The following is a 57,671-nucleotide window of genomic DNA, read 5'->3' on the forward strand; positions in this document are numbered from 1 at the left end:
AGCGACCCTCTGATTAACAGTCAGATGCTCTAACCAACTGAGCTAAGGAGGAATGTTTTCCGCTCTAACCTCCCGATAGCTATCGGGATGAGCTAAGGAGGAATTTCCCTTTCGGGGTTGCAAAAATAGGGGGTTCCATTGTTCAACCAAACAAAAAATTATTTTAGCCGTTCTTCTTTTATAAAAATTGTTGCCGCCATGTCTGCTACATCTTCTGCCAAAGGGCTAGTGCTCCTCAATTGGCTGAGTTTTTTGCTCACCCTTTTTGCCAATGCCATGGCCAATATTTTGCCCATCAACGGGCTCAATACCGGGCAGGTATCGGCCCTCTACCCCAACCTTTTTGTACCCGATGGATTCACTTTTAGCATCTGGTCGGTTATTTATACCTGGCTGTTGTTGTTTGTCATTATCAGCAGTAGCTGGCTGCTCAGCAGCAAAGCCACCGCAGCGCAACGCAATGCGGCAGCGCAACTCACCCCCCTCTTCATCATCAGCGGCATCATTAATGTAAGTTGGATTTTGGTCTGGCATTACCTGCAGGTATGGCTCAGCCTTGGCCTCATGCTGGTACTGCTGACGCTTCTCTTCCTTCAGTTTCAACGCATTCAAAAGGCTTCAGCCACAGCTACTGCTTCCATACGCTGGCTGCTTTTTGCGCCATTCGTTATTTACTTCGGGTGGATTTCGGTGGCCACCATTGCCAACAGCACCGCCTTATTGGTGCATGTTGGCTGGCAGGGCGGACCACTGGAACCCGCTGTTTGGTCGGCGGTAATGATGAGTGTGGCCGGATTACTCGCCCTGCTGGTAGGAGCAGGTTTTCGGCAGCCACTGTATGCCGCCGTAGTGGTGTGGGCAATGCTCGGTATTTACCGTGCACAACAAACTGCCACGCCCTGGTTGGGGCAAGTGGCACTGGTTGTGGCAGCAGTAGCTGCACTGGCCTGCATTGCAGGCTTTTGGCTGGCAAAAGCCAACCGCAGCACAAACTCATCCACAGTCAGCATCCAATAGATAGGCATCCCGTACATTCGTGGGCACTTTACCTATTGTTGTTGCTTTGCCTATGGCACTCATTAATATTCCTTTACCGCAGTCTATTGCCCGACGCCTCTACATCTCCTCCGGCGACCCCCGGCGTATGCAATTGAAAGTGCTGAAAAAACTATTGACCAAGGCCCGCTATACCGAGTTTGGCCAGCAGTTTGGTTTCGATGAAATTCTCATGAGCCGCCATGCCGGCAAAGCCTTTCAGCAGCGGGTACCTACCTACGATTACAGCAAGCTGTACAATGCTTTTTGGCACAAAACCCTGCAAGGTGTGCCCGATGTTTGCTGGCCGGGGCAGATCAAATTTTTTGCCCTTAGCAGCGGTACCAGCGAAGCGGCCAGCAAATACATTCCCATTACCAAAGACCTCATTAAGGCCAACACCCTAACCAGTCTGCGGCAGTTGTTTTCCCTCACCGGCTATCACGATGTCAACTTTGGCGCCCTGCCCAAAGGATGGCTCATGCTGGGCGGCAGTACCGAGTTGCAAAAAGGACCCACCTACTACGCCGGCGACCTGAGCGGTATTCAGCAGCGCAATATTCCGTTTTGGTTTCAGCGGCTGTACAAGCCGGGCAAACGCATAGCCAAGGAAAGAGACTGGGCCGTAAAAATTGAAGAGATTGTTGCCAACGCCCCCAACTGGGACATTGGTTTTATCGTAGGCGTTCCCGCCTGGTTGCAGCTGTGCATCGAAAAAATTATTGATCGCTACCAGCTCAACAATATCCACGACATGTGGCCCAACCTCAGCTTTTATGTACACGGAGGCGTGGCCATGGAACCGTATAAAAAAGGCTTCGAAAAACTGCTGGGCAAGCCCATTACTTACATAGAAACCTACTTAGCCAGCGAAGGCTTTTTGGCCTACCAAAACCGCCAGCATGCCAAGGGCATGAAGCTGGCCATCAACAACAATATCTTCTTTGAATTTGTGCCGTTTGACGAACAGCATTTTGATGCCGAAGGCAACATGCTGCCCGATGCCCGGGCACTCATGATTCATGAAGTAGAAGAAGGCCGCGACTATGCCATTCTCATCAGCACCAATGCCGGTGCGTGGCGATACCTTATTGGCGATACCGTTCGCTTTGTAGACCTCGAACATCTCGAAATCATCATCACCGGCCGCACCAAACACTTCCTGAGTTTGGTGGGCGAACACCTGAGTGTAGAAAATATGAACCGGGCCATTCAAATGGTGGCCAATGAGCTCAATGTGTGCATTCCGGAGTTTACGGTGGCGGGCATCCCTTATGGCAATTTCTTTGCTCACCATTGGTTTGTAGCCTGCGACGATCCTGTTGATGAAGCTCAGCTTCGCCTGCTCTTAGATGCCAAGCTGAAGCAGCTGAACGATGACTACGAAGTAGAACGCAAGCATGCGTTGAAAGAAGTTTTGCTGACAGTACTACCCGAACATGCGTTCCTCGACTTTATGGCCAGCAAAGGAAAAATTGGTGCACAGCACAAGTTTCCGCGGGTGCTGAAGGGCAAAATGTGGGAAGACTGGCAGCAGTTTCTGCAGTCGCACAAGATTAAGGTTGGCACAGCCACCCAGCCTTCGTAAATTGTCCGCCTCACAATAAGCTTGCATGGATATTTTGTTGAAAGGCATCGGGTTGGGATTGTTCTTATCCATAGCGGTAGGGCCCATCGTGTTTGCCATTCTCAAAGTAAGCATGAAGCTGGGCCACAAAGCAGGCTATGCATTCATAGCAGGCGTTAGTCTTAGCGATGTACTGCTGGTACTTGTTGGCAATTTGGCCGCAGAATTGTTGAGCTCCGTTTTACAATACAAAAACTGGATTGCTGCCGGTGGAGCTCTCATTCTAATTATTATGGGCACCTATAGTTTGCTCTTTGGCAAAGACCCGAAAGATGACAGCCCCAATGATCTCAACATCAGTTTTCGGCAGCGGGATATGCTGCGTTTTTCCTTGCAGGGTTTTTTCATGAACCTCATCAACCCCGGCCCTATTTTCTTTTGGCTCAGCACCTGCACGGCTTTTGCTTTTTTACCCCTGCGGGAAAGAACCTTGTTGTTTGCTGCCTGCCTGGTAACCGTGCTGGCCACCGATATTTTGAAAGTGTTTTTTGCCGGTCGTATTCGCCTCTTGCTTACGCCACGCACCCTGCATAAAATTCATCAGCTTTCTGCGCTTATCCTCATTGGTTTTGGTGTCGCCATTTTTGGCGGGCTCATCATCAGCATCATGCAGTAAGCTGTCCGTTCCGTTTTATTTCGTTCGCCTTAACAAATTGGCTCCATCACTTTGACTATTGCCCGTTAAGTTTGAAAGGTGAAGTTACTGTACATCGCCTCGCTGCTACTGCTTCCTGCTTTGTGTCAAAGTCAGGCAACAGCTTTGTTGTTGAAAAAGAACAACAAAACCATTCAGCGCTACTACCCTGGCCGTACCATTTCTTTTTTTACTACAGATAAAATGCCTGTAAATGGCCGGCTCGACAGCCTGGTGCGGGATTCCTTGTTCCTCACGTATTTTCAACTGGTGCGGGTGCCTACACCTTGGGGCACTTTTCGCATGGATACAGCAGGCCGTTACCCCATAGCTTTTAGTATGGCCAATGTGGGCGCATTGCCCCGCAAAAGAAACCGCTGGTTTGAAGGCGTACTCATGACAGGTGGGCTTGGCTACACGGCGCTTAATTTGGTGAATACCGTTCGGGAAAAAGATCCACCCTTTGGCAAAGACAATATTGCCAACATCATTGGTGGCCTTGGTACCGCAGCAGTGGGCTACACCATTGCCAAACTCAAAAAAAGCAGCTATACGCTGGGCAAAAACTACCGTCTTTCGGTGGTAGAGTAAAAGCCACTACACAGCAATTGGTTCTTGTGCCTTATTTTTCCAGCCATGAAAAAATTTTGGAAACGGCTGAAACGTACCGTGCTTGTATTGGTGATAGCACAGTTTGTGTACATTCTCTATATCTGGGTATTTCCGCCACCCATTACACTAACGCAAATAGGCAGCTTGCTCGGTGGCCACGGCCTCAGCAAAGACTGGGTGTCGTACGATGCCATTAGCCCCAATGCGAAGCTGGCGGTAATGGCTGCCGAAGACCAGTTGTTTCCCGACCACAGCGGTTTCGACTGGAAGAGCATTGAAAAAGCATTGGCCTACAACAAAAAGAAACCCGGCCGCATCAGAGGTGGCAGCACCATTAGCCAGCAGGTAGCCAAAAACGTGTTTTTGTGGCAGGGCCGCAGTTGGGTACGCAAGGGCCTCGAAGTGTATTTCACGTTCATGATAGAAACGCTGTACAGCAAGCAGCGTATTTTAGAACTCTACCTCAACGTAGCCGAAATGGGCGAAGGCGTGTTTGGTATAGAAGCGGCGGCACAACGCTATTATGGCAAACCTGCTTCGGCACTTACCCGGCAGCAGGCTGCACAAATAGCTGCTTGTTTGCGCAACCCCAAAGTATACACGGTAAAACCGCTTAGCAAATTTGTGAGCCGCCATAGTGGTTGGGTGCTGCGCCAAATGAGCAACATAGATGGCGACCCCGATATTCAACGGGTGATAGCCACAAGCAAGTAGTCCTTACTTTTGAAGATGCGGTGCAGGAAATATGCCGGAGTTTTATGGCTGTCGATACTATGGCTGATGCAGGCTTGCACAGGCAGCAAATATGTTGTAGGCAAAAAATACAGCCCTGCACAAATGCAAGCAGATGCACAACTGCTGTGGCAAACCTACCGGCAGGTGCATCCATCGTACAACTGGTACACTCCCGCCGATACAGTGGATGCCCGCTTTCAACAATTGATTCGTTCACTTACAGATAGTCTTCCTGAACCTGAGTTCAGGCTGCGACTGGCTTATGCCACAGCAGCCATTCGATGCGGGCACACTTCCATCATGTCGCCCAAAAGCATCAGCAAAGCGCTGAACAACCGCCCAGGTGCCAGCTTTCCCTTGCAGGTAAAAGTGTGGGGCGACAGCATGATTGTAACAGACAACACCGGCCCCAACCGCGACAGTGTAAAACGCGGCGTTGCCATCACCCATATCGATAGTGTGCCCGTGCATACACTCATCCGCCAAATGGAAGCGTACATATCAGTTGATGGTACTACCCACCGCTATGCCGACGCCATTTTGAGTGCCAGCTTTCCCAGCCGCTTTCGCTGGATGTATGGATTGAAACCTACGTACAACATTCAGTATGTAGACAGTGCCGGAAAATCACAAATAGCCAAAGTGGGTTTGCAAATGCCCCGCTTGCCCGATAGCAACCGCAACAAAGCGGTGAGAGCTCCGGCTCCTCGTCCACAGCCCGATGGTATGAAGCGTCACGCATTTGGATTTATGCGCATTGATACTGCCCGGCAGTATGCGTATTTGCGCATCAGCAGTTTTAGTGGCAATGGTTTTAAAAAATTTGTCCGTCGCAGCTTTCGCAGCATTGCGAAGCAAGAGATGCAACATGTGGTAGTAGACATCCGCGACAATGGTGGTGGCAAAATTTCGAACAGCGCCATGCTGGCCAGATACCTCGCCCATCAACCATTTCGCATTGCCGATTCGGTAAGTGCTGTAGGTTTTAATTTTCCGAAACCTGCTGCTGTGCAAGTGCATTGGTTTTACAAACTCTTTGGTTGGGTAATAGCGCCATACAAAGCCGATGGCAGAAGGCACATGGGCTTGATGGAAAGAAAATTATATGAGCCCAAACGCTACAATCATTTTGATGGCCAATTGTATGTGCTCATGAATGGTCGCAGTTTTTCTGCATCCATTTTGTTTTTGCAACACATAGCCGACAGGCCACAAACAGTACGCATTGGTGAAGAAACTGGTGGTGGTGCCCGTGGCAACAGCGCCGTAATGACACCTGACATTACCTTGCCCAACACCGGCATTAGAGCAAGGTTGCCGTTGTTTCGCATTATTACCCATGCCGGCCTGCCCAATAACGGACGTGGCGTGATGCCCGACATTGAAGTGATGCCCAACAGCAGCGATATTCGCTACCGAAGAGATGCTGCAATGCAAAAAGCATTGGAGTTGATGAAGCAGTAATGCTTTTCTAAAATCCATATTGCTTCACCAGGTTCCAATCATCATCCACTTCTATGAGTGCTGCTTTTTTGCCCACGGCAATGCTTCCGTAATCATCTGTGATTTGCAACAGCCTGGCCGGATACAAACCCGCCATGCGAATGCTTTCATCCGGCGTCAGTCCAATATGCGTGATGCCATTGCGTACTGCCTGCAACATGCTGATAGCAGAGCCGCTCAGCGTACCATTCGGCAATGCATAATGGTCATCATTGAGTACATGCTGATACGGTCCTTCATAGCAATCCGTTACGGCATCGGTAATGAAAAACAAACGTTCGCCCATCAGTTGCTTGGCCATGCGTATCATGCCATAGTTTACATGTATGCCATCCGGAATAACGGATGCCATCAGGTTTTCATCTTCAAACACTGCCAGCGGTATGCCAGGGTTGCGGTGGTGCAACGGCGTCATAGCATTGAACAAATGCGTTACGGTTTGTACACCTCGCCTGCTAAACTGTTGTGCTTGTGCATAGCTGGCATTGCTGTGCCCGGCAGAAATAATCACACCTGCATCTTGTAGCATTTGCAGCACTTCATTGCTGCAACATTCGGGTGCCACGGTGATCATTTTTAAGTAGCCGTCTGCGGCTTCTAGTATCTCGGTTATTTGTTGCACGGTGGGCACCGTTACCCATTCGGCTACATGGGCTCCCCGTTTTTCTACATGAATGAAAGGGCCTTCCAAATGCAGGCCTAGTATGCCTTCACCGCCATTAGCGATATAGGTTTTCACAGCTTTCGCACTTTCCAATATGCGTTCCATATGAAAAGTTGGAATGGTAGCCAAACAAGCCACTGTACCGCCTTTGCGGTTGGCTGCAGCCAGCAAGCTCAGGCTTTCCTCATCGGGGTACTGTGCAAACAAACGACTACCACCACCATAGATTTGTGCATCTATCAACGCCGGTAGCAAGCGATGCCCGTGGCAGTTGTGTTGTGGTACATCTGCTGCAGGCTGTTCGGTAGTTACAGCTGCTATCCGGTCATCGGCAACGCATACATGTGCATTGCTCAACCATTCGGTACCTGTAAAAATTTGTGCGTTGGTCAGCCAGTGTTGCATGAGGACAAATGTTGTGCTCAAATGTACAACTGTAGCTGTAGTCGTTATCGCCAATCGCCGTACAATACAAAAGCGCCCCAGTAAAACGGATGCTCAAAGCCAGGTGTAGCACTCAGTGTGGCCTGTGCTTTGCGCAGGGCTTCCTGCTTATCCATGGTTTGCAGGTTTTGGTAAAATGCTTGCATCAATATGTTGGTGGCGTCATCATCTACCGCCCATAAACTAGCTACCACACTTCGTACACTGCTCACCAAAAATGCATTGGCAGGCGAAATGTACCAGCCTTTTTTCAGCTCTTGGTTCACCGCTGTTTCGCAGGCACTCAAAGTCACCAATTCGCAACCGTTAATACTAAGTGATTTGATTTCATCTATGCGCAATTCGCCATCTTCACCACCATCTTGTACATTGGCCATTTTGAGGTAAGAGCTGCTGAAATCGGTGTAGTTGAGCACACCGTGTGTAGCAAAATGGATGTACTTGGTTTGCTCCAAACTCTGTTTGGCTTTGGATTCGGTGGCGTAGTCTTGTAGAAAGATATTGGTCGTGTTCAGCATCTTGCCAATGGCTTCCACTTCTTTGCCTGCACTGTTCAGGCTTTTATCGGGGTTGCCAAAACCAGTGAATGAAGCAAGACTTTTATCCTTGCGACCAGCCTTCAAAAACACGGTGAGTTTGTTGGTGTAAAACACGCCATGATCTTCGATGAGGTACCGCACATTGCCATCATCCGTCTTTTTACCAATGCACTGAAAAGGCAGATTGCTGAGTTTGCCATTGGGAATAATACACAGCGACTGGTAGTTTTTGATATCTGCTTCGATAGGTGCTATCAACAGCTGGTATAAAGCATCGCTTTGCTCTGCAAATGGTTTGGCATTTGCCGGTGGTGTCAGCTTTTTCTTGATGGTGCTACGCAGCACCAACGGTTTGCCACTGGCAGTTTTTGCTGGGTTACTCAAGGTAGCAATGTATTGGTCTACCATGGGTTCGAGATCAGCCGTAAGCAGCTGTTCTTTTACTGCAATTTTTTTGTTTGTAGCAGTGAAAATGAGCAGCTGTTTGCCATTGAGCAAATACAACACAATGGCTACATCATCAGGTATATTTTCTTTGATGTCTTTAAAATCTTCAGGGTTCACATTCTTAGAAAAATAGCCATCGATATCAGGATACGTTTTTACCAAAACGGTTACATAGTTCAGGTATTCCTTTTCCAAAATTTCACGGGTTTGCTGCAGCGTTTTCAGCTGTTCAGCATTGTTGCCTTTTGCATTGGCCTGTAGTTGCTGAATACTCTTGTCGATGCCACTTCTTTTTTGTTGCAGATCGAGTAGCTTTTGCAGAGCTGCGGCTTTATCGGCATTGCTGGCATCTGCACTAAGCGAACCCAACAAATCTTTCACTGCTTCCTGTTGTGTTTTTTGTGCAAAAGCCCAGGCTTCTTCTGTAGCACCGGTGGCGGTGAGTGCCGAAATCAAACGGGTGTAGAGTTCTGGTTTTTTACCACTCGATTGATAAGTTTTGCGGGCATCTTCTCCACCAAAAATATTGTTGCTGTTTTTGTCAATCAGATCAGCCGCCTTTTTAAAAGCAGCAATGGCATTAGGAAAATCTTTTTGTGCATAGTAATTTTCGCCCAACTCATAATATGCCTCCCATCCAATGGTGAGCATGTTATACTTTTCACTCAAGGCTGTAGCTTGCTGCAGGTATTGTAACGCTTTTGTATTGTTGCTGCCTCTGTTGAGCACACCCAACAGCATCAAAGCTTCTGCCTGTGCATCGGGAATACCGTTTTTACTGGCGTCGTCGTAGGCAGCTTGTGCCATAGGCAATGCTTTGTCGGGCTGCTGTTCAATGATATAAATGCGGCTCATGGTCATGGCCATGCTACCACTTAATCGGGAGAGTTGTTCTTTGCGGGCAATGGGATACAGCGGTTGCAAAATGGCCAGTGCCGAATCGTTTCGCTTGAGGTACATGTAGCACTCTGCCATATTGGCTCTGGAGCGGATGCTGCTTTCATCATCGCTTTTGTAGGGCCGCAACTGCAATGCTTTGCTGAAATAGGTAATGGCGGTTTGATAAGCCCCCTGATGTGTGTACACTACGCCAGTATTGTTGGCAACAATAGAGCGGTCCCATTCATTTTTTTCAATGCTGTAAATAGAATCGGCCAAAGCAAAACTGCGAATGCTGGCTTCATAATTACCCATGCCCATGTGTTGCAGCGCTTTACTACCGAGCACAGCTGCCCGGCTGTTGTTGTTGCCCGATAAGGCATACACTCTTTCAGCACTATCGCTCAGCGCCAACCCTTCGGTATAGCGGGCCTGTAAGGTGTATTGAAATGCCAGGGCAATCAATGCATCGCCCTGCTCTAATGAGTAGCCTGATTTAGCAGCTTGTGCAATCACCGCTTTGTTGATGATGGCTGCACTATCTGCCTTACCACTTGATACCATCAGGTTGGCCAGGCGCAATTGCGAACGCAGGTATTTGGGCTTATCGAGTGTATCATAAATCTGTGAAGCTTTACGATAAAAATAAAATGCATCAGCCACTTTCAAACGGCTTTCAGCAAGCCCGCCAATGTTTTCGTAACACTTTGCTTCCATGGCAGGATCTTTTGTAGCCAATGCGAGTGGCAATGCTTCCTGCATCCATTTTTCTGCGGTTACAAAATCGTTTCGCCTGCCAGCCAATGCACTCAAATTTACCATGCTGTAGAGTTGGTTTACCCGGTCGTTTACAATTTTGGATTCTTGCAAACATGCGGTGTAATACTTTTCAGAAGCAACTGAGTCAATTGTCCAGGTAACGGAACCCAATTTGAACAGGGCATCTATGTAGCCCGATTTACTCTGCAATCTTTTCAATACGTCTGCGGCCCGTTCGTAGTACGAACGGGCTTTTCTAAAGTCTTTATCATTTTCGTACACCTGGCCAAGGTTCAGCAGGTTTTGTGCTTGTTGCGATGTATCGCCAATGGCGGCATAAAAATGAGCTGCACTATCGTAGGCTTGCAGTGCTGCAGCTTTCTGTCCCACTCGTTCATACAATTTGCCCAGTTTTTTCCAGCTGAATGCCTGGCCATCTTTGTTATTCGCCTTGCGGCGCAAGTCTATTGACGTGTTGTGTGCATCTATAGAAGCAGCAATGCTGTCTTCCATTTCCAGATTACTGGCCAGCATTGATTTGGCATACCCTGCATTATCCCATTTTTCCAGCCTGAGCATGGCGGCGTATGCCAATTGATGATACCGTTTGCTTTCGGCATATTTACCCATGCTGTAGTACACACGGCCAATATCGTTTTGCGTGTAGGCCATGGAGTAATCGCTATTGAGTTGTGCATACATGGTATAGGCACTATCATAAGCCTTTAAAGACTTGTCGTAGAAACCTTGCTCTTTATAAATACGGCCCACATACCAATAATCGCTGGCAATATTTTCGGTAGCCGATGCAGATACCAGTTGCTGATTTACAGCAATGGCTTTACGCATATTTTTCATTGCCTGCTCATAGTTGCCTGCAGAGTAGTCAATCCACCCTTCGTACTCGTAGCGTTTACGCCAATGGTCGAGAGAGTCGTTGGTTTTCATTTTACCTGCATAACTATATAGTTGTTTTTCTGCATCAGCCAGTACTTTTTTACCCTGTGTATAGTTGCTGCTTTTGTACAGGCAATACGCTTTTTTAAAATACGCTGCAAACAAATAAGCATGATTGGTTGCCATGCTTGCGTAGCGCAATGTGCTATCGGTGCAGCGGATGGCTTCGGCGTACTGTTCATTGTCCTGATAAATTTGTGCCCAAGCCTGCCATAGCGAGGCTTTACCCAAGGTATCATTAATGACTTGCGCTATGTTCAAGCCAGCCTTTATCATGAGCAGTGCACTATCATTTTTATCTTCTTTGCTATAGCTCACCGCTTCATCGAAAAACATACCGGTGAGTTTTTCTTTGCGCAGTACAGCACTTTTTTGGCGTAGCCATTTTTGCAGTTGATCGGGTGTGTCTTGCAGTTGTTGCCATTGCAGCATGTACTCCCAGCTGCCAGATGGCGCTTCGTTCAGTACCCAGGTAGCAAATGTTTCATTAAACTTATAATAATAGCCCATGTACTTGCCGGGGTAGCTCAGTACAAAATAGATGTACTCTCTTACATCTTGTGGCGTAGCATTATCCATAATGTCTATCACCGTGCGTCCTTTATAACGACCTCCAGGCAGGGGCTTCATTAGCGAACTGCTGCTATCTGTAGAAGGCCGAATCATTTCAACGGTTTCTTTCAACTCAGCAATCATTTGCTTAATGAGTGAATCTTCATGTATCCCCCTGGGCATTTGTATAATACCCGGTAAGCTATAGTGCGGTTTTTTAGATATGTCGGTAAAAATGATGCCCCGGGCGGCGAGTTCTGTAAATATGGCGCCGGCAGTAGCTGGCCGGTAGTCAAACTTTACCAAATCATCTTTTAAAATGGGCCGTTGTTTTTGACCAATGCCTTTGCCCATATAAAGCAATGCTGCATTTCTGTTGAGTGCAATGATGCGCCCAAATCCAATTTCGTTATAGTTCTCTTTTTCAAATGCTTTCAGGTATCGGGCAATGACTGAACCTTGCTGATGCAGTTTCAAACCTACATTGCTACCGTGCCTTAGCAGTAGCAATGAACTGTCATTTCGTACAAAGGCCGAATCTACAAACACATGAACAGATCGTGTTTGTATTTGTGCAAACAAAAGATGGTTGCATACAGTCATCAGCATAGTGCCAAGCAGAATGGGCAAATACAGCTTCCGTTTCATGTGTTGAGGGTTTATCACTTTTTCACTACCTGAAATCCAGCACTTACAATAGTTACTTCATCATTGCCGCTTCTGGTACGTACAGTTCCGGTATTTTCCAAACTTTCATTCAGCCACTTTTCAAATGTGCCGCCAATATTACGTTTGCGGCTATCATCGGGTGTTTCTTCGAACACGGGGCGTAAGTCAATCGGCCGTATGCTCAATACCACCCGCAAATATTCTCTGCCTTCAGTAGCATTATCATCCACCGCTATGCCATCTATTTCAAAAGGCTGGCCGGGCCCAACAGAATAGTCTTGAGGTTGCTCATCGGGCTGTGGCAGCAACACCTGACTTTTGGCATTGGGCAAAATATTCAGGAGGTTGAAGTAGAGCCTTGTATCGCTGTTGTTGATGATAGAAATTTTGTATTCAGAACCGGGTGTAAGCTTCCACTCATTGGATGCATCTTTCATGCCTTCGGCGGCAATGATTACCTGCACTTTATCTGCCAGCGGACCACCATCATTCATTTGCCGAAGGTAACGGCTGCGGGCAGTGGCTTTGAGTGCTTGCTGCCACTGCTGTTGCATAGCTGCGTCAAAAGTTTTGCCCGTAGCCAAAGTAGTGCTGTGCTGTACCACATCACCTTTTTCCAGCAGCTCCATGCTGGTACCGTTGGTGGCTTTGCTCAGGAGAAGCAAATAATCACCCGCACTGGAAAGTACTACACCGGGTTGTTTTTTTAGCCAGGCTTGCACCGCGTCGGTGGTTGTTTTTGGAACTGTTTTATCTGCCTGCAATGTTATATGCAACTGCACAGCCGCTGTGCCATAACTGATGATGTGAATATTATACGGCATGGCTTTATCTATTTGTTGGCGGGGCTGCAATACAGATGACAGCGCATTGCTTTCTGTAACCACCGCTGTTGTAACTGTGCTGTTGGAGCCGGCCGTTTTTACCTGTACCAAAGTACCGGCATAAATACCTTGTAGTTGCCCTTGCTGAATAATGAACGTGCTATCACTTGTCCAGCGGTCTACCTGCAGTTGTTTAGATTGTGGCAGGTAGCTGCCGGCAAATACCTGCTGTGTACCATCGCCTTCCATCATCGGTAGTTGCTGCTGGTATTCAGCTTGTATCATGCTTTTTACCGAAGCAAACAACTGCTGATAAGTAGCCTGACGGGGCAGTTGCTGCAGCGCTTTTGCTACTGCATAACTCAGCGATCCTACGCCCTGCCCTTTGGCATCGTGGGTTTCATAATTTACCTGATTGGGGCTGCTGGCGCTAAACACCACCATGTTGGCTGTATTGAGTGGTGCAGCACTCATAAACCCTTCGGCAGTGGTACGTGCACCCAGGGTGGTTTTGAGTTTGGGTTTGTATTCGGGGCTGGCAAATGGTGCCGGATCGCCACGGGTAATGGCAATGCTGCCACTTCGGGTAGCAGTACCAGAATGGCAGGCATCTATTACTACCAGCAAGCTACCATTGCTACCAAGCACATTGCGCAGCGCCTCCAGCTGGCGGCCCAGTGCATCATCGCGGTAGTGATGTTGCCCGTAGTATTTTACCGGGTCGTATTTGCCCCGTGCATCAAAAGGTACCAGTGCTTCATCATAGCCGTCTGCTTCATCGGGGTTTTCTTCATCATCTTCTATTTGCTGGCCATGGCCCGAAAAATGTACATACACTACATCGCCGGGTTTGCATTGTTTTTTTAATTGATCAAAGCCATCATCTATGCCTTTGTAGGTAGCTGCTGCATCGGTAAGCACCAACATATTAGCGGGCTGAAAGCCTTGTAATTGCAAGGCTGTTTTTAAATACGCAATATCATTAGCAGAGCTGAGCGGCTTCCACCGTACATCGGGGTAAGTACCTACGCCTATGAGCAATGCCCTTTTAGTTTGTGCATGTGTTGCCGTAGCAAAAGCCATACACAAAAAGCAGCAACACAGCCATGCTACAACTGGCAAGAATCGTATTTCTTTTTTTTTGAAACAGTAAGATGCTGGCATAAGAGAGTTTGTGCTTAATTTACGGTGAAAAGGTAGCCGAACCTGCACACACTAAAAATACCCATTGGCGGGTATGCCCGGGCACAGCCGCATAGCTTAGTTTTACCCAAGTTAGCACAACTGTCTGGTTGCATGTTGTTATCTCATCACACAAAGTACCAATAAAGCTACCGGGCTTTTGTGAAAACAACACAAGCAATCAGTCAATCATCCACCTTAAAAAAACATATCGCATGAAATCTTTAAAAGTATTGAAAGCCGCGGGGATGGCATTGGCCATAATGAGTATGTACAGCAGTGCACAGGCACAGATATGCGCTACCAAAGAAGCGGAAGCCAGACTGGCCAAAGTGGCCTTTATTGACACTACCAAAACACGTGGCCTTGCCGACAATTATTTTTTGTGGGATGTTGGTGAAACCATTTATGTAAAGTTCATGAATGGTAGCCCACGCCTGCAGGAAATGGTAAAACAATATGCCCGTGAGTGGGAACAGTTTGCCAATATCAAGTTTGAATTTGTGCAAAGCGGCCGTGCCAATGTGCGGGTGATGTTTAGCCAGAAAAAATCGAACTACTCTATGCTGGGCACCTACTGCAACTCTGTGCCACAAAACGAGCATACCATGCACTTCGACTCTGTAGGTCTTACTGCATCTAACTCTTGGGGCCGCACAGTAGTACACGAATTTGGCCACGCCATTGGTATGATGCACGAACACTTTAGCCCCATGAGCGGTATTCAGTGGAACATGGATACCCTGTATGCCGACTATGCCAAAGTAGGCTGGGGCAAAGACGATGTAGACAACCAGGTGGTGTATGTAGCTAAGCAAACCTATACGAATGGTACTGCGTATGATCCGAAGAGTATTATGCACTACCCTGTTAATCCTCGCCACACCAAAAATGGCTACAGCGTAGGATGGAACATGGTGATGAGTGATGGTGACAAACGCATGGCTGCCATCTTGTATCCCCGCGATGGTGTACGTGCCAACGAAGTGCCCCGCATCAACGTATCGGAATATACCACCACTACCATCAAGCATGATCCGGTAAATCAGGGACTGCGCATTTATCCTTCGTTTGTAGTAAGTACCGCTGGTGTAAAAGGCACAGTTTACTTTATCGCCATTGTGTATGATAAAGATGGCCGTGCATTGCCCGCCACCGATAAATCGTACAATGTAAGTGGTGCCGTAGCCACGTACCGCAACTTTGTACTGGAACCAGGCCAGGTATTGAGTGCCAACAAAAATGCACCCGATGATTTTGAACTGTTTATTCCTTACAGCCAAATTCCTAAAGGGGCCAATACTTCCGAAATTAAAGTGGTGTTTAAAACATGGGTGTCTGGCAAAGACGAATTCAAACCCATTTACAGCAGCAACCCCATTGCCTTTAGCATGAACAGATAAAACCTGTTGGACATATACATTAAAAAAAGCCTCTCAACATTGGGAGGCTTTTTTGTATACCTGCGGTTGCTTGCAAAACTTATTGGCAACATCACCATATTGCCTTTACATGACGTAGCATTTTCTTTCACTACCTAAGCTTCAGCTGCACCACGTTTTCTATGTGGTGGGTATGCGGAAACATGTCGACCGGTTGGGCCTTGGTTACCTCGTATTTGGCAGCCAGCAGGCGCAGGTCACGGGCTTGTGTGGCAGGGTTGCAGCTCACATACACCACGGTGGGTGCGGCCATCTCTAATATTTTCTGCACCAGTTTTTCGTGCATGCCAGCCCGTGGTGGGTCGGTAATAATCACGTCGGGTCGGCCATGTTTTTCAAAAAAAGTATCGTCGCAAATGTCAATCACATCGCCAGCGTAAAAGTGGGTATGATCCAGCCCGTTCAGTGCGGCATTGGCTTTGGCATCGGCAATGGCTTCATCTACCAACTCTACGCCAATTACCTGCCGGGCTCCCTTGCTGCAAAAAATACCGATGCTGCCGGTACCACAGTACAGGTCGTACAGGTTTTGAGTGCCATCCAGCTCTGCAAAGTCGCGGGTAATTTGGTACAGCTTCTCTGCCTGTTTGGTATTGGTTTGAAAAAACGATTTCGGACTGATGAGAAACCGAAAATCTTCCAGCTTTTCAGTAGCATGGGCGGCCCCAAAATAGAGTTGTGGCTCCAGGCCCATCATACTATCGTTGAACTTGGTATTGATGGTATAATACAAAGTAGTGATGACCGGTACTTGCTGCAGTAAGTTGTCGAGCAGCTGTTGGCGCATGTCTTTTTGCTCATAGCCCAGCATCACATTCACCATCAAATCGCCGGTGGTACACAGGCGGTATTGTACGCCCCGCATCCAGCCGTTGTGTTGCTTCACGTCGTAAAAAGGCATGTTCATGTCGATGGCCTTTTGGCGCAGCACATCTCGTATCTGATTGGCTGGTTCGGCCATCAGGTGGCAGTGGCCCAGGTGTACCACTTTGTCAAACACGCCTTTGGCATGAAAGCCTGCAAAGCTGCCCAAGGCAGTTACATCGGGGTTGTTGAGTTCTTCGCGGCTGAGGTAGCGTTTGTTGGCAAACGTAAATTCCAGCTTGTTGCGATAGCCGGTGGTTTGCTGGCAGCCCGCTATGGGCAACAGGTTTTCTACCGCCACACCGCCAATGCGGGTGAGCTGGTCATATACCTGCTGTTGTTTAAAAACCAGTTGTTTTTCATAGGGCAGCATTTGCCACTGGCAGCCGCCGCATACACCAAAGTGTTCGCAAAAAGGCGCCACCCTGTCGGGGCTGTAGCTAATGAACTCCACGGGTACACCCTCGGCCCAATCGCTTTTGTTGCGGGTGAGCAATACATCTACCACATCGCCGGGCACGGCTCTTTCTACAAACACCACTTTACCATCTATCCGGCCCAGGCTTTTGCCTTCGGCAGCGTAGGCCGTGAGCTCCAACCCACGTACAAACTGATTTTTCTTTTTGCGCATAATGAGGCGGCAAAGGTAACGAGGAGGAATGCCAATGTGCCAATTAGCTAATATGAAAATGTGCCAATGCTAAACAAGCAGCGGTTCTCTATTAGCCTGCTTCACAGAAAAAAGTTGATGATCAACGAATCCGTGAACATCCGTTTCATCCTGCAAATCCGTGTCCCATTGCATTTTCTACACATCCTTGTCTCATTGTCTTTTACAAAAACGATATACCGCTCCTAAATCAGCAAGTGCTATTTTGCAGCATACCATGCAAACCCCAGTTTCCATTTTAATAGTAGAAGACGATCCCGATGTAGCCTCCTTGCTGCACAAAGGGCTGAGTGAAGCCGGCTATCAAATCAGCCTGGCTTTTGATGGCGTGTCGGCACTATCGCTGGCCCGGCAGCAAATGGCCAACCTGCTGATACTGGATGTGATGCTGCCCGGCAAAACAGGGCTGGAAATTTGCGCCACCCTCCGCAGCGAAGGCATTGATACGCCCATACTCATGCTCACCGCACTGGCCAGCACCGAGCAAATTGTGCACGGTTTGGATGCGGGTGCCGATGATTACATGGTGAAACCGTTTAAACTGGCCGAACTGATGGCCAGGGTGCGTAACCTCATCCGCAGGGCCAAGCCTACGGCCGGCGATGCGGCACCTACAAGCAACGATCAACCGTTGCAAATGGCCGATTTGGTGTTACTGCCCCGCAAAAAAGCAGCAGAAAGAAACGGGCAACCCATTTCACTCACGGCTACCGAATACCGCCTGCTGGAGTACCTGATGCAAAACCCCAACCGGGTACTCAGCCGGCAAGATATTTTGGAAAATGTGTGGGGCATCGACTTTAACCTCAGCACCAATGTGGTGGATGTATACATCAACTATTTGCGCAAAAAAATAGACAAGCCACACCAGCAAAAACTCATTCAAACCATCATTGGCATGGGGTATGCCCTGCAGCAAGAGCATGACACTTAGAGCAAGACTAACAGGGTTGTTCATTGCAGTGGTAGCGGCCATTGTGTTGCTGTTTAGCAGCCTGGTGTATTTTTTTGCCAACCAAAATGTGTTTGCCGATTTCTACAAACGCTTAGAGCTACGGGCAAGGCTGGCAGCCCGTATTACACTTGAAGATGCGGCCAAAGGCAATACGGCTTTCAATGAGCTGCGCAATGAATACATTGAAACACTGCCTTCGGAAAAACAATATTTCATTCGGCTGAATGAGCAGTCGCAACCCGACAGTGGCATGCAGGCGGTAATACCTGCCAGCCTCATTAGCGATGCGGTAGCCAAGGGCTCTGCCGTAGGCCGCGATGGCAATACCTTGTATGCCGGTTTGTACGTGCCCGAAAGCTGGGGCAAGTATGTGGTGGTAGTGTCGGGCAGAAACGATTATGGTGTACAGTTTCTCAACAACCTGCAATGGTTGCTTATCGCCAGCTTCATCATCAAAGCACTGATATTGGGTTTTGTGGGCTTTTTGTTTTCGCGGCGCATTTTAAAACCCGTACTCGATTTTACGAGCAAAGCCAAAGACATTGGAGTGCATAACCTCACGGTGCGTTTGCCCGAAGGATCGGGCCAAGATGAAATGGGCGTACTGGCCAGCACTTTTAACCACATGCTCGACCGCCTGGAAACATCTTTCGAGTCGCAAAAAAGTTTTATTGGCAATGCCTCACACGAACTGCGTACACCGCTCACCAGCATTATGGGCGAAGCAGAATGGGCCTTGCTGAAAACCCGCAGTGCCGAAGAATATCAGCAATCGTTACAAACCATTCAAAAGCAGGCAGAGCGGTTGGAAGAAATAACCCGTTCGCTGCTGAGCATGGCCCGCACCGGCTTTGATGGTGGCCGGCAAGAAATGACACGGTTGCGTATTGATGAAAAACTGCTTCGTGCCAAAGAACTGGCCGATGCCATTTACCCCAACAATCGCATTCGCTTCGATTTCAGCCACCTGCCCGAGCAGGAAGAACAGCTGCAGTTATGGGGCTATAAAGATTTGTTACAATCTGCTTTTTCCAATGTGCTCATCAATGCCTGCAAGTACTCCGACAACAACGAAGTGCTGGTAAGTCTGGATGTGCATTCGCCCAACCTTATCATTCGCATTGCCGACAAAGGCATTGGCATTCCTTCCAAAGACCTGCCTTATATTTTCGATCCTTTTTTCCGTGCCTCCAATGTGAGTGGCTACATGGGCTATGGTATTGGTTTGCCATTGGCCCGCAACATTGTTCGGTTGCACCATGGCGAAATAACCGTGGAATCGGTAGAAGGAAAAGGCACCAGTATTACCATTGTACTGCCGCAACTCATGTACAGCGCCAAGCCAGATTAGAATTTCTAATCTCCACATTAAAAATGCCATCATTCTTGCTCAGCACATTCTAATGAATGATTAATGCCATCTTAAGACCTTTCTGCTGCAGCGGTTCTAGGTTTGCATCATCAATCGAAATTGATTGATGAAGGCCTCAATTGTTGCACCATGATGAAATTGATTGTACCTACAGATTTTACAGTAAAGTCTTTGCAAGCGGTAAGAGCAGCCATGCAGGCCTTTCCCGATGAGCAATTGCAAATTGTATTGTTGCACATCATGCGGATTTCTAATGACCCGATGGATTTGTTGATGCTGCCCCGTGAACGCAAATACCTCAGCTTGTTTACAGAAGCGTACCGCAACGAAGTAGAAAAAATCAGGCAGCAATCAAACGGTCAGATCGATAGCATTTACACCGATTTTTTATACCTGGACATACAACGTGTTTTCAACGATTATGTACAGCGTCATAACGTGGATGCATTGATGCTTGCCGAAGGGCTGGAATGGCAATTGCCCACTGAATACAGTATTCACCCCGAACAGGTATTTGTGAAATCTACCGTGCCTGTGTTGCGGCCATCGCTGCCAACAGCCACCATTAAAACCATGATGCCGCAGTTGGATGAGAAAGATCAGCAGGCAAGCCGCTATGCTGTTGCATTTGGATAAGCACCATCACACCCGATCCATACGAAGATCAACCATGAGTACAAACCGGTTTGCCTGCACAGGCAGCCGGTTTTGTTTATGTCGGGTATAGCTACCGCCTATCTTTACGGCATGGCTACACATATGCGTCGTTATTATGGTTTGTTGCTTATTGCTTGCATGCCCATGTTCATGGCCTGTGCTCAACCATCGGGTGCAGAGCCCTGGCAGCCCCATCAGTTGATGCCGCCGACACAACTGGCGGCCAATATTCAGTCGGGCAAGCAGGTGCCACTCATCATCAGCATTGGGCCGGGTGCTATCATCAAAGGTTCGGTAGACATTGGCCCCGGTGGCAATCCGGCCAATATTGCCAAACTCAAAACCTTATTGCAACAACAGGATAAATCCAAGCCCGTGGTGATTTACTGTGGGTGTTGTCCGTTTCGCAATTGCCCCAATATCCGGCCGGCATTTGCACTGCTCAATAGCATGGGTTTTACCAAACATCAACTACTCAATTTGTCTACCAATATCAAGGTTGATTGGATAGACAAAGGTTTTCCAGTTCAATAAAATTTTCGCATGAAATCATTCTTCTTTTTGATGCTGCTTGCTGCGGCGGCAGTAGCTACACAGGCGCAATCACTTACTGCAACAGAGCAAAAAATTGTGGCCGAAGTACAACGTCAGCATGCGGCCAATGTGGAGCTGCTGAAAGAAACGGTGAACATCAACAGCGGTTCGCTCAACATTGCCGGGGTAAAAGCCGTGGGCGAAAAACTGGCTGCGGCGTATCGCAAAATTGGTTTCACCACAGAGTGGATTAGCCTGCCCGATTCGTTGAAACGTGCCGGTCATTTAGTAGCTTACAGAAAAGGTAAAAAAGGCAAACGCATTTTGATGATTGGCCATTTGGATACGGTGTTTGAACCCGATATGGAAGCCAATCCTTTCCGCATGATTAACGACAGCACAGCTACCGGCCAAGGGGTGGTTGATATGAAAGGCGGCAATGTAATGATGCTGGCCATTTGCCAGGCACTGGCCAATTTGAATTTGATAGATGACGCCACGATTGTATGCTACTATACCGGCGATGAAGAAAGTACTGGCTCGCCGGAATGGGTAAGCCGGCAAGATTTTATTGCCCGTGCCAAAGCCAGCGATATTGCCTTGGGTTTTGAAACCGCACAAAACTTCAGCACGGTGGCCATTGGACGCCGTGGCAGCAGCAGCTGGAAGCTGACGGTGCAAGGCAAGCAGTCTCACTCAGCAGGCATGTTTGGCGCCAATGGCAGCTATGGCGCCATTTATGAAGCCGCCAGAATTTTGACGGAGTTTCGCCAAAAATTGGAAGGCGAAAAGTACCTGACCTTTAGCCCGGGCGTAATAGCAGGAGGAACAGAACTCAACACCAATGATGAAGCATTTCGGGCTACGGTGAGTGGCAAAACCAATATTATAGCACCGGCTACGGTGGTGTATGGCGATTTGCGTTTTTTGGGCGAACAACAAAAAGCCAATGCCCGCAACAACATGCGTCAGATTGTGGTAAATAACCTGCGGGGCACTGCTGCACAAATAGAATTTTATGATGGCTTTCCTAGCATGGAGCCCAAGCCGGGCAACCTACAGTTGGTACAACAGCTGAACGATGTGAGCATGGCCATGGGCTTGGGGCCTGTAAAAGCAGGTGACCCCGGTAGCCGCGGTGCCGGCGACATTAGTTGGGTGGCTCAGTATGTTGATTGTATTGATGGCTTGGGTGCCAGTGGCGGTGGTGCACATGCTCCCGGCGAAATCATCAACATGAAAGAACTACCACGGCTTACAGAAAGAGCAGCCGTATTGGTGTACCGCCTCACCCGATAAAAAAAAGACAACACCCACGCCGGGTGTGATGGCGCAGGTGTTGCAGGTGGTTTGTTTCAGGGGTAAAGGGTCAAACTCGTCGGGTGGTTCGTATGAGCAACCTATCGAGTGTGTAAAAGTGCAACAAACTATATCGGTTAGCAATACGGGAAACACCCAATTTTGGTGGGCTTTTTTGCGTAAAACCCGCAAGATGTTAACGAACTGAAAATAGAAAACCGCCCCCTGGCTGGTGGAGGCGGTTTTGCTGTAAAATCCGTTGGCTGCTGATGCTGGCAAAAGAATTCGCCTGCGTTAAGAAACAACCTGGATCAAAATAGTCAAGGCAATAATCATGCCGCTTGCATTTCTTGAATTTTCGCTCTGATTTTGGCTTCGATTTCGGCACTCAGTTCGGGGTTATCCCGCACCAGTTCTTTTACCGCATCGCGGCCCTGTCCCAGTTTGTTGCCTTCGTAGCTAAACCAGCTGCCGCTTTTCTGTAAAATGCCGAGCTCTACGCCCATATCAATGATTTCGCCACTCTTGCTGATGCCTTCACCAAAAATGATATCGAACTCAGCCTGACGGAAAGGCGGGGCCACTTTGTTTTTTACCACTTTTACCCGGGCACGGTTACCAACGGCTTCATCACCATCTTTTATCTGGCTTACCCGGCGAATATCTAACCGCACAGAAGCATAAAACTTAAGGGCATTACCACCGGTGGTGGTTTCGGGGTTACCAAACATCACACCAATTTTTTCACGCAATTGGTTGATGAAAATGCAGACAGTATTGGTTTTATTAATGGTAGCGGTGAGCTTACGCAAGGCCTGGCTCATCAGTCGGGCCTGCAAACCCATTTTGCTATCGCCCATTTCGCCTTCCAGTTCGCCTTTTGGCACCAGTGCAGCTACTGAGTCAATTACAACAACATCCAGGGCGCCAGACAAAATGAGGCGGTCGGCAATTTCGAGTGCCTGTTCGCCGTAGTCGGGCTGGCTGATGAGCAGGTTGTCTACATCTACGCCCAGCTTTTGCGCATAGTTGCTGTCAAAGGCATGTTCCGCATCAATAATGGCACACATGCCGCCTTTCTTTTGGGCTTCGGCTATTACGTGAGTGCTCAGCGTGGTTTTACCACTCGATTCAGGACCGTAGATTTCAATAATCCGGCCACGAGGCAAGCCGCCAATACCCAGAGCGGTGTCCAGCCCGATGGAGCCGGTTGAAATGACTTCCAGTTGGGCGGTGCCCTTTTCGTTCATCATCATTACGCTACCCTTGCCAAAATCTTTGTCGATTTTGTCGATGGTTAGCTTGAGGGCCTTCAGCTTTTCGGCGTTGGCATTGTTGCTCATAGTCTCGTTTTCGGTGTTAGTAGAATTCTTGGCCATTACTAAAATATAAAAGTATTAACGCGGTGAAGATAGGGGCAATTTCTTTTGCACACTAACATTTTTAGTTTTTTAATGCTAATTTCTTTTGGGATACGGCGCAAACCCTTAGCAGGGGCGAAAAGGCTTCTGCTAAAGTGTGTATTTGCAAGGGGTGATTCCGTTACCTTTGCAGCCCCAAATCCGGAAGGATGCGGGATTGGGTGCTGGCCCGAGAGAAAGACCAATTGGCCGACGCTCAAATTCAAACTTCAAATTTTGCAATAACAATGGCAACAGTTACCCGGGAAAATGTAGGCCTGCTCACAGACCGCCTCACCGTACAAATTACCAAGGAAGATTACTATCCGGCGTTTGATAAGGCGCTGAAGAATTATGCTAAGAAAGCCAATGTACCCGGCTTCCGCCCCGGCATGGTTCCTTTGGGCCACGTAAAGAAAATGTTTGGCAACAGCGTATTTACTGAGGAAGTATTGCGTTCGGTTGAAAAAGAAATCAACGGCTACCTCGATAAAGAACGTCCAGAGATTTTTGCTCAGCCCTTGCCAACCGATGACAATGCAGACACGGTAGCCAAGCTCGACATGAACCAACCCGCTGAATACAGTTTCAGTTTTGAAATTGGTTTGAAACCTGCTTACACTGTTGCCAACCCTGCCGACGCAACTATTAAGCGCCGCAAGGTGAAGGTAACCGACGAAATGGTTGAAGAAGAAGTAAGCCGCCTGCAAAACCGTTATGGCAACATGCAGGAGCCCGAAACGGTTAACAACGACCAGTGTGTGCTGAACGTAACCTTTACCGAAGTTGATGCTGAAGGCAATGCTGTAGAAGGCGGCGCTACCAAAGACAACAGCCTGCTGGTAAGCTATTTTGCTGAAGCCGTTCGCCCTCAGCTCAATGGCCTGAAAAAAGACGACAGCATAACTGTTACACTGGATGAAGCTTTTGAAGCCAAAGAAAAAGAATGGATTGTAGGCGACCTCGGCCTGAATGAAGTAGCCGATGCGGGCAGCAAAAAATTCAAGATTACCATTACCAAAATTGGTTTTGTAGAAAAGCGTGACCTCAACGAAGAGTTCTTTAACCAACTGTTCCCAGGCAAAGCCATTGCTACCGAAGCAGAATTTAAGCAGGCCGTAAAAGAAGACATCGAAGGTTACTGGGCTAACCAAGCTCGTAGCCAGGTGCACGACGAAATCTATCACTACCTCATCGACAATACAAACATCGAACTGCCCGTTGACTTTTTGAAGCGCTGGTTGCAGAGTGGTGGCGAAAAGCCCAAGACTGCCGAGGAAGTAGAAGCCGAGTTTCCCTCGTTTACCAACTCGCTGAAGTGGACCCTCATTAGCGATAAGCTCACCGTAGACAACCAGCTGCAGGTAAACCCCGAAGAGCTCCGCGAATTTGCGAAGCGCCAAATGATGGGCTACATGGGCGTAACCACGCTGGATGAAAGCACTGCATGGCTCGACAGCTATGTAGACCGTATGATGAGCGACCGCAAATACATCGACCAGATGTACAACCAGCTGATGACCGACAAGCTGTTTACATGGGCTGAGTCGCAGGTAACCAAATTCAACGACGAAGAAGTAAGCGCCGAAGAATTTGCCAAGCACCAGCACCACCACGCACATTAATCTGCATGGCGCTGATTTGTAAGGGCCATGAATAAATAAATGAACGCCCCGGAAAATCCGGGGCGTTTTTTTATAACACATGATGTTCAATCTCCGCCAACGATTATTAAAAAAACTTACCTATTTACCACTTCATATTTTGGCTACATTCATTGGCTATAATGTGATGCCTTATGAGCCAGAAAAACCGTCGTTCGTTCTTACAACAAATGGGCCTTGCCGGGGCCGCTATGATAGCCGGCAAATCTGTATTGGCTGCTGATGCGCCAGCCATTCACCATCCGCTGCACAGGATAATGCCGATGCCTGATGATCAACCCATTCGCATGGGACTGATTGGTGCCGGCGGAATGGGCACCGAAGACATGAAATCGGCACTGCAGCATGCCAATGTAACCATCACCGCTGTATGCGATTTGTACAAGGGCCGTATTGATGCTGCCAAACAGCGCTGGGGCCAACAATTGTTTGCCACCAACGATTACAAAGAATTACTGAAACGTAGTGATGTAGATGCGGTGATTATCGGCACACCCGATCACTGGCATCAACCCATTAGTATAGCAGCGCTGGAAGCAGGCAAGCATGTGTATTGCGAAAAGCCGATGTTGCACAAAGTAAGCGAAGGTTGGGCGCTGGTAAACGCCTGGAAAAAAAGCGGCAAAGTATATCAGGTGGGCAGCCAGGGTGTCAGCTCTTTGGGCAATGAAAAGGCCAAAGAATTATTGGCAGCAGGTGCCATTGGCGAACTCAACTATGCCGAAGGTTTTTGGGCAAGGATGAGTCCGGAAGGAGCATGGCAATATAAAATCCCCGCCGACGGCAATGCACAAACGGTAGCCTGGGATAAATACGAAATCAACAAGAAGCATGCTTTCGATCCACTACGCTTTTTCCGCTGGCGCAATTACCTCGATTATGGTACCGGTATGAGTGGCGATTTGTTTGTACACCTCTTCAGCAGTCTGCACTTCATTACCAACAGCATGGGTCCTACTAAAATAGCCGCTATGGGTGGCCTGCGCTACTGGAAAGATGGCCGCGATGTACCCGATGTGTTGCTGGGTATGTTCGACTATCCGGCTACGCAAGCACATCCCGGTTTCGACCTGAGCCTGCGCTGCAATTTTGTAGATGGCACCAGCGGTACCACCTACCTGCGGCTCAACGGTAGCAAGGGTAGCATGGATGTGGAATGGGAAAAAGTAACGGTTCGTTTGAACGCCGATGCGGGCACCAACGATCCCTTCCTGAAAGCCAAAGCTGCCGAGCAAGGCATGGCGAAAGAAGAACGCAAAAAAATGCTGCCGCCCCGCGAAACTGTGTACAAAGCTGAAGACGGCTACAAGGGTGCTCACTACGATCATTTCGGCAATTTCTTCCGGGCCATCCGCACTGGTGGCACTGTAGCCGAAGATCCTGTGTTTGGCTTCCGTGCCTGTGCACCTGCACTGCTATGTAATGACAGCTATTTCGAAAAGAAATACGTACTGTGGGATCCGGAGAATATGAAAGTACTTTCTTAAAAACAGTACCACGAAGGCACAAGGAGCAGATTGCATTTGCTGAATGTTCCTTGTGCTCCCGATAGCTATCGGGACTTCGTGTCTTCGTGGTTCAAAAAATACAAGCTACATGAAAACATTTAGCACCATCATTGCCTTGGCTTTTTCATTTACTACCATGGCGCAAACAGCCGATAACACCCTGAGCAAAGCCGAAAAAAAAGCAGGCTGGAAACTGTTGTTCGATGGCAAAACCAGCAATGGCTGGCGGGGCTTTAATAAAACCGTTTTTCCTGCAGGATGGGTGATTGAAAATGGCACCCTCAAAGGCTTGGGCACAGCCCATGGTGATACGGGTGGCGATATTGTTTTTGGCGATGAAAAATTCGAAGACTTTGAGCTGACGATAGATTGGAAAATAAGCCCCGGTGGCAACAGCGGTATTTTTTACCATGCTGCCGAAGGTCCGCAGTATAAAGCACCGTATGCTACCGCCCCCGAGTACCAATTGATTGACGACAACAACTGGCCTGGCCCCGGCAAGCTGGAAGACTGGCAAAAAACTGCCTGCGACTACGCCATGTATGTGGCTCCTGAAAACAAACTCTGGAAACCTGCCGGTGAATGGAATACAACGCGTATTGTATTTACGAAAGCCAAAGTAGAGTATTACCTCAACGGACAACTCACGGTGTCGTTTGTGCCCTGGAGTGAAGACTGGACCAAGCGTCGCAACAGCGGTAAGTGGGAATCTTTTCCTGACTATGGCAAATTCAAAACCGGCCTCATTGCCCTGCAAGATCATGGCAGTCCTACCTGGTTTAAAAACATCAAAATAAGAAAGCTATAGAAGGCAAAAGGCTGAAAGCCAAAAGCTGAAGGCAGAAAGCAAAAGCAACAAAACACCAACAATTGCCGAAGGCAATTTTCTCTGAGCTCTCCCGCCTGCTGCGGGACAAGTTGTGCGAAAAAAAACGAAAACGCTCCCATGAAAAAGACAATCCACTACCTCCTGATTGCCATGCTGGCCATTACGGTTTCGAATACTTCGGTTGCACAAAAAATAAAACTCTTCAATGGCAAAGACCTGACGGGTTGGAAAATTTACGGTACTGAAAAATGGTATGTAGAAAATGGCCTGCTCGTTTGCGAAAGCGGACCCGATAAGCAATACGGCTATCTGGCTACCGAACAGCACTACGACAATTTTGAATTGACACTTGAGTTTAAACAAGGTGCCGATGGCAACAGCGGTGTGTTTTTTCGCAGCACCATTGATGGTACAAAAATCACCGGCTGGCAGGTAGAAGTAGCGCCACCTAAAAATAACACGGGTGGTATTTATGAAAGTTATGGCCGCGGCTGGCTCATCAAACCCGACCCTGCACTGGACCAATACCTGAAATATGGTGAGTGGAACAAAATGAAAATCCGCGTAGAAAATGGCACGGTGACCACCTGGCTCAACGGCCAGCAAATGATTACCCTCACCGATGCCAAAATTGGTGCCGGCAAAGGCAGCATCGCTTTACAAATTCATGATGGTGGCGGCATTAAAGTGCAGTGGCGAAAGCTGGTGCTGAAGCAGCTGTAATAAATGAACGAATCTTTGAAAAATGCCTTGTTGATACAAGGCATTTTTTTTGAGTGCATTGAAAAAGTATCGCCAAAGTTCAACGGGTATTTGCCTTGCTGCAGGCTTTGTTGTATATCTGCAATAGAAGTCGGGAGTGGGTAGTCCGAAGTCCGGAGTAAGGACATCAGTACTCACCAACCCGTACACTCGTAAACATTGAAACTTCCGACATGAGCCTCGCCAAAATATTGTGGGTAGACGATGAAATAGACAGCCTGAAAAGCCAGTTGTTGTTTTTGCAAAACAAGGGTTACGAAGTGGCGTGCCTCACCAATGGTTTTGATGCCATTGATTATGTAAAAGAACACCCGCTGGATGTGGTGCTGCTCGATGAAAGCATGCCCGGCATTAGTGGCCTGGAAACACTGGCAAAAATTAAAGCAATCAAAAGCAATCTGCCCGTGGTAATGATTACCAAAAACGAAGCAGAAAATGTGATGGAAGATGCCATTGGCAGTCAAATCAGCGATTACCTCATCAAACCTGTGAACCCCAGTCAGGTGCTGTTGAGCCTGAAAAAAATACTCGACAACAAACGCCTCGTCAGCGAAAAAACCACCACCAGCTACCAGCAGGAATTTCGCAACCTGTTTATGGAACTCAATAGCAATCCTGATGCACAGGAATGGCAAAAAATTTATGCCAAGCTGGTGTACTGGGAAATGGAAATGGACAAGAGCGACAGCCCCGAAATGCGGGAGGTTTTTCAAACCCAGAAAGACGAAGCCAACACTGAATTTTTTAAATACGTGAGCCGCCACTATGCCAGCTGGATAAAGCCCGGCAACAGCGAAGCACCGGTAATGAGCCACAGCCTCATTGCCCAAAAAGTATTGCCCAACCTGAGCAAGGGAACGCCTACATTTTTTGTGCTCATTGATAACCTGCGCCTCGATCAGTGGCGGGCTATTCAACCCATTTTTGCCGAGAGCTTCCGCATTGTAAGCGAAGACAGCTTTTACAGCATTTTGCCCACGGCTACGCAGTATGCCCGCAACGCCATTTTTGCCGGCCAGCTACCCATCGATATTGCAAAACAGTATCCGCAGCTTTGGAAAAACGATGATGACGAAGGCAGTAAAAATTTACACGAAGAAGAATTTATAAAAGCACAGCTGAAGCGGTTGGGCAAAGGCGATCTCAAAATCAGTTACACCAAAATTTTGACGAACGATGCGGGCCAGCAGTTGGTGAACAACATTCACAACATGCTGGGCAACGACCTGAATGTAATTGTGTACAATTTTGTAGACATGCTGAGCCATGCCCGTACCGAAATGGAAGTGCTGAAAGAATTAGCCAGCGACGAACGCAGCTACCGCAGCATTACCAAAAGCTGGTTTGAGCACAGCCCGCTGTACGAAGCCCTCAAAAAAATTGCTGATAAAAAAGTGAAACTCGTACTGGCCACCGACCACGGGAGCATACGGGTAAATACTCCCGCCAAAGTGGTGGGCGATCGCCAAACCACTACCAACATCCGCTACAAGCATGGCCGCAACCTCAACTACGAAAACCGCGATGTCCTAGCCTTTCGCGACCCCAAGGAAGCCGGCCTTCCAAGCCCCAGCATCAACAGCAGCTACATTTTTGCCCGAGAAAATACTTACCTCTGCTACCCCAATAACTACAACCACTTTGTGAACTATTACAAGAATACTTTTCAGCACGGTGGTGTGAGCCTGGAAGAAATGATTGTGCCAGTGGTAGTGATGGAAAGCAAGTAACTAAGTAAGCTGAAATACATGAGCGTTATGTAGTTTAATCCTTACTACAGCTTACCGGCTTGTATCTTTTTGGCTACTTCCTGCACATCGTCGAGTACACGCAGCAGGTTTTCGCCCCACAGCTTTTTGATTTGCTTGCTGGTATAGCCTCTGCGTACCAGCTCAATGGTCACGTTGAGTGTTTCTGCAGCATCGTTCCAGCCTTCTACACCACCACCGCCATCAAAATCAGAACTGATGCCCACGTGGTTGATACCAATCTTTTGAACCATGTAATCAATGTGATCTACAAAGTCTTTGACATCAACCGGCGGCGCTACAGCTACTACTTCGCTGGCAATTTTGTCTTTGTATTTTTCGGTTAGGGCAGTATACTTTTTATTGTATTCTTCCCTTGCAGCAGCGGGCAATTCCATCACCGCCCGACGGTTCAATAATTCGAAGCCTTCCTGCTTGGCATAGGCCCCCATTATCTCATTGCTTTTGGCAGTGTAGGCTGCTGCTTTTTTCGCATTTACATAGGCCCTGAAAGCCACGGTTTGCACCACGCCATTGTTTTGTTTCACCATCATCAGCACTTCATCATCCAGATTGCGGGGCACATCGTTGAGGGCACGGGCCGAAGAATGAGAGGCAATCACCGGCGCCTTTGATAGTTGAATGGCTTGTATGTTGGAGGTTTTAGCCGGGTGCGACAAATCAATCATGATGCCCCATTTGTTCATTTCGGCAATCACTTCTTTGCCCAAGGGGCTCAGGCCGTTGTGCATCCATACGCTGTCGTTTTCTCCGGTGTTGCTATCGCAGAGCTGGCTGTGGCCGTTGTGCGACAGCGACATGTAACGGGCACCGCGGTCGGCAAACTCTTTTACCCGGGCAATATCGGTGCCAACGGGGTAGCCGTTTTCTACACCAATCATCGCCACTTTTTTGCCCGATGCTACAATGCGCCTTACATCGGTACTGGTAAGGGCCAGTTCAATTTTGTCGGGTGCAATGTCGGTACACAGCCGGTGAATGGCTTTGAATTTTGCATCGGCATTGGCGTACGCTTTGGCATAGCCGTCGGGGGTTAGTTCACCCTGGCCTGTGTACACAATCAACCAGCTTACATCGAGGCCACCTTCTTCCATTTTGGGCAGGTTTACCTGCGTACTCAGCCGCTGCGTGTAATTGATTTCCGGGGTAAAATTGGCGACATTGATATCGTTGTGGGTATCAATGGTGATGGCCTTTTCATGAATGGCCTTGGCCTTTTTCAGGAGTTTTTCTTCGGCAGCAGACTGGCTGTGGGCAAGTTGAAAACCGGCCAGCAATACAAGAAGGAACGACAATTTCATGGGCATGTTGATGGATGATGAACTTTTTAAAAAATGAAATCTACAGCAATTTGACGTTGTTGTACCGATAAATGAACGGGCAACCATGACGCCGCTTCAAGATGTTGTTGGCCCGAAGATTGGACGCTGTCAACAAAAGAGATTGGCAAAAGCTTTAGACCAACATGAGCGAAACCTGCCGAACTGGCCTGCTGGCACTGTACAAGTGGAATGAAACAATGCCGATACTTCCCCTGTTATAGAATGCATCCGTCAAAATGTCCTTTAATTTTTCCCGCACAATATTTGAAACACATTTCCCGCTAAATTGCCTGTATTGGCAGGCAACATTTTAAACAGCAAACTTTGGCTATGAACTTTGGACAAGAATTTGAAAAATATGCGGTGAAGCACCGCGGCATCAGCAGCAATACGCTGGATGCATACATCAAGCACAACGTTACCAACCTCACCCCCAACATTATTGAGGAACGCCCCATGAACATTGCGGTGATGGATGTGTACAGCCGACTGATGATGGACCGCATCATCTTTTTGGGCTACCCCATTATGGATGAAGTGGCCAACATTGTAACGGCGCAGCTGCTCTTCCTCGAAAGCACCGACCATACCCGCGACATTCAGATGTACATCAACAGCCCCGGTGGCAGTGTGTATGCTGGCTTAGGTATGTATGATACCATGCAGTTCATCACCCCAGATATTGCCACCATTTGTACCGGCATGGCCGCCAGCATGGGTGCAGTACTCATGGCAGCCGGTGCACACGGCAAGCGTACCGCCCTCAAGCACAGCCGCATCATGATTCACCAGCCTAGTGGTGGAGCCATGGGTCAGGCTACTGATATTGAGATTACGGTGAATGAGGTAAAGAAACTGAAGAAAGAACTGTACGACATTTTGGCCTACCACACCGGTCAAACCGCCGAGCAAATTGCCATCGACAGCGACCGCGACAAGTGGATGACCGCCCCCGAAGCCAAAGAATACGGCCTGGTAGACGAAGTACTGTTCATCAATCCGAGAAAGGAAAAGAAATAAAACCCCCAACCCTCTAAAGGGGGCTCGCAGGAGGTTTTGGATACCAGCAGTTGTGCTACTATCAACCAAGTTGTGTCTCCCGATAGCTATCGGGACACTTTTGGCCACAGTACATAGCCCAACCATAAACAGCAAACCACAAACGAAAAACAAACTATGAACCAGCATAATTACCGCAACAAACCCTTCCGCTACGACGAAGACGAACCGGAAGCACCAGAAACGCCCTCCATCGAAATGCCCATGGAAAAGATGATGAGCGGCTGGCAGTTCGATAAAAAATTTATTGAGCAACGCAAGATTTTCCTGTGGGGCGTGGTAGACGATAAAAGTGCCAAAGACATCACCAGTCGCCTGCTCTACCTGGAAGCCATCGACCCCGGCAAGGAAATCACGTTTTACATCAACAGCCCCGGCGGATTGGTGACAGCGGGCATGGTTATTTACGATACCATGCAAATGATCAGCAGCCCCGTAAGCACCGTGTGCATGGGCATGGCCGCCAGTATGGGCAGCATTTTGCTGAGTGGTGGCACCAAGGGTCGTCGCTTCATTTTCCCCAGTGGCGAAGTAATGATACACCAGCCCAGCGGTGGTGGCCGCGGTACCAGTGCCGACCTCGAAATTATGGCCGAGCAAATCCGCAAAACCAAACTCATGGGTGCCGAAATTCTCGCCAAAAACTGCGGCCAAACCGTTGAAAAAGTGATGAAAGACTTTGACCGTGACTATTGGATGGACGCCAAAGAAAGCATTGCTTACGGCATTGTAGATGGCGTACTTGACAAGTTGTAACGCAAGAGTACAGCATAATATACAAGGGGCAATCTTATACCAAGATTGCCCCTTATTATTTTATTGAAGGTTGTAATCGTGAGCTGCCATTCATACATTGCCCCTAGCTTAACAAGCTTGCTATTACTTTTACCGCTGAAGATGGAGAATACTTTACAACAGTCTGAATGCTATTACCACAACTTACTTAAGATAAAAGCGGAATTTAAATTCCGAATCTGTTCATAAAATGTGTATAAACAGACTCTTGGATATGCTTTTACAGCTAAAACAGAAATAAATTTCCGATTTCAATTCTTTCAATGGATTTTAATATATATATTCGCTAATACTTTTAGCGGAAAGGAGGTATAATTCCGATGCCAGTAAATATTGAAATTGAAGAACTAAAAAATTTGGGTGAAAAAATAAGATTACACCGACAGATGCTGGGTTACCGGCAAGCTGAACTGGCAGAATTGTGTGGCATTACAGACCGCACCCTCCGCGAAATTGAATCGGGTTCAGGAAAGGCTAAAATGGAAACTTGGTATCGGCTGGCGCAATTGTTGGGTATGGATATTGTGTTGCAGCAAAAGCCAATGAGCTATCCACTCCGGGTACCCCCGCCGATTGTGTAAGCCCTTTACTTGTTGAGCAATTTCAATAGCAGAAACTTTTACTATCACCCACACACCCTAATGAATATTTCACGCTATGAAAAGAGGTAAGGTGTACTACAATCACGTTTTTGCCGGCACGCTGAGCCTGCAAGATAATGGTAGTTATGTGTTTGAGTATGATGCCGATTATCAGTTCAATAGCAGGTACCCGGCAATCAGTGTTCATTTTCCTAAAACAACAAGCCGGTTTCAGTCTCCCATTCTCTTTCCCTTTTTTTTCAATATGCTGAGTGAAGGCGCCAACAAAAGACTGCAACTGCAAGCCAATAAAATAAATGATCGTGATTATTTCGACCTACTTATTCATACCGCTTCAAATGAAACCATTGGCGCCGTAACTGTAGGTCCTGTGTCCCCCTCAATCTAATGAATCAACATGTTTCCGATTAATATATGCCCTGCTACACTGCAGCCTGGCTATGCTACATACTCGCCTAAAGCGTTGCGTTATTTATTTAACGGGCGTAAAGTAAGTCATGTGCTGCCCATGGCGTCACCTAACAATGAGGGTATGTCTTCTAAGCCTTTTTTTGATAACCGCAGTCGTATTTCCATCTCTGGCGTACAGGTAAAATACTCCCTGAAACTGGATAAGAACAAGCTTGTATTAACCGATAGTGGTGGTGAGTTTATCTTAAAACCAATACCAGACAACCTGATGAATGTGAGCCAGGTGCCTGCCAACGAGCATTTGACCATGCAAATAGCTGAGCAAGTGTATGGCATGAGTACAGCAAAAAATGCTCTCATTTTTTTTGAAGATGGCACCCCAGCTTACCTCACCAAACGGTTTGATGTGAAACGAGACGGAACCAGATGCCTGAAAGAAGACTTTGCTTCGTTGGCCTTACTGACTGAAGAAAATGCTGGTACCAGTTTCAAGTACAACTACAGCTACTTGCAAATGGCAGAGCTGATTGACCATTTTTTTCCGGCATCCATACCTGCCAAAGAACGTTTCTTTCAATTGGTGGTTTTTAACTACCTGTTTAGCAATGGCGATGCGCACCTCAAAAACTTTGGCAGAATTGATTGTGAAGGCACCGGATTTGGAATGCTCGCTCCGGCGTACGACCTCGTTTGTACCAGATTGCATATTGAAGATGGCGATTTTGCACTGCACGACCGGCTGTATGAAAAAGATTACGAACACCCCAGCTATGCCCATTATGGCTATCATGCCTACGATGATTTTTATGACTTTGGGCTGAAAATGGGTTTATTACCAGTGAGAGTACAAAGAATACTGAATAGTTTTTTGCACAAAACCGAAGCAGTAGAAGCCTTGGTGGCCAATAGTTTTTTAAGCCCGACCATGAGGCAGCAATACTTGCATTGGTACCACGACAAACTGCGTCGCTTGCAAACCAGCATGCGAGGCTTAAAAACAGCCATCGGCTAACATTCAGGTCAGCTTTTGTTTGATAGAAACAAATAAAACAACTTACTGGCTGTACCAGGCATTCTTCAAAAGCTTTAACGTAGCCATGCTTGCATTACCCGCAGCATCGTATACCTTTGTACACTTGCGGCCCTGCCCCGGCGGGGCCGTTTTATATAACTTTAATACATGGCAAAATCAAGTCTGCATTGTTCTTTTTGTGGCAAAAGCCGCGATGAAGTCAAAATTCTCATCGCCGGTCAGGACAATGTACACATCTGCGACCAGTGCGTAGAAAGTGCCCGTGAAATAGTGGAGCAGGAAGTGGCTTTGCAAAGCCACCGCTTTACCGCTCCCGGTGCTTTCAAACTCAACGTAAAAAAACCCCGCGAAATCAAGCAGTTCCTCGATCAGTACGTAATTGGTCAGAATGATGCCAAAAAGATTTTGAGTGTAGCGGTGTACAACCACTACAAACGCCTTACCCAAAAAGTAAGCACCGACGAAGTAGAAATTGAAAAGAGCAACATCATACTGGTAGGCGAAACCGGCACGGGTAAAACCTTGCTGGCCAAAACCATTGCCAAGCTCCTCAATGTGCCTTTTGCTATTGTAGATGCCACGGTCTTTACCGAGGCCGGCTATGTGGGCGAAGACGTAGAAAGCATGCTCACCCGCCTGCTGCAAAACTGCGATTACGATGTGCAAGCTGCCGAACGAGGCATTGTATACATCGATGAGATTGATAAAATTGCCCGCAAAGGCGACAACCCCAGCATTACCCGCGACGTAAGCGGCGAAGGGGTACAGCAGGGCCTGCTGAAAATGCTGGAAGGTACCGAAGTGCTGGTGCCCCCGCAGGGTGGCCGCAAGCACCCCGAGCAAAAAATGATTCGCATCAACACGCAAAACATCCTCTTCATTGCGGGTGGTGCGTTTGATGGCATCGACCGCGTCATTGCCCGCCGGGTAAATACCAACGCCATTGGCTTCAACGTAGACAAAGAGCTGCAGGAATACCAGAAGAAAAACCTGTTGCAGTTCATCAATGCACAAGACCTGAAAGGTTTTGGTTTGATACCCGAACTGCTCGGTCGCCTGCCTGTGGTTACCCACCTAGAGCCGCTGGATACCGACACCCTCCGCAGCATTTTGACAGAACCCCGCAACTCGCTGGTACGCCAATACACCAAGCTGTTTGAGCTCGAAGGCATCCGCCTGAGCTTTGAGCCCGAAGTGTTCGACTTTATTGTGGCCAAAGCCATGGAGTTTAAACTGGGGGCCCGTGGCCTGCGCAGCATTTGTGAGCAAATACTCACCGATGCCATGTTTGAAATGCCCAGCCAAAAAGAGAAGGAATTTGAAGTAACGCTGCAGTACGCCAGGCAGAAATTTGACACCGGAAAAATGAGCAAACTAAAAGTAGCCTAACCAGCTTTTTAGTGGACGTTAAATAATCGAAAAGCCTTGCATATTGCAGGGCTTTTTGCTGAAAATATACCGGCATGTAGTACCTTACTTGCCCAGCTTTTGAAAACCAAGAAAAACGATATCCTATGACAGAACTGATCAACAAACTCGTATCCGAAGCCGGTCTCTCCAATGAGCAAGCCGCCAAAACCATCGACGTCATCAAAGGCTTTGTGTCAGAAAAATTTCCGATGCTGGCTGGTGCCGTAGAAAATGTATTGGGTGCCAGTGCTGCACCTGCAGCTGCCAAAGAAGAAGGCAGCCTGCTCGATAAAATTTCTGATTTCATCCCCGGAGAGATGGGCGAAAAAATTGAAGGCTTTGCCAAGCAAGCTGCTGATAAAGCCGGCGACCTGCTGGATAAAGGCAAGTCCACCTTCAACGATTTGGAAAACAAACTCTGATACAGCACAAAGGCGAATCTTTCGATTCGCCTTTGTTTTTTAGCCATTTGAAATGCTACCTGCAGTGGTGAGCTTGTCGAACCACAGTTTATTTTCCAAATATGGCAGCATAGTTATCCGCAGCAAAACCCACCGCCAATACAGTACCGTCTTGCTCTATCACCGGCCGTTTGATAAGCGATGGTTTTTCAGTCATGAGTTGAATGGCGCCGGCTTTTTTGGCGGCAGCAGCTTGTTCTTCTGCGGTACAGGCTTTCCAGGTAGTACCTTTTTTATTCAGCAATACATCTATACTCACCTGCTTGCTCCAGTTGTTGAGTATGGTTTTGGTAATGCCTTGCTTTTTATAATCGTGAAACTGAAAGTCAATCTTGTTTTCCTTGAGCCAGGTGATGGCTTTTTTCACAGTGTCGCAATTGGGAATGCCGTATACAGTTATCATAAGTCTGTTTTCGTGGTTATTCACTTACTGATTGGATATAATCCAAAATGGAGCGGATTTGTTCATCCGTCAGGTCGGGGTGGGGCAGCATGGCGGTTTGGTTGTAATCGAGCCAGAGCTGCCGGGCATAAGCGTCACGTTGAATCACCGAATCGCTGTTACGGATAAAACCATACAATTTTTGCTGATCGGGCCAGCGGCTTTCCACGCCTTTGAGTGCCGGGCCGGTCAGGTCATTGTTTACCATATGGCAGCTGGCACAGCGGTTGAAAAAGAGTTGCTTACCCGAATCGTTTGCGGTTTTGGCACCTGCAATTTCTTTTTTCGTTTCCACTGGTTTGGCCGGTTGTTCACTACAGGCCAGCAACAGCAGCAGGCCGCCTGTCCACATCCACTTTTTCATGGGCGCAAAGGTAAATGGGAAGGCCATAAGCAAAAGGCTAAAAGCGGAAGGCCAAGGGCAGAAAGCTCAAGGCTAAATGCAAAGTACCATCGTCCCCGACTCCTGTCGGGGATGCTGTGGTGTAGCGACACTGTCGCAAAAGCCAGATGTAATCTGGCAACCATCGAATCCTCGTCGGGAGACGAGGACTATAAAAAAGCAGCAGCTGTTTTGTTCAAACAACTGCCGCTACAATCTACCATCCCGATAGCTATTGGGGGACATAAGTCTTTCTGTACTAATTCTGCTTCATCAACTTCCCCTACTAAATTAATTGTCGTGACTTAAAGAATACAATCCCGACTTATATGTTATCTATAAGTTTTGCCGTTAGTTCTTCAAATGGAATTTCAATATTCTTATAGTTGTTCAGATTTAGGACAAAGATTTCTTTGTCATTTATTTTGAGTTTAAAGTACTCGGTATAGTCTCTCCAATCGTCATTGAAAATCTCAATTTTTGTCTTTCCCAAGTACTGAAGTCTAAATACCCAATTTTTTGGAATGCTTTGATCCTGGTTTTGATTGTCTAACGAAAGTTCATAGTCATAATTCTTGAGGAACGCTGTCAATTTTTTACGCAATAGCGTTCTAAATTCTGCTTTTTGCTTAATGTCTTCCATTGAAAATAATACGCTGTTTGTTTGCCTTTTCGCTAACATCTAAGCCAACACTTCTCTGGCTATCACCAGCTTTTGTATTTCGCTGGTGCCTTCACCAATGGTGCACAGCTTGCTGTCGCGGTAGTATTTTTCTACCGGAAAATCTTTGGTATAGCCGTAGCCGCCAAAAATTTGCACGGCATCGGTACTCACTTTTACGGCCACCTCACTGGCATAGTATTTGGCCATGGCGCTTTGCTCTGTTACTTTCTGGTGGCTTTCTTTCAGATAACAGGCCTGCTGAATCAGCAGTTCGGCGGCGGCTATTTCAGTAGCCATATCGGCCAGCTTAAAACTAATGCCCTGAAAGTTGCTGATGGGCTGATCGAACTGGTGCCGCTCTTTGCTGTACTGCACACTGGCTTCAAAAGCACCACGGGCAATGCCCTGCGCCAGCGCTGCAATGCTGATGCGGCCCCCATCCAAAATCTTCAGGCTTTGCCGAAAGCCATCGCCCACTTCGCCCAGCCGCTGGCTGTCGGGGATGCGGCAGTTGTCAAAAATCATTTCGGCCGTTTCGCTGGCCCGCATGCCCAGTTTGTTTTCTTTTTTGCCACCGGCAAAACCCGGTGTGCCACGCTCCACCACAAAGGCAGTAGCGCTGCCACTGGTGCGGGGCTCACCGGTACGGGCTATCACCACGGCGATGTCGCCGCTTTTGCCATGCGTAATCCAGTTTTTGGTGCCGTTCAGTACCCAATGGTCGCCATCTTGTACAGCCGTGGTTTTCATGTTGCCGGCGTCGCTGCCGGTGTTAGGCTCGGTCAAACCCCAGGCGCCAATGTGCTCGGCAGTGGCCAGCTTGGGCAGCCAGCGGCGCTTTTGCGCTTCATTGCCAAATGTGAGAATGTGGTTGGTGCACAAACTGTTGTGGGCGGCCAGGCTCAGGCCTACGGAGCCACACACTTTTGCTATTTCCTGAATGATGGCGTTGTACTCGAAATACCCGAGACCGGCGCCGCCATATTCATGCGGTACCAGTACGCCCATCATGCCCAGTTGGCCCATGGCTCTAAAAGTATCTATGGGAAAATGTTGGGCTTCGTCCCATTCCATTACATAAGGGCGAATGTGCTGCTCGGCAAAATCACGGGCAGCAGCTGCTACGTGCAGCGTGGTTTCTGACGGTTGAAAATTCATAAGGCAAGCAATCGTTGAGTGTCAAATATAGGCTAACGCTTGTTAGTTTAATCAAGACTAACAACCCTGTAAGCATTCTGTTCGCCGGCTTATTGTACGGTAAAATAGGGCGCCACTTTCTGCAACCATTCCGGAGTAACGATGGCAATTTTTTGCAAATCCTGCACCGATTGATACGGCCCGTGCTGCTGCCGGTATTGTATCATGGCATTGGCAATATTCCATTTGATGTAGGGATGCATTTTGAGTTGCTCTACCGTAGCTGTGTTGATGTTGATGGTACGAAGGCCACTGCCATTTACCCGCAACCGGCTTTTAATTTTTTGAAAAGTGCTGTCGGGCAGGGCATAGGTTTCGCCCACTTGCTCAATACTGTAAAAACCGCCCAGCTTATCGCGGAAATTGACAATCCGGAAAGCCAGTTTGCTGCCAACACCGGGCAGGGCAATCCATTGGCTGGTATCGGCCAGATTGATGTCGATGGCAGCGATGTTTTTAGCCGGTGTCGTTGGCCGGGCAGGCAGTGAGTCGCGGCGAAACGAGTTGTTGCTGGCAGTGCTGGCAATTACCACATAAGGAATGAGTGCCTTCGCCTGATCCTTGGGCAGGCTGAATATTTTCAGCAGGTCTTCGGGCTGGCGGAATTTGCCACCCTTGCTGCGGTACTTTACAATGGTGGCTACCGTTTTGGGTTTTACACCCAGGCGCAGCCAGTCTGTTTCGCTGGCTGTGTTGGGGTCAAAGATGAAATAGCTGACAGATGCAACAGCCCGGTTGTTATTGGCTGGCTCTTTCCACGCTGTGTGTTCGTTGTTGTTTTGCCAGCTGCTGTCGAAACCTTTGAAAGGCACCAATCCTTTGGCTTCTTCCAGTACAATGGCATCGGCCGGTTGCTGCGGCGCAGGCAAAAAGTAACGGTAAAAGACAGGGGCAATGGCTGCGCCAATGATGATGAGCAATAAAAAGACGAGGGCTCTGCGCTGCCATTTTGTAAAACTGAAATAATCTTTGATCCAGCTTTGCCAGCGGTGGTTGTAACGGGGCATAGTGGTGTGGTAGGGGTTTACCACAATATACAACCGTTACACCCGAATTTCCAAACCGTCGTACGCCAGGTGCATACCCGCAGGCAGCTCTTCACTTATCTCGCTGTGCAGCCCCAGCTGGTGGCTGATGTGGGTGAAGTAGGCGTTGGGGATTTCCAGCTGCTGCACCATGTCAATGGCTTCTTGCAGGGTAAAGTGCGAAATGTGCGATTCTTTCCGCAAGGCATTGAGCACAATGCTGCTGCTGCCTTTTATTTTTTCCTGTTCTGCTTCGTCTATGCGATTCGCATCGGTGATGTAAGTAAAGTTGCCAAAGCGAAAACCCATCACCGGCATTTTGTAATGCCACACCCAAATTGGCTGCACCACTATATCGCCTACCACAAAAGGGTCGCTTTTGATTTCGTGCAATTCGAAAACGGGTACACCGGGGTACTTGTACGCATCGAAGGCGTAAGGTATTTCCCGCTGTACTCCTTGGAGGGTAGCAGCGCTGGCATAAATATGTGTGGGTTGCTGTTGTACGTATTGAAAGCCACGGGTATCATCGAGGCCGCCTACATGATCTTTGTGGGCATGCGTAATGAGGATGGCATCAATACGGCGAACGTTGTGTTGCAGCATTTGCTGGCGAAAGTCGGGCGTAGCATCTACCACCAGGGTAGTGGTGGCCGATTGTACGAGGATGCTGCTGCGCAATCTTTTGTCGTGCACATCGGCCGATTGGCATACAGCACATCTGCACGCTACCATGGGTACGCCGCCGCTGGTACCGGTGCCTAAAAATGTAATGCTGAGTGCCGCCATAAGAGGGTGTAAATGTAGGGTCAAAAAAAAGACCTTTCCGCAAGGGAAAAGTCTTTTGGCAAGTGTTGTTACATTATTTACTAACTACTCAGTAGCCAGCGAAGCTTTCAATACCTCATCATACAATTTTTGGCTTTCCTGAGTCAGCATGTCAATGGATATCTGCAGTTGCGGAATGAGTTCCAGCAGGGTGTTAATTCGTCCTTCGGCATTCAAAAATTTGTTCAGCACCACTACCCGCTTTTGCTCCAATATGCAGTAGCCACTTTGAAAAGTACCCCGTTCGTACCGGTACACATAGCCCGATTCGGACAGTATTCTTTCCAGCTTTTGTAAAGTTGTTTGATTGTATTTCATAGCCCTCGTCTTCTTGCTGCTGATGGCCCTTCAAAAGTAGCTCAAACTGCTGCCGGCATTTTTCGTAATTATCCACAAGCCCGGTTAAAAATATTGCTACATTTTCATGACAATATTTAGACAATTCGACTGATGCATCTCATCTTTTTTGAAAATTATAGCAAGGAAATTGCAGACGTCTTAACAAATTGACAATCATAAATATTCACACTATGTTCGACCAAAATGATTATTTCTTCAGTAAATCTGATCCAATTGCTACAGAGCTTCAGAAATGGGTAGAAGCCATGGCATACCATTTTAAGCCCAACAATATCCATTGGTGCAATGGCTCACAGGCCGAATACGATGCCCTGTGCCAACAGCTGGTAGATAAGGGTACGTTTATAAAACTCAACCCCGAAAAGCGCCCCAATAGCTACGCTTGTTTTAGCGACCCCAGCGATGTGGCCCGGGTAGAGGACAAGACATTTATTTGCAGCCGCAGAAAAGACGATGCAGGACCCACCAACAACTGGATGGAACCCAAGGAAATGAAAACTATTCTTGAAGGGTTGACAGCTGGTTCTATGGCTGGCCGTACCATGTACGTTATTCCTTTCTGTATGGGCCCTGTGGGTTCTGAGCTCAGCCGCTATGGTGTGCAAATTACCGATAGCGAGTATGTAGTGGTAAACATGAAACTGATGACCCGCATGGGTGAGCAGGTTTTGGCACACATGCAGCCAGGCAACTGGGTAAAATGTATCCATACAGTAGGCGCTCCGCTGGCAGAAGGCCAGGCCGATGTAAAATGGCCTTGCAACCCCACAGTAAAATACATTTCACATTTCCCCGAAGAAAGACTCATCATTTCTTATGGTAGTGGCTATGGCGGCAACGCGTTGCTGGGTAAAAAATGTTTTGCCCTCCGCATTGCCTCTGTAATGGGCCACGAAGAAGGATGGCTGGCTGAGCACATGCTGCTGCTGGGCGTAGAAAGCCCCGAAGGCGAAAAGAATTATGTAGCTGCCGCCTTCCCCAGCGCCTGTGGCAAAACCAACTTTGCCATGATGATTCCACCTGCCGGACTGGATGGCTGGAAAGTAACCACCGTGGGCGATGATATCGCCTGGATTCACAAGGGTAAAGACGGCAAGCTGTACGCCATCAACCCCGAAGCCGGCTATTTTGGCGTAGCCCCCGGTACCAACGAAAAAACCAACCCCAACGCCATGGCATCCATTAAAAAGGATACCATTTTTACAAACGTAGGCGTAACGCCCGATGGTGATGTGTGGTGGGAAGGCATGACCAAAGAAGTACCAGAAGGATTGATAGACTGGCATGGCCAACCTTACGATAAAAACAGCGGTAAACCCGTGGCACACCCCAATGCCCGCTTTACTGCACCAGCTGCGCTTAACCCTGTGCTCGATGAAAAATGGGACGACCCCGCTGGTGTACCTATCAGTGCGTTCATTTTTGGTGGCCGCCGTGCTACCACCATGCCGCTGGTGTACCAAAGCTTCAACTGGAACTTTGGCGTATACCTGGCCGCTACCATGGGTAGCGAAATGACTGCTGCCGCCTTTGGCGAAGTGGGTAAAGTGCGTCGCGATCCGTTTGCCATGCTGCCCTTTATGGGCTACCATGCCGGCGAATACTGGAACCACTGGTTGCAGTTTGGCCGCGACCTGCCCGAGCCACCACGGATTTTTGGCGTCAACTGGTTCCGCAAAGACGAACAGGGCAATTTTGCATGGCCCGGCTTTGGTCAGAACCTGCGGGTACTCAAGTGGATTGTAAACCGTGCCAAAGGTCATAGCCTGGGTGTAGAAAGCCCCATTGGCTGGATGCCCCGCTACAAAGACATGGACTGGACAGGCCTCGATTTTAGCCAGGAAGAGTTTGCCAAAATCATGGAAGTAGACCGTGAGCTGTGGAAGAAAGAACTGCTCGGCCACGAAGAATTGTTTAGCAGCGTGTACGACAAGCTGCCTAAAGAATTCTTCTTTATGAGAGAATTGTTGCTGAGCAGCCTGTGGCGCAGCCCTGAACATTGGGGACTGGCACCAGAAAGGGCCTAAGTAGATAAGTGGAAAGGTTTGATGAATACCGTAAACCAGATGGAAACGTCTGGTTTACTTTTTTCTGATACCGCAAACATCCGTGGCAGATATGCTGTTTTGGGCCACTACATTTGAACAAAACCTAACTACTTGTTATGCCTGGAACTGTCATCAAACATCTCCGTGAACAAAAAATGCTGAAGCAGGATACTGTGGCCAAAGCCATGGGCATATCGCAGGCTGCGTATAGCAAAATCGAAAACAACATTACGGAGCTAACCGTAAAACACTGCCGGATGCTCAGCAAAATTTTTGATGTAAATGTGTACGAACATTTACCCGATGATTTTGAAATTATCCGTCCGAGAAAAGGCGGTTCGGCAGTAGAAGAAACAACTGAATACTAATGCTTGCAATCGCCGGTATGGCAGTGGTTGGCCTGCCTGCAAAGCCGGTAATTGAGAAAATGCGCCGAAACGATGAGCAACACCGCAGCAATAATCATCCATAAAGGATGATTGCCCACCAACTCTTTGGCTATTAAAAACCCAATGCCTGCAATAAAAAGTAACATGGGTATATACCGGTGATGGTGCAGCTTAAAGCCATGGCGTAAGGCCAAAACTCCCAAAACTGTAGCCAGGCCAATCATAAAAAATTCGAAGCCCTTATTATTCACCAGGTTTACGCCAAACAGCGGCAAACTGGAGATAAACAATGGCATTACCGCACAGTGAAGGGCACAAGCCACCGAAGCAGCTATACCCAATTTATCCCAGTTTATCTTTAGCATAATGCGTGAAAATTCAAGACCTACGTTTTGCAACAGAATTGCAAATATAGGGAAGTTCAATGCATTCAAACGATACCTTTGCCCATCATGAGTACAAATAAAAAGTTATTGATTTACGGTTCGGCCTTCTTGCTTACCCTGGCAGGTTTTTTCTTTTTTGTGTTTCGTGGTACCGACAACTGGAAAAGCAAGCTGCCAGTAATTAGCTATGTAAAGCCTTTTGCTTTTGTGAACCAAAATGGCGACACGGTTACACAAGCCACTTACAAAGGTAAAGTGTACGTGGCCAACTACTTTTTTGTAACCTGCACGGGCATTTGCCCCAATATGAATGGCAAAGTAAAAACGGTGTACCAGGCATTTCAGCAAGAAAAAGAATTTGCACTGCTTAGCCATACCTGCCAGCCAGAGTACGATAGCATACCACAGCTAAAGCGCTATTGCGATAGCATTGGGGCCGATGGCAAGCAGTGGCAATTTGTAACCGGCAATAAACTTGAGCTGTACAATATTGCCCGTGAAAGCTATCATATTGACGATCCTAAAAACAACGTAGGCGACATCAACGATCAGTTTTTGCACTCGCAGTTTTTAGCACTCGTAGATAGGCAAGGACGGGTACGCGGTATTTATGATGGTTTAAAACAAAAAGAAATAAACTCGTTGAAAGAAGACATACCTCAATTGTTGAAAGAAACCGATCGCAGCAGTTTTGTGAACAATATTTTTGGCAATAGCCCTGCTCAATAATCGCTTTCTCTTTTTCTTCAAATAGCCGGAGTATGAAAGATGCAACAACAGATATTCTAAAGCGTAACTCCCTGAGCGTTACAGATAGCCGCCGCAATATTTTGCAGCTGTTTTTGCAGCAAAATGCCAGCGCCCTTCGCCATGCCGATATAGAACAGTCGCTGCAAAACATTGACAGGGTTACCATCTACCGTACTTTACAGGCCTTTGCCGAAAAAGGCATCATTCACTCCATACCGGGCTCCGATGGCGCAGCCCGTTATGCCTTGTGTAAAGACGGTTGTGCCGATGGCCACCATCATGACGACCATGTACATTTTGTGTGCACCCGCTGTAGTGCCACCCAATGCCTTGATGATGTGCATGTACCTTTTGTACGCATGCCCGAAGGCTTTGAAGCCAGCAAAACCGAAATGGTGGTGAGTGGTATTTGCAGCAAGTGCAGAAGCTAAATTGATTTTGAACCACGAAGACACAAGGAATACACAAAGGAGCACAAAGTAATTTACTATTCACTTTAATCACCGCGGAGACGCAGCGTAAACGGAGGGAGCAATAGACGTCCTTGTACTGCATCCGGTTCCAAGGCTTACTTGCTGGTTTCCACACTTTCTTATTCCTTATTTTTTGTTGCTTATTTCTTATTTTTTATTGCTACTTGTTTCATATTGGCTCATTTGCTAATTATCACATCGGCTGTTCAGAATGCTTTTCCCACTTACCAACCAAAACATACCGCTGCAGCAAGAGAATATAACTGTGTATCTGCCGGAGCCAACGGCAGTGTATGCTTGCTTGCAAGAGCAGCAAAACCCATATTGGGCAAGGCTTTGGCCGGCATCCATTGGTTTGGCGAGTTTCTTATTACAACATCCGCGTTGGGTAAAAGTGCCGCTGGTATTGGAGCTGGCTGCTGGTATTGGTTTGCCATCCATTGTAGCAGCCCGTTTTGCGCAGCAGGTCATTTGCTCTGATATTGAACCAAACGCCATTCCGGTGATGCAGGCCAATAAACAACTGCACCAATGCACAAACGTGACTTGTACCGTAGCCGATTGGCTGCACCTGCCTTCTCATTGGCATCCACAAACCATTTTACTGAGTGATGTAAACTACGAGCCCGCTGCATTTGCCGGTTTGCTGCTGGTACTGCAACAACAATTGGCTGCAGGTGCCTGCATTATGTTGGCTACACCACAGCGGCTCATGGCTAAGCCTTTTATTGAGGCACTGCTTCCTTTTACAATTGAGCAACATGAAGAAACCGTGCCACTGGATGGCAGCATGCATTTTATCAGCATACTGGTGCTGAAGCAGTAGCAACCATTATCTTTCGGGTAAATCATTTCGCTGCATGATGTTCAAACCATTCTTATTGGTAGCTAGTTTGTTGGCCTCCAATGCTGTACAAGCACAAGCTCCCAATTTGTTGCGTCAAAACGGTATTCGCATTGGTGTAATGCCCACAGGCAGGCTCAATGCCATTACAGATGTGCAGGGTGTAAAAGTGGGGCAGATAACTATTGTGCAAGGCGACTCAGTACGAACAGGTGTGACGAGTATTGTACCACACGGCGGCAATTTGTTTCAGCAAAAAGTACCCGCTGCTGTATTTGTAGGCAATGGCTTTGGGAAGCTGGCGGGAAGCACACAAATTGCTGAATTGGGCAATATTGAATCGCCCATTGTGCTCACCAATACACTCAGCGTACCTGCAGGTATACAAGGCATCATCGACTATACCTTGCAACAACCCGGCAATGAAAAAGTGCAAAGTGTAAATGCGGTGGTGGGTGAAACCAACGATGGTTATCTCAACGATATCCGTGGCATGCATGTGAGCCGGGCACAGGTAGTGCTAAGCATTTTGCAGGCAGATACAGGTGTGCTGTCGCAAGGCAATGTAGGTGCAGGCACCGGCACGGTGTGCTTTGGGTGGAAGGGCGGCATTGGTACCGCCAGCCGACAGCTACCGGCCAATTTGGGCGGCTATACCGTAGGCGTATTGGTGCAAACCAATTTTGGCGGCGTGTTGGAAATAGCGGGTGTACCTGTGGGGCAGCTGTTGCAGAAATATGCATTGAAAGATGAACTCAATCATACTCCCGATGGCAGCTGCATGATAGTGGTAGCGACCGATGCGCCGCTCGATGCCCGCAACCTCGAACGGCTGGCCAAACGGGCCTTTATGGGTTTGGCCAAAACAGGTGGCATAGCCAGCAATGGCAGCGGCGATTATGTCATTGCTTTTTCAACAGCGAACAAAGTACCGCATCAACCAACGGCAGCAATGCTGGTGCCTGCACAGTACCTGCACAACGAAGCCACTACACCCTTGTTTATGGCAGCTATCGAAGCAACTGAAGAAGCCATCATCAATTCATTGTTTGCAGCAGAAACCATGAAGGGGAAAGCGGGCCGTACCATTGAAGCATTGCCCAAGGAAATAGTTATTTCGCTGATTCAGCAGTACCAAAGGGGTAATAGCCAATAGCATTTGAATGAGAAAACCCTATGGGTGGTGCAAAAACTGCTTTTCTTAACAAGCCTTCGCCCATCGATTGTTGATTTTGTTCGTACTTCGCAGCACCGAAACAAACGTAGCGGCATTCTTATGACTCAATTTCGTCCCGGTAGCTTTCAGATATTGCCGGTAATCATAAAAAATCTACTCATCATTAATGGTCTGGTGTTTTTGGCACAGATCACTTTTGACGGCGTGTACCCCGGCAGCGACTTACAAATAAAAGTGGGCAATACCAGCAACCTGTTTGCCCTGCATCATTTGTTTTCGCCGCTGTTTAAGCCCTGGCAGCTGTTTACCCACATGTTTATGCATGGCAGCCTCATGCACCTCATCAGCAACATGTTTGCGTTGTGGATGTTTGGCTCTATTCTGGAAAACCTGTGGGGACCAAAGCGTTTTCTCATTTTCTATCTGGTGTGTGGCTTGGGTGCGGCACTCTTACACCTCGGCTTTTTGTGGTACGAAAACATGCAGCTTATCAGCGATTTTGAATCGTTTAAGGCACACCCTACCCTGCAGGCCTACCTCAATTATTACAATACTTACAACCTCAACTCAGGCTACGATTACAACATTGCGGCCCGCATACTCACCGCCTGGCAGTACGAGCCCAACAACCTGCAGATAGCCGAGCAAGCCGTGATGCTGGTAACCGAACATGCCAACTACTCGCTGAGCGAAGCCACCCTGGGTGCCAGTGGCGCTGTGTTTGGCTGCCTCGCCGCCTTCGGTTATTTATTTCCCAATACCCACATTTATCTCTACTTTTTTGTGCCCATCAAAGCCAAATGGTTTGTGCTGCTGTACATAGCTTTTGAACTAAGCATGGCTGTGCGTAACAGTGCCGGCGACAACATTGCCCGGTGGGCCCACCTTGGGGGTGCTATCGTAGGTTTTTTGCTGGTGTACTTTTGGAACAAAACCAACCGGCGCCGTTTTTATTAAGTAAAATATCAATACCCCCACAACCACGCTCCTTGTTCATTCGTTGTAAATGTTCATTCGGCCGCAAGGCTCATTTTTAAAAAAATCACACTTAGGATATGGGCACTTTTCCAGGACAAAAAAAGCGGACCATTTTACTGGGCGCAGAAAACAATGCATTGGTCGGCCTTATATCGGTTACGGCCGTGGTGTTTGTATTTATAACCTTTTTGCGCATTGGTTACTACCTAAGCGGTGTGGATGAAAGCTTATTTATTACCCAAATATTCAACTGGTTTGCGCTACCCGCTGAACCTACCAAATTGCTGAGCCGCCCCTGGACCATTTTCAGCTACATGTTTACACACAGCGGTGTATGGCAGCTCATCAGCAATATGCTGTGGCTATGGGCTTTTGGCTACATTTTGCAAGACCTGATGGGCAACCGGCACCTGGCTCCCATTTTTATCTATGGTGGTTTGGTAGGTGCCTTTTTCTTTTTGATAACGGTGAATATTTTTCCGGTCCTGCAGCAGCAAATCAATATAATTCGCCCTATGGAAGGGGCCGGCGCCGGGTTAATGGCAGTAGCGGTAGCCACTACTGCACTGGCGCCTAACTACCGCATTTTTCCTATGCTTATGGGTGGTATACCGCTGTGGGTGCTCACCCTCATTTTTGTATTGATAGATTATGCCCTTATAGCCAGTGTAGGTGCAGGTACTGCGGTAGCTCATTTGGCCGGTGGTTTCATAGGCCTGATGTATATGAAAGCCGTGCAGCGTGGTGCCGACTGGGGCGAATGGATGCATCAATTGTACCATTGGTTCTTTCACATGTTCGACCCAAAAAAGGATGCTCAGCAACGCAAGCAAAAAGAAAAACTACACTACAAACAAGGCCCTGCGCCTTTTAAAGCTACCCCAAAACTGACACAGCAACGGGTAGATGAACTGCTCGATAAAATAAGTGTGCATGGCTACCACTCGCTATCGGATGAAGAAAAGGCCTTTTTGAAAAAAGCCAGCAACGAAGAATTGTAGCGTTTACCGTTTCATGCAGCAGCACCCCATACACAATTCTCCGTGGTTTATTCGGCTGTTGGCATGGCCGGCACTGGTACTGTATGCAGTAAGCCTGTTGCTGTACACCATACCGCCTGCACATTGGTGGCCCATGGGCATTTTAGGCATTGGCTGGCCCTATACCTGGCTGGCTTTTGGTGTACTGCTGCTTTTGTTATACCGCTTTCGTTTTGCCTACCGCAGGTTTTGGTTGTACAGTTGGTGCATGGGTATGCTTGTTATGAGCAATGTATGGGCCATGCATACTTTCTCCGGTCAATGGTCAACGCAAAAAGAGAACCATTTGCTGCGCATTATGCAATGGAATTGTGAGCAGCTGGCGGGTATCGATACTTTTCACAACCGCTTTAGTACAGACAGATCAGTGGCCGTTCAGTATATACGCCAGCAGCAACCTGATGTGATAATGATGCAGGATTTTCAGAACTACGCAAGCCCGGTGCTTTGGTCCAACCTGTCGCTCATTCGTGATACGCTGGGCTATCCTTTCGTTCATTTCGCCCCTTATTTTTCCGACACCAAACCGTGGGGCACCAATACAGAGGGCGTTATTATTTTTTCCCGCAGGCCTTTTATACAAACCGGCCGGGTGCAATATCCCAACAGGGAGTATGCCCCCTACATTGGCTGGGCCGATATAGCAATGAATGGTAAACCCGTAAGGCTGGCCACCACGCATTTTGTGAGTATGCACCTCAACCTGGGGGTATTGCCCGCCGATACTTTCGGGTTTATATACAAGCAGGATACCAGCGTACTCGTTACCGGAAACAAGCTCAAAAAGCTCCGCTACTTTCAAGCCTATCATACTACTCAGGCGCAAACGCTGCGGGCTTTTTTAGATACCTGTGCAGTGCCGGTTATTCTTGGTGCCGATCTCAATTCTGTTCCCACATCGTATGTGTATAGCAAGGTAAAAGGCCCGCTGAAAGATGCCTTTCTGGAAACAGGTTTTGGCTGGGGTAAAACCTACCGCAATTCGGTGCTACCCAACCTGCGCATTGATTACCTGCTGCACCACCCTCAGCTACAAGTGCTGCAAATGCACAGCCACACACTCCACATCAGCGATCATAAACCATTACTTGCAGATTTTGGATGGCGATAACAAACTAAATCAGGTTTCTTTACCCCAATTGGCATTAATTTCAGCCCCTACTCATGGCATTTAGTTTCAGAAAATTGAGCAAACGTTTTTTCATCATCGCCAACCTGTTGGTGAGTATGCTCTTTTTGCTGGCCTGTCTGCAGCCATGGCTTAATCCGGAATCGTTTTGGCTCATTAGTTTTCTCAGCCTCACCATCCCCTACCTCTGCATTTTGTTGCTGTTGTTTGTTGTGTTTTGGTTTTTTTTCAAAATCAAATTCACCCTTATTTCCATCATCACTTTGCTGCTAGGCTGGCAGCAACTGAGTGTGCTGGTAGCTACGCACAACCCCGATTTTAGCAAACGCAAACCATCGAGTACCAATCAGCTCCGCATTTTTACCTGGAATGTAAAAGCCATGAAAGGCAACGGGGCACAAGACCCCAAAACCCTGCGGGAAACCACCCGCAACATGTATGCCCTCATCAAGGCCTACCGGGCCGATGTGGTATGCTTTCAGGAGTTTGGCCAGTTTGACAAACCCCACGAAGGGCACGACAATATTCAATGGATGAAGGAACTGGGGTTCCCCTACTATGTGATGTCGAAAGATTACTCACGGGTGGCATGGAAGTACACCAGCGGTGTGGCTATTTTTTCCCGATATCCTATCGTGTTCAAAAAGCGGGTGCCTTTTACGTCTAGTCCCGAAAGCTTGTTGTTTGCCGACATTGCCTGGAAAAAAGATACCATTCGCATTTTTACGTCGCACCTGCAATCGTACAAACTGCTGGGCAACGATTTTGCGCATTTGGAACAAGCGGCAGGCAACAACAGTGAGCAACTCGTAGAAGCATCGAGCAATATTTTTCAGAAAATGAAACGTGCCTTCCGCAACCGCGGTGCACAAGCCGATCAGATTCGGCCCATACTCGACAGCAGCCATTACCCCGCCATTTTTTGTGGCGATGTAAATGATGTGCCGGGCAGCTACGCTTACTGGCAGCTACGCGGCAGCAACTGGCAAGATGCGTTTTTGAAAAAAGGATTTGGCATTGGCCGCACTTACATGGGTTTGGTACCTACGCTACGCATCGACTACATTTTTGCCAACCCCAAATGGGAAGTAACGCAATGCGCCACTGTGCCCTCCAACTACAGCGATCACCTGCCTGTGGTGGCCGACCTGCAGCTGCTGAAATAAATTTTCACGTTTACCTTACCCCATCATCACGTATTTGCTCAATGCTTATTCGTAACATTGCCCTGCAAATGAATACCGCCATTTACCATACCTGTTGTTGTTGCTGTTAATCAGCACTTCTTACTTTTTGCTTCGGCATCTTTGCAACCCCATTCATTTGTATTCCTAATTTTCTTTTGATATGTCTGATACTGCTGCATCGCAACTGCATGTGTACAATAGCTACACCCGCTCTAAAGAACCGTTTCAATCGATTACCCCCGGCCACGTAGGTATGTATGTATGCGGCCCCACCGTAAGTGGCGAAAGCCACTTGGGCCATGCCCGCCCCTACGTCACCTTTGATGTGCTGTACCGCTACCTCACCCACCTGGGCTACAAAGTGCGGTACGTACGAAACGTAACCGATGCCGGCCACTTTGAAGAAGAAGGCCGTCAGGCAGAAGATAAAATTGCCAGCAAGGCTGTGCTCGAAAAATTGGAGCCCATGGAGCTGGTAACCAAGTACACCAACTTGTTTCGCTGGGCCATGAAGCAGTTCAATAACGTAGAACCAAGCATTGAGCCCACCGCCACCGGCCACATTGTGGAGCAAATAGAAATGATTAAGAAAATCATGGCCGAAGGCTATGCCTACGAGAAAAACGGCAGCGTGTATTTTGATGTAAAAAAATACGCCAATGACTTTAAAGACAGCAACCCCTACGGCAAGCTGAGCGGCCGTGTGCTGGACGATATGCTGGAAACCACCCGTGAGCTGGATGGCCAGGAAGAGAAACGCGACAAGGCCGACTTTGCTCTTTGGAAAAAAGCACCGCCAGAGCACATCATGCGCTGGGCCAGCCCCTGGGGCGAAGGTTTTCCCGGCTGGCACATTGAGTGCTCGGCCATGAGCAGCAAGTACCTGGGCGAAGAGTTCGACATCCATGGCGGCGGCATGGACCTGCAGTTTCCGCACCACGAAAGTGAGATTGCCCAAAGCAGCATTTGCCACCACGGCAAGCTGATGGCCCGCTACTGGCTGCACAACAACATGATTACCATCAATGGCAAAAAGATGGGCAAGAGCTACAACAACGTGATTAAACTGACCGAACTTTTCAGCGGCCATCACCCCTTGCTGGAGCAGGCCTACCATCCCATGACCATTCGTTTCTTCATTTTGCAGAGCCACTACCGCAGCACACTGGACTTTGGCAATGAAGCACTACAAGGTTCCGAAAAAGCCTTGAAGCGACTATGGGAAGCCTACGAAAACCTGCAGAAACTGGATGCCGCCAAGTTTGGCAGCAGTGCCGGTGATGCACAGCTGGATGCTAAAGTGAACAAGCTGGTGACGGAGTTTGCCGAGTTCATGAACGACGACCTGAATAGCGCCAAAGTAATCGCCAATATGTTTGAACTGGCGCCCATCATCAACGGCATCAAAGGCGGACAAATTGCTACCACGGCGTTGAGTGCTGCTACGCTTACCCAATTGCAATTGCAAATGAAAGTGTGGCTCGAAGACATTTTCGGACTGCAAAGCCCTTCGGCTGCAGGGGCTGCAGATGATGGCAAACTGGGCGGCGTGATGGATGTGCTCATTCAGCTGCGCAAAGAAGCCAAGGCCCGCAAAGACTACCAAACCAGCGATGCCATCCGCAACCAGCTGATGACCTTGGGTATTCAGCTGAAAGATGAAAAAGACGGCACCGTTAGTTGGAGCATGTAAATACTTTGTTTTAAGTAATACCAACAGCCTTCACATGATGTGAAGGCTGTTTTTTTTAGTCGAAAAATCTGTGCATCTGTGGCCAGAATTGTTTTACGCCACGAATTCACAGATTGAAAAGGCACTCTTTTATCCAATAATCTGTGTATCTGCGGCTATCATTTTATACCGCCCTTTCAGGGCTTTGTTTGTTTTGTGTTTCCTTACTACCAAGGGCTACACCCTTAGCTTAAAGTATTCCGCCCCTTTGGGGCTTTTATCGTCGATCAGCAAATCGTCTGTGGATTAGAACATTGTTTTATCCCAATCAAAATCCGTGTTCCTCCGTTCCTATCCTGCAAATCCTCGTCCAACTGTTACATAAAAAAATCCGTGCATCAGCGGCTATCCATCTATTGCCATAGAGTAACCAATGCTCACAGGCCGGGAGGCCTGCGAGAGAAAAATCAGCGCAAATCCGTTCCCATCCTGCCAATCTGCGTCCCATCAAAAAATGAGCTGTTCCAAGTCATGTTTTTATGCAGGGCTTTAACGGAATTTGGCAACGCCAACAAGGCATTTGGCATAGGTTTGTGCCAACTATTTTTAAACCTACTTGAGTATGAAAAAACTGTTTGTAGCCATTGGCTTGCTATTGAGCATGACGGCCATGGCCGACGAGGGCATGTGGCTGCCCTACCTGCTGGGTCAGCAGAAATATGCTGAAATGAAAGCCAAAGGATTGAAGCTGACACCCGAACAATTGTACAGCATCAATAAAAGCTCGTTGAAAGATGCCATCATCATTTTTGGTGGCGGTTGCACTGGCGAAATCGTAAGTGCCGAAGGATTGATTTTTACCAACCACCACTGCGGCTACGGCGCTATTGCCAGTGTCAGCAGCATGCAAAACAACTACCTGAGGGATGGCTTTTATGCCAAAACAAAAGCCGACGAAATTCCTTCTGCCGGACTGAGTGTACAGTTTTTGGTACGCATTGATGATGTAACCAAACAAGTACTCGACAGCATGAAAGGCCTGAGCTGGAAAGACTGGGAAGCCAAAAAGGCCGGCGTATTTGATGCCATTGCCAAAGCCGCTACTGCCGGCACTCACTACGAAGCGAGAGTGTATGGCATGTTTAAAGACAACCAGTTTATCATGTACACCTACGAACGTTTCAAAGACGTACGACTGGTAGGCACACCACCCGAAAGTGTAGGCAAGTTTGGTGGCGATACCGACAACTGGGAGTGGCCCCGCCACACCGGCGACTTCAGCATCTTCCGTGTGTATGCCGGTAAAGATGGCAAGCCCGCCGACTTCAGCACCGAAAACGTACCGCTGAAACCCAAGCACTTTTTACCCATCAGCCTTAAGGGTGTAAAAGAAGGAGACTTCAGCATGATTTTCGGTTATCCCGGCAGCACCAACCGTTTCGAAACTTCGTATGGCATACAACTGGCTACCGATGTCAAAAATCCGGCCTTCGTATACATGCGTGACATCCGGTTGAAAGCCATGTTTGAAGAAATGAAAAAAGATGCGGCGGTGAAATTGCAACTCGCCAGCAACTTTGCCAGCCTGGCCAACTACTGGAAGTTTTATGATGGCGAAACCAAGCAACTGCTGAAGTACGATGTGTACGCCACCAAGAAAAAACAAGAAGATGCATTGCAGGCATGGATTACCAAAAACAACAAAGCGGAGTATGCCAGCATTTTCAGCAACTATGAAAAAGCCTACGCGGCCTGGTTGCCCTATGCCAAGCAAAAAGAATACTATGAACAAGGCATTACCGGTCCTTCCGTTATCAAATTTGCCAACCGCTTAGAAGCGGTAGAACGCTTCCTCACCAAGGGTGGCGGCGATGCTAAAAAAGCACTGGCCGAACTTAGCAATGCACGTGCTGCATTGCTGAAAGACCTGAACAAACCCAGCGAACAGCAAATGCTTTGGCAGCTGGTAAAGGCGTTCAACAAAGACATAGTGCCCGACCAGCAACCCGTGATGTTTTACAACCTCATGAAGCAAGGCTTTGGCAGCCTGAATGATGACAACACGTACAAAATGTGGGCAGCGGCAGCGTTTGCCAACAGCCTCATTCTCGATGATCAAAAGTGGACCACGTTTGTGGGCAACCCCGATGCCGGTTCGCTGCAAAATGACCCATTGTATTATACCGCCAAATCTTTCCGCGAAAACTGGAACAAGTACAAACCACAACTCGATGCATTCAACAACGCCAATGCAGAGCTGGGCCACCTGTACCTGAAAGCCTACCGCGAAGCCAACGCTACCAAAGTGATGTACCCCGATGCCAACTTTAGCATGCGTACTTCATTTGGCAATGTAAAATCGTACAAGCCCCGAGATGGCGTGAAGTATGATTTTGTAACCACCAGCAGCGGCTTACTGGAAAAATACAAGCCCGGCGATTATGAGTTTGATTTGCCCGCTAAGCAAATTGAATTGCTGAAAAAGAAAGACTTTGGTCCCTATGCCGACCCCGTTCGCAAAGACCTGGTGATTGGTTTTATTACCACCGACGACATTACCGGTGGCAACAGCGGCTCACCTGTTATCAATGGCAATGGCGAACTCATTGGCCTGGCATTTGATGGCAACTACGAAGCCCTCAGCCACAAAATCAATTTCGACAAAGACCTCTGCCGCACCATTTGCGTAGACATTCGCTACGTGCTGTGGTGTGTAGATAAACTGGGTGGTGCCAGCAACATCATCAAAGAATTGAAGCTGGTGAAATAAATGGTGGGTGGTTGTTGGTGCTTGATAACCAACGCTCCCCTCACTCCAAACTCCTATTGGAGGTGCAACAATAGCCCACGGTTTAAACCGTGGGCTATTGCATTACGACAATTACGTGAAACTGTTTCGCTCCTCGTCCCCGACTCCTGTCGGGGATGCACTGGTCATTCGACTACAGTCAATACAACTGCCAGATAAAATCTGACAACCACTGAATCCTCGTCCCGAGATGAGGACTATCAAAACAAACAGGCCGCAGGAAAATCATGCAGCCTGTTGAGTATCGTAATTGTATTTATGCATGCGGAGGTTTGGGGCCACTTCCGCCAGGCTTGGGTCGGAAACCACCGGGCTTGCCGCCGCCAGGTTTACCGCCGGGCCGGCCACCACCGCCTTGCGGCCTGCCTTTACCATCTCCCCGGAAGGGCTTTTTGCCGCCGCCACCACGGCCACCGCCAAAGCCGCCTTCACGGCGTTCAAACGGTTTCCATTCGGGTGCCAGGCCAAGGTCGCTGGGCAAGGGCAACTTGGGCACTTCTTTCTCCAGCAGTTTTTCAATGCCGGCAAACTTGCGCTGGTCTCTGGGGTTCACCAAGGTAAAGGCAGTGCCATCTCTTTCGGCACGGGCAGTACGGCCAATGCGGTGTACATAGTCTTCCCCATCATGCGGTACATCGTAGTTAATCACCAAATCAATGATGTCGATATCAATACCGCGGCTCATGATATCGGTAGCTACGAGTATTTTAATTTTTTCGTTGCGGTAGTCGAGCAGTACGTGTTCACGTTCCTGCTGTTCCAGGTCGCTGTGTATTTCGGCTACTTTCAGGTGTGCTTTCTTCAGGTCGAAGGTGAGGCGTTTTACACTCTCTTTACTACTGCAAAACACAATGGCCAACCGGTACGGCGTGGTGCGCAACAAGAGTGTTACCAGTTTTATTTTTTGCTCATCATACACTATAAACGCACCCTGCTTTATTTTTTCCGGCGGCTTGCTGATGGCAATGTTGATTTCTGCCGGGTCATGCAAAATCTTCTTGGCCAGGTCGC

At 48.1% G+C, this 57,671-nt stretch carries 51 protein-coding genes (1 of these 51 running past the window's edge); 36 read left to right on the forward strand and 15 right to left on the reverse strand.

Going from position 1 to position 57,671, the window contains the following annotated elements; translation table 11 throughout:
• The first annotated feature begins 198 nt into the window (after positions 1 to 198).
• The 6 genes from V7Q13_RS15440 (at position 199) to V7Q13_RS15465 (ending at position 6,107) form a co-directional block, all read left to right on the forward strand.
• A complete protein-coding gene (locus tag V7Q13_RS15440) occupies positions 199 to 1,017 on the forward strand; it encodes a hypothetical protein (RefSeq protein ID WP_333801568.1) in 819 nt (272 codons plus the stop codon).
• Positions 1,018 to 1,069: 52 nt separating this feature from the next.
• The gene (locus V7Q13_RS15445) at positions 1,070 to 2,623 is read left to right on the forward strand and encodes a GH3 family domain-containing protein (RefSeq protein WP_333801569.1); all 1,554 of its coding nucleotides are present in this window, start codon (positions 1,070 to 1,072) and stop codon (positions 2,621 to 2,623) included.
• 25 nt (positions 2,624 to 2,648) lie between these two features.
• On the forward strand, positions 2,649 to 3,278 hold the full coding sequence (locus V7Q13_RS15450; RefSeq protein ID WP_333801570.1) for a LysE family translocator: 630 nt from the start codon (positions 2,649 to 2,651) through the stop codon (positions 3,276 to 3,278).
• A 78-nt stretch (positions 3,279 to 3,356) separates the two neighbouring features.
• Positions 3,357 to 3,887, forward strand: a complete 531-nt coding sequence (locus V7Q13_RS15455) for a hypothetical protein (RefSeq protein WP_333801571.1) — start codon at positions 3,357 to 3,359, stop codon at positions 3,885 to 3,887.
• 45 nt (positions 3,888 to 3,932) lie between these two features.
• Positions 3,933 to 4,622, forward strand: a complete 690-nt coding sequence (gene mtgA, locus V7Q13_RS15460) for a monofunctional biosynthetic peptidoglycan transglycosylase (RefSeq protein WP_333801572.1) — start codon at positions 3,933 to 3,935, stop codon at positions 4,620 to 4,622.
• Positions 4,623 to 4,745: 123 nt separating this feature from the next.
• Positions 4,746 to 6,107, forward strand: a complete 1,362-nt coding sequence (locus V7Q13_RS15465; RefSeq protein ID WP_333801573.1) for a S41 family peptidase — start codon at positions 4,746 to 4,748, stop codon at positions 6,105 to 6,107.
• Positions 6,108 to 6,114: 7 nt separating this feature from the next.
• On the opposite strand, the gene nagA is transcribed toward V7Q13_RS15465, so the two are convergent.
• From nagA to V7Q13_RS15480, 3 genes are read right to left on the reverse strand one after another with little or no spacing between them, the layout of a single operon-like run.
• Positions 6,115 to 7,215: an N-acetylglucosamine-6-phosphate deacetylase gene (gene nagA, locus V7Q13_RS15470; protein WP_333801574.1), complete on the reverse strand. Its 1,101-nt coding sequence runs from the start codon at positions 7,213 to 7,215 to the stop codon at positions 6,115 to 6,117.
• Positions 7,216 to 7,259: 44 nt separating this feature from the next.
• Positions 7,260 to 12,035, reverse strand: coding sequence for a CHAT domain-containing protein (locus V7Q13_RS15475; protein ID WP_333801575.1), 4,776 nt, complete (start codon positions 12,033 to 12,035; stop codon positions 7,260 to 7,262).
• A 14-nt stretch (positions 12,036 to 12,049) separates the two neighbouring features.
• Positions 12,050 to 13,963, reverse strand: coding sequence for a caspase family protein (locus tag V7Q13_RS15480; RefSeq protein ID WP_333801576.1), 1,914 nt, complete (start codon positions 13,961 to 13,963; stop codon positions 12,050 to 12,052).
• Positions 13,964 to 14,277: 314 nt separating this feature from the next.
• Here V7Q13_RS15480 and V7Q13_RS15485 point away from each other — a divergent pair, with 314 nt between their 5' ends.
• Positions 14,278 to 15,465 (forward strand): M12 family metallopeptidase, encoded by a 1,188-nt coding sequence (locus V7Q13_RS15485; protein WP_333801577.1) that lies wholly within the window; start codon positions 14,278 to 14,280, stop codon positions 15,463 to 15,465.
• 130 nt (positions 15,466 to 15,595) lie between these two features.
• Here the strand turns inward: V7Q13_RS15485 and rlmD are convergent, their stop codons facing one another.
• On the reverse strand, positions 15,596 to 16,999 hold the full coding sequence (rlmD, locus tag V7Q13_RS15490) for a 23S rRNA (uracil(1939)-C(5))-methyltransferase RlmD (protein WP_333801578.1): 1,404 nt from the start codon (positions 16,997 to 16,999) through the stop codon (positions 15,596 to 15,598).
• Positions 17,000 to 17,255: 256 nt separating this feature from the next.
• Between rlmD and V7Q13_RS15495 the strand changes: the two genes are divergently transcribed.
• The 5 genes from V7Q13_RS15495 (at position 17,256) to V7Q13_RS15515 (ending at position 21,855) form a co-directional block, all read left to right on the forward strand.
• A complete protein-coding gene (locus V7Q13_RS15495; RefSeq protein ID WP_333801579.1) occupies positions 17,256 to 17,972 on the forward strand; it encodes a response regulator transcription factor in 717 nt (238 codons plus the stop codon).
• A complete protein-coding gene (locus tag V7Q13_RS15500) occupies positions 17,962 to 19,344 on the forward strand; it encodes a sensor histidine kinase (RefSeq protein ID WP_333801580.1) in 1,383 nt (460 codons plus the stop codon). The genes V7Q13_RS15495 and V7Q13_RS15500 overlap by 11 nt, the downstream gene beginning before the upstream one ends.
• Before the next feature lie 150 nt (positions 19,345 to 19,494).
• A complete protein-coding gene (locus V7Q13_RS15505) occupies positions 19,495 to 20,001 on the forward strand; it encodes a universal stress protein (protein WP_333801581.1) in 507 nt (168 codons plus the stop codon).
• 111 nt (positions 20,002 to 20,112) lie between these two features.
• The gene (locus V7Q13_RS15510) at positions 20,113 to 20,556 is read left to right on the forward strand and encodes a rhodanese-like domain-containing protein (RefSeq protein WP_333801582.1); all 444 of its coding nucleotides are present in this window, start codon (positions 20,113 to 20,115) and stop codon (positions 20,554 to 20,556) included.
• Positions 20,557 to 20,565: 9 nt separating this feature from the next.
• On the forward strand, positions 20,566 to 21,855 hold the full coding sequence (locus V7Q13_RS15515) for a M20/M25/M40 family metallo-hydrolase (RefSeq protein ID WP_333801583.1): 1,290 nt from the start codon (positions 20,566 to 20,568) through the stop codon (positions 21,853 to 21,855).
• 332 nt (positions 21,856 to 22,187) lie between these two features.
• Here the strand turns inward: V7Q13_RS15515 and recA are convergent, their stop codons facing one another.
• The gene (recA, locus tag V7Q13_RS15520) at positions 22,188 to 23,234 is read right to left on the reverse strand and encodes a recombinase RecA (RefSeq protein WP_333801584.1); all 1,047 of its coding nucleotides are present in this window, start codon (positions 23,232 to 23,234) and stop codon (positions 22,188 to 22,190) included.
• A 269-nt stretch (positions 23,235 to 23,503) separates the two neighbouring features.
• Between recA and tig the strand changes: the two genes are divergently transcribed.
• The 5 genes from tig to porX all read left to right on the forward strand — a co-directional run bounded on the left by tig (position 23,504) and on the right by porX (position 29,748).
• Positions 23,504 to 24,880, forward strand: a complete 1,377-nt coding sequence (gene tig, locus V7Q13_RS15525) for a trigger factor (RefSeq protein ID WP_333801585.1) — start codon at positions 23,504 to 23,506, stop codon at positions 24,878 to 24,880.
• A 173-nt stretch (positions 24,881 to 25,053) separates the two neighbouring features.
• Positions 25,054 to 26,406: a Gfo/Idh/MocA family protein gene (locus V7Q13_RS15530; protein ID WP_333801586.1), complete on the forward strand. Its 1,353-nt coding sequence runs from the start codon at positions 25,054 to 25,056 to the stop codon at positions 26,404 to 26,406.
• 109 nt (positions 26,407 to 26,515) lie between these two features.
• Positions 26,516 to 27,235 carry a 3-keto-disaccharide hydrolase gene (locus tag V7Q13_RS15535; protein WP_333801587.1) on the forward strand — a complete coding sequence of 240 codons (720 nt, stop codon included), beginning with the start codon at positions 26,516 to 26,518 and terminating at the stop codon, positions 27,233 to 27,235.
• A gap of 138 nt (positions 27,236 to 27,373) precedes the next feature.
• Entirely contained in the window at positions 27,374 to 27,979 is a 606-nt protein-coding gene (locus V7Q13_RS15540) for a 3-keto-disaccharide hydrolase (protein WP_333801588.1), read from the forward strand.
• A gap of 212 nt (positions 27,980 to 28,191) precedes the next feature.
• Complete coding sequence (gene porX, locus V7Q13_RS15545; protein WP_333801589.1) at positions 28,192 to 29,748, forward strand: T9SS response regulator signal transducer PorX; 1,557 nt, start codon at positions 28,192 to 28,194, stop codon at positions 29,746 to 29,748.
• Between the two features lie 44 nt (positions 29,749 to 29,792).
• On the opposite strand, the gene V7Q13_RS15550 is transcribed toward porX, so the two are convergent.
• Complete coding sequence (locus tag V7Q13_RS15550; protein WP_333801590.1) at positions 29,793 to 31,088, reverse strand: dipeptidase; 1,296 nt, start codon at positions 31,086 to 31,088, stop codon at positions 29,793 to 29,795.
• A 351-nt stretch (positions 31,089 to 31,439) separates the two neighbouring features.
• Between V7Q13_RS15550 and V7Q13_RS15555 the strand changes: the two genes are divergently transcribed.
• The 7 genes from V7Q13_RS15555 to V7Q13_RS15585 all read left to right on the forward strand — a co-directional run bounded on the left by V7Q13_RS15555 (position 31,440) and on the right by V7Q13_RS15585 (position 36,841).
• Positions 31,440 to 32,129 carry a ClpP family protease gene (locus V7Q13_RS15555; protein ID WP_157480577.1) on the forward strand — a complete coding sequence of 230 codons (690 nt, stop codon included), beginning with the start codon at positions 31,440 to 31,442 and terminating at the stop codon, positions 32,127 to 32,129.
• A gap of 156 nt (positions 32,130 to 32,285) precedes the next feature.
• Positions 32,286 to 32,924 carry a ClpP family protease gene (locus V7Q13_RS15560; protein ID WP_333801591.1) on the forward strand — a complete coding sequence of 213 codons (639 nt, stop codon included), beginning with the start codon at positions 32,286 to 32,288 and terminating at the stop codon, positions 32,922 to 32,924.
• 359 nt (positions 32,925 to 33,283) lie between these two features.
• Positions 33,284 to 33,544: a helix-turn-helix transcriptional regulator gene (locus tag V7Q13_RS15565; protein WP_333801592.1), complete on the forward strand. Its 261-nt coding sequence runs from the start codon at positions 33,284 to 33,286 to the stop codon at positions 33,542 to 33,544.
• Positions 33,545 to 33,620: 76 nt separating this feature from the next.
• Complete coding sequence (locus V7Q13_RS15570) at positions 33,621 to 33,953, forward strand: HipA N-terminal domain-containing protein (RefSeq protein ID WP_333801593.1); 333 nt, start codon at positions 33,621 to 33,623, stop codon at positions 33,951 to 33,953.
• A 9-nt stretch (positions 33,954 to 33,962) separates the two neighbouring features.
• The gene (locus V7Q13_RS15575; protein WP_333801594.1) at positions 33,963 to 34,988 is read left to right on the forward strand and encodes a HipA domain-containing protein; all 1,026 of its coding nucleotides are present in this window, start codon (positions 33,963 to 33,965) and stop codon (positions 34,986 to 34,988) included.
• A 168-nt stretch (positions 34,989 to 35,156) separates the two neighbouring features.
• Complete coding sequence (clpX, locus tag V7Q13_RS15580) at positions 35,157 to 36,398, forward strand: ATP-dependent Clp protease ATP-binding subunit ClpX (RefSeq protein WP_333801595.1); 1,242 nt, start codon at positions 35,157 to 35,159, stop codon at positions 36,396 to 36,398.
• 125 nt (positions 36,399 to 36,523) lie between these two features.
• On the forward strand, positions 36,524 to 36,841 hold the full coding sequence (locus V7Q13_RS15585; RefSeq protein ID WP_333801596.1) for a hypothetical protein: 318 nt from the start codon (positions 36,524 to 36,526) through the stop codon (positions 36,839 to 36,841).
• 88 nt (positions 36,842 to 36,929) lie between these two features.
• Here V7Q13_RS15585 and V7Q13_RS15590 read toward each other — a convergent pair whose 3' ends face one another.
• The 7 genes from V7Q13_RS15590 to V7Q13_RS15620 form a co-directional block, all read right to left on the reverse strand.
• Positions 36,930 to 37,283: a Spx/MgsR family RNA polymerase-binding regulatory protein gene (locus V7Q13_RS15590; RefSeq protein ID WP_333801597.1), complete on the reverse strand. Its 354-nt coding sequence runs from the start codon at positions 37,281 to 37,283 to the stop codon at positions 36,930 to 36,932.
• Between the two features lie 16 nt (positions 37,284 to 37,299).
• Entirely contained in the window at positions 37,300 to 37,686 is a 387-nt protein-coding gene (locus V7Q13_RS15595; protein WP_333801598.1) for a c-type cytochrome, read from the reverse strand.
• Positions 37,687 to 38,029: 343 nt separating this feature from the next.
• Complete coding sequence (locus tag V7Q13_RS15600) at positions 38,030 to 38,347, reverse strand: hypothetical protein (protein ID WP_333801599.1); 318 nt, start codon at positions 38,345 to 38,347, stop codon at positions 38,030 to 38,032.
• Between the two features lie 39 nt (positions 38,348 to 38,386).
• A complete protein-coding gene (locus tag V7Q13_RS15605; protein WP_333801600.1) occupies positions 38,387 to 39,526 on the reverse strand; it encodes an acyl-CoA dehydrogenase family protein in 1,140 nt (379 codons plus the stop codon).
• Between the two features lie 89 nt (positions 39,527 to 39,615).
• A complete protein-coding gene (locus V7Q13_RS15610; RefSeq protein ID WP_333801601.1) occupies positions 39,616 to 40,572 on the reverse strand; it encodes a ComEA family DNA-binding protein in 957 nt (318 codons plus the stop codon).
• A 36-nt stretch (positions 40,573 to 40,608) separates the two neighbouring features.
• Positions 40,609 to 41,379: an MBL fold metallo-hydrolase gene (locus V7Q13_RS15615; protein ID WP_333801602.1), complete on the reverse strand. Its 771-nt coding sequence runs from the start codon at positions 41,377 to 41,379 to the stop codon at positions 40,609 to 40,611.
• An 84-nt stretch (positions 41,380 to 41,463) separates the two neighbouring features.
• The gene (locus tag V7Q13_RS15620; RefSeq protein ID WP_157480590.1) at positions 41,464 to 41,736 is read right to left on the reverse strand and encodes a hypothetical protein; all 273 of its coding nucleotides are present in this window, start codon (positions 41,734 to 41,736) and stop codon (positions 41,464 to 41,466) included.
• A gap of 212 nt (positions 41,737 to 41,948) precedes the next feature.
• Between V7Q13_RS15620 and V7Q13_RS15625 the strand changes: the two genes are divergently transcribed.
• Entirely contained in the window at positions 41,949 to 43,805 is a 1,857-nt protein-coding gene (locus V7Q13_RS15625; RefSeq protein ID WP_333801603.1) for a phosphoenolpyruvate carboxykinase (GTP), read from the forward strand.
• Positions 43,806 to 43,942: 137 nt separating this feature from the next.
• Positions 43,943 to 44,194 carry a helix-turn-helix domain-containing protein gene (locus tag V7Q13_RS15630; RefSeq protein WP_333801604.1) on the forward strand — a complete coding sequence of 84 codons (252 nt, stop codon included), beginning with the start codon at positions 43,943 to 43,945 and terminating at the stop codon, positions 44,192 to 44,194.
• Here the strand turns inward: V7Q13_RS15630 and V7Q13_RS15635 are convergent.
• A complete protein-coding gene (locus tag V7Q13_RS15635; RefSeq protein ID WP_333801605.1) occupies positions 44,191 to 44,580 on the reverse strand; it encodes a MerC domain-containing protein in 390 nt (129 codons plus the stop codon). The genes V7Q13_RS15630 and V7Q13_RS15635 overlap by 4 nt on opposite strands.
• A gap of 87 nt (positions 44,581 to 44,667) precedes the next feature.
• On the opposite strand from V7Q13_RS15635, the gene V7Q13_RS15640 reads away from it, so the two are divergent.
• From V7Q13_RS15640 to V7Q13_RS15685, 10 genes are all read left to right on the forward strand, one after another.
• A complete protein-coding gene (locus V7Q13_RS15640) occupies positions 44,668 to 45,330 on the forward strand; it encodes an SCO family protein (RefSeq protein WP_333801606.1) in 663 nt (220 codons plus the stop codon).
• Between the two features lie 32 nt (positions 45,331 to 45,362).
• On the forward strand, positions 45,363 to 45,782 hold the full coding sequence (locus V7Q13_RS15645; RefSeq protein ID WP_333801607.1) for a Fur family transcriptional regulator: 420 nt from the start codon (positions 45,363 to 45,365) through the stop codon (positions 45,780 to 45,782).
• Between the two features lie 253 nt (positions 45,783 to 46,035).
• Complete coding sequence (locus V7Q13_RS15650) at positions 46,036 to 46,650, forward strand: class I SAM-dependent methyltransferase (RefSeq protein ID WP_333801608.1); 615 nt, start codon at positions 46,036 to 46,038, stop codon at positions 46,648 to 46,650.
• Positions 46,651 to 46,684: 34 nt separating this feature from the next.
• The gene (locus tag V7Q13_RS15655; RefSeq protein WP_333801609.1) at positions 46,685 to 47,824 is read left to right on the forward strand and encodes a DmpA family aminopeptidase; all 1,140 of its coding nucleotides are present in this window, start codon (positions 46,685 to 46,687) and stop codon (positions 47,822 to 47,824) included.
• Positions 47,825 to 47,944: 120 nt separating this feature from the next.
• The gene (locus V7Q13_RS15660; protein ID WP_333801610.1) at positions 47,945 to 48,802 is read left to right on the forward strand and encodes a rhomboid family intramembrane serine protease; all 858 of its coding nucleotides are present in this window, start codon (positions 47,945 to 47,947) and stop codon (positions 48,800 to 48,802) included.
• A 98-nt stretch (positions 48,803 to 48,900) separates the two neighbouring features.
• Positions 48,901 to 49,824 carry a rhomboid family intramembrane serine protease gene (locus tag V7Q13_RS15665; protein ID WP_333801611.1) on the forward strand — a complete coding sequence of 308 codons (924 nt, stop codon included), beginning with the start codon at positions 48,901 to 48,903 and terminating at the stop codon, positions 49,822 to 49,824.
• Between the two features lie 13 nt (positions 49,825 to 49,837).
• Positions 49,838 to 50,974, forward strand: a complete 1,137-nt coding sequence (locus V7Q13_RS15670) for an endonuclease/exonuclease/phosphatase family protein (RefSeq protein ID WP_333801612.1) — start codon at positions 49,838 to 49,840, stop codon at positions 50,972 to 50,974.
• A 53-nt stretch (positions 50,975 to 51,027) separates the two neighbouring features.
• Entirely contained in the window at positions 51,028 to 52,158 is a 1,131-nt protein-coding gene (locus V7Q13_RS15675) for an endonuclease/exonuclease/phosphatase family protein (RefSeq protein WP_333801613.1), read from the forward strand.
• 181 nt (positions 52,159 to 52,339) lie between these two features.
• A complete protein-coding gene (gene cysS, locus V7Q13_RS15680) occupies positions 52,340 to 53,872 on the forward strand; it encodes a cysteine--tRNA ligase (RefSeq protein WP_333801614.1) in 1,533 nt (510 codons plus the stop codon).
• Between the two features lie 601 nt (positions 53,873 to 54,473).
• A complete protein-coding gene (locus V7Q13_RS15685; protein WP_333801615.1) occupies positions 54,474 to 56,621 on the forward strand; it encodes a S46 family peptidase in 2,148 nt (715 codons plus the stop codon).
• Positions 56,622 to 56,916: 295 nt separating this feature from the next.
• On the opposite strand, the gene V7Q13_RS15690 is transcribed toward V7Q13_RS15685, so the two are convergent.
• Positions 56,917 to 57,671, reverse strand: partial view of a DEAD/DEAH box helicase gene (locus V7Q13_RS15690; RefSeq protein ID WP_333801616.1) — the 3' portion only. 583 nt of this gene lie beyond the right edge of the window; only the last 755 of its 1,338 coding nucleotides appear in the window; its start codon lies beyond the right edge, outside the window; the stop codon is at positions 56,917 to 56,919.

The sequence above is a fragment of the Phnomibacter sp. genome (assembly GCF_036803085.1).
In the GTDB taxonomy this organism is placed as follows: Bacteria; Bacteroidota; Bacteroidia; order Chitinophagales; family Chitinophagaceae; genus Phnomibacter.

What these genes read in the sequence shown, in the direction of transcription:
- V7Q13_RS15440 (WP_333801568.1), top strand. Translation starts at nt 199, where the DNA reads ATGTCTGCTACATCTTCTGCCAAAGGGCTAGTGCTCCTCAATTGGCTG.
- V7Q13_RS15445 (WP_333801569.1), top strand. Translation starts at nt 1,070, where the DNA reads ATGGCACTCATTAATATTCCTTTACCGCAGTCTATTGCCCGACGCCTC.
- V7Q13_RS15450 (WP_333801570.1), top strand. Translation starts at nt 2,649, where the DNA reads ATGGATATTTTGTTGAAAGGCATCGGGTTGGGATTGTTCTTATCCATA.
- mtgA (WP_333801572.1), top strand. Translation starts at nt 3,933, where the DNA reads ATGAAAAAATTTTGGAAACGGCTGAAACGTACCGTGCTTGTATTGGTG.
- V7Q13_RS15465 (WP_333801573.1), top strand. Translation starts at nt 4,746, where the DNA reads ATGCAAGCAGATGCACAACTGCTGTGGCAAACCTACCGGCAGGTGCAT.
- nagA (WP_333801574.1), bottom strand. Translation starts at nt 7,215, where the DNA reads ATGCAACACTGGCTGACCAACGCACAAATTTTTACAGGTACCGAATGG.
- V7Q13_RS15475 (WP_333801575.1), bottom strand. Translation starts at nt 12,035, where the DNA reads ATGAAACGGAAGCTGTATTTGCCCATTCTGCTTGGCACTATGCTGATG.
- V7Q13_RS15480 (WP_333801576.1), bottom strand. Translation starts at nt 13,963, where the DNA reads ATGGCTTTTGCTACGGCAACACATGCACAAACTAAAAGGGCATTGCTC.
- V7Q13_RS15485 (WP_333801577.1), top strand. Translation starts at nt 14,278, where the DNA reads ATGAAATCTTTAAAAGTATTGAAAGCCGCGGGGATGGCATTGGCCATA.
- rlmD (WP_333801578.1), bottom strand. Translation starts at nt 16,999, where the DNA reads ATGCGCAAAAAGAAAAATCAGTTTGTACGTGGGTTGGAGCTCACGGCC.
- V7Q13_RS15495 (WP_333801579.1), top strand. Translation starts at nt 17,256, where the DNA reads ATGCAAACCCCAGTTTCCATTTTAATAGTAGAAGACGATCCCGATGTA.
- V7Q13_RS15500 (WP_333801580.1), top strand. Translation starts at nt 17,962, where the DNA reads ATGACACTTAGAGCAAGACTAACAGGGTTGTTCATTGCAGTGGTAGCG.
- V7Q13_RS15505 (WP_333801581.1), top strand. Translation starts at nt 19,495, where the DNA reads ATGATGAAATTGATTGTACCTACAGATTTTACAGTAAAGTCTTTGCAA.
- V7Q13_RS15510 (WP_333801582.1), top strand. Translation starts at nt 20,113, where the DNA reads ATGGCTACACATATGCGTCGTTATTATGGTTTGTTGCTTATTGCTTGC.
- V7Q13_RS15515 (WP_333801583.1), top strand. Translation starts at nt 20,566, where the DNA reads ATGAAATCATTCTTCTTTTTGATGCTGCTTGCTGCGGCGGCAGTAGCT.
- recA (WP_333801584.1), bottom strand. Translation starts at nt 23,234, where the DNA reads ATGGCCAAGAATTCTACTAACACCGAAAACGAGACTATGAGCAACAAT.
- tig (WP_333801585.1), top strand. Translation starts at nt 23,504, where the DNA reads ATGGCAACAGTTACCCGGGAAAATGTAGGCCTGCTCACAGACCGCCTC.
- V7Q13_RS15530 (WP_333801586.1), top strand. Translation starts at nt 25,054, where the DNA reads ATGAGCCAGAAAAACCGTCGTTCGTTCTTACAACAAATGGGCCTTGCC.
- V7Q13_RS15535 (WP_333801587.1), top strand. Translation starts at nt 26,516, where the DNA reads ATGAAAACATTTAGCACCATCATTGCCTTGGCTTTTTCATTTACTACC.
- V7Q13_RS15540 (WP_333801588.1), top strand. Translation starts at nt 27,374, where the DNA reads ATGAAAAAGACAATCCACTACCTCCTGATTGCCATGCTGGCCATTACG.
- porX (WP_333801589.1), top strand. Translation starts at nt 28,192, where the DNA reads ATGAGCCTCGCCAAAATATTGTGGGTAGACGATGAAATAGACAGCCTG.
- V7Q13_RS15550 (WP_333801590.1), bottom strand. Translation starts at nt 31,088, where the DNA reads ATGAAATTGTCGTTCCTTCTTGTATTGCTGGCCGGTTTTCAACTTGCC.
- V7Q13_RS15555 (WP_157480577.1), top strand. Translation starts at nt 31,440, where the DNA reads ATGAACTTTGGACAAGAATTTGAAAAATATGCGGTGAAGCACCGCGGC.
- V7Q13_RS15560 (WP_333801591.1), top strand. Translation starts at nt 32,286, where the DNA reads ATGAACCAGCATAATTACCGCAACAAACCCTTCCGCTACGACGAAGAC.
- V7Q13_RS15565 (WP_333801592.1), top strand. Translation starts at nt 33,284, where the DNA reads ATGCCAGTAAATATTGAAATTGAAGAACTAAAAAATTTGGGTGAAAAA.
- V7Q13_RS15570 (WP_333801593.1), top strand. Translation starts at nt 33,621, where the DNA reads ATGAAAAGAGGTAAGGTGTACTACAATCACGTTTTTGCCGGCACGCTG.
- V7Q13_RS15575 (WP_333801594.1), top strand. Translation starts at nt 33,963, where the DNA reads ATGTTTCCGATTAATATATGCCCTGCTACACTGCAGCCTGGCTATGCT.
- clpX (WP_333801595.1), top strand. Translation starts at nt 35,157, where the DNA reads ATGGCAAAATCAAGTCTGCATTGTTCTTTTTGTGGCAAAAGCCGCGAT.
- V7Q13_RS15585 (WP_333801596.1), top strand. Translation starts at nt 36,524, where the DNA reads ATGACAGAACTGATCAACAAACTCGTATCCGAAGCCGGTCTCTCCAAT.
- V7Q13_RS15590 (WP_333801597.1), bottom strand. Translation starts at nt 37,283, where the DNA reads ATGATAACTGTATACGGCATTCCCAATTGCGACACTGTGAAAAAAGCC.
- V7Q13_RS15595 (WP_333801598.1), bottom strand. Translation starts at nt 37,686, where the DNA reads ATGAAAAAGTGGATGTGGACAGGCGGCCTGCTGCTGTTGCTGGCCTGT.
- V7Q13_RS15600 (WP_333801599.1), bottom strand. Translation starts at nt 38,347, where the DNA reads ATGGAAGACATTAAGCAAAAAGCAGAATTTAGAACGCTATTGCGTAAA.
- V7Q13_RS15605 (WP_333801600.1), bottom strand. Translation starts at nt 39,526, where the DNA reads ATGAATTTTCAACCGTCAGAAACCACGCTGCACGTAGCAGCTGCTGCC.
- V7Q13_RS15610 (WP_333801601.1), bottom strand. Translation starts at nt 40,572, where the DNA reads ATGCCCCGTTACAACCACCGCTGGCAAAGCTGGATCAAAGATTATTTC.
- V7Q13_RS15615 (WP_333801602.1), bottom strand. Translation starts at nt 41,379, where the DNA reads ATGGCGGCACTCAGCATTACATTTTTAGGCACCGGTACCAGCGGCGGC.
- V7Q13_RS15620 (WP_157480590.1), bottom strand. Translation starts at nt 41,736, where the DNA reads ATGAAATACAATCAAACAACTTTACAAAAGCTGGAAAGAATACTGTCC.
- V7Q13_RS15625 (WP_333801603.1), top strand. Translation starts at nt 41,949, where the DNA reads ATGTTCGACCAAAATGATTATTTCTTCAGTAAATCTGATCCAATTGCT.
- V7Q13_RS15630 (WP_333801604.1), top strand. Translation starts at nt 43,943, where the DNA reads ATGCCTGGAACTGTCATCAAACATCTCCGTGAACAAAAAATGCTGAAG.
- V7Q13_RS15635 (WP_333801605.1), bottom strand. Translation starts at nt 44,580, where the DNA reads ATGCTAAAGATAAACTGGGATAAATTGGGTATAGCTGCTTCGGTGGCT.
- V7Q13_RS15640 (WP_333801606.1), top strand. Translation starts at nt 44,668, where the DNA reads ATGAGTACAAATAAAAAGTTATTGATTTACGGTTCGGCCTTCTTGCTT.
- V7Q13_RS15645 (WP_333801607.1), top strand. Translation starts at nt 45,363, where the DNA reads ATGAAAGATGCAACAACAGATATTCTAAAGCGTAACTCCCTGAGCGTT.
- V7Q13_RS15650 (WP_333801608.1), top strand. Translation starts at nt 46,036, where the DNA reads ATGCTTTTCCCACTTACCAACCAAAACATACCGCTGCAGCAAGAGAAT.
- V7Q13_RS15655 (WP_333801609.1), top strand. Translation starts at nt 46,685, where the DNA reads ATGATGTTCAAACCATTCTTATTGGTAGCTAGTTTGTTGGCCTCCAAT.
- V7Q13_RS15660 (WP_333801610.1), top strand. Translation starts at nt 47,945, where the DNA reads ATGACTCAATTTCGTCCCGGTAGCTTTCAGATATTGCCGGTAATCATA.
- V7Q13_RS15665 (WP_333801611.1), top strand. Translation starts at nt 48,901, where the DNA reads ATGGGCACTTTTCCAGGACAAAAAAAGCGGACCATTTTACTGGGCGCA.
- V7Q13_RS15670 (WP_333801612.1), top strand. Translation starts at nt 49,838, where the DNA reads ATGCAGCAGCACCCCATACACAATTCTCCGTGGTTTATTCGGCTGTTG.
- V7Q13_RS15675 (WP_333801613.1), top strand. Translation starts at nt 51,028, where the DNA reads ATGGCATTTAGTTTCAGAAAATTGAGCAAACGTTTTTTCATCATCGCC.
- cysS (WP_333801614.1), top strand. Translation starts at nt 52,340, where the DNA reads ATGTCTGATACTGCTGCATCGCAACTGCATGTGTACAATAGCTACACC.
- V7Q13_RS15685 (WP_333801615.1), top strand. Translation starts at nt 54,474, where the DNA reads ATGAAAAAACTGTTTGTAGCCATTGGCTTGCTATTGAGCATGACGGCC.